The organism is Paenibacillus sp. LHD-38, assembly GCF_031157315.1.
In the GTDB taxonomy this organism is placed as follows: domain Bacteria; phylum Bacillota; class Bacilli; order Paenibacillales; family Paenibacillaceae; genus Pristimantibacillus.
On the sequence record NZ_JAVIFU010000017.1, the window covers coordinates 1 to 57,671 of the forward strand.

Below are 57,671 nucleotides of genomic sequence, written 5' to 3' on the forward strand. Positions count from 1 at the left end.
CGCAACCCATTTACCAAATGACGAAAGTAGTGTATCCTTGTCCATGCGTGATCTCCTAATTAGGGATTTGGACAGGGACTACCTGTACCTCTAATTTTAGGAGATTTTTTTCTGCCATGGACGCCGTAAAATTTACATTTTTAGCACAATTTAGCACAAAATAAATCACTTGAAACCTATGTTAGGTTTAATGCAACGCTACTGAGGTTGTTTAAAGAACAACTTCGTTATAAAGCTGTTTATAATGATCGGTTTCAAAATAAAAACATTCTAAGGGTCCCTGGATGAGCAATCCAGGGATCTTTCGGTAGTTTTCCAAGATGGAGATGAGAACATGATGAAGGAGAATGAACGGAAGTCCCAAATGGATCGAATGACCTTGAAAAATCGGATTCTCCTGCTTTCTTTCTTACAATACCATTACTTCGATCCTGAACACGAAACTGCAATCCGGCATCCAAAGCAACTTGAAGCAGGTGAGGTTGTCGTTTGAAAATAGTTTAAGCAACCTGAATCACGTTTCTCAACAACTTGCCTTCGAGGGAAACATAGGAAAACAGTTGGAGCTGTTCCTGACAGCGGAAAAGCCATATGATCGCAGATATCTGACGGATCAGATCAAGTACCAGTTAAATCTCATTACGTTCACCAATCCCAATATAGGACTGACGTTGTATTACTTTAGTAATGACCGTTCCATTCACTTTGAGAATATGGGCGTGCTTGTCAAAAGCCAATAATAGTACATAAAATGATTCGCTTATTTGAGAAACATTCCTATTTGAGACCCGCAATAATACATCCGAAAATTTAGGGTTGCCTTAAAGCGCGCTTTAAGGACTATGATGTAGAAGAACCTGACGAAAGCATCTGAAAACAAACTTTAAGAAGGGATCCAAGAACATGGCATTTACTATAAAAGAAGCTTCAGAGCGATTAGGTTGTTCGGCACCTACCATTCGTTATTACGAGAAGGAGGGATTACTTCCCTACATCAAGAGAGATAAGCATGGGAATCGTCTGTTTGAACAAGATCACCTGGATTGGATCAGGCTGATGACATGTTTTCGAGCAACTGGAATGAAGATGTCTTTACTTAAGCAAATGGTCAATCTCGCATTAGATGGCGATTCCACAATTCCTCAAAGAAAATCAATTCTTAATCAGTACAAAGAGGATTTATTTAGACGTCAAAGTGAGCTTGCAGAAGCTCTTGATGCTGTGAATAACAAGCTGTCCATATATGAAGATATAGAAATGGGAAGGGCCAGTTCAGAAAGTCAACTGTTAAAACAAATCGAAAATCAGCAACACTCAACAAGCGATAGTGAGGGATAATATATGAAAGCAAGAAAATTAGGAAACAGTGATCTAGTCGTGTCCTCGATTGGACTGGGGATTATGGGAATGTCTCCAGGAATGTATGGAGAAACAAATGATGAACAGTCCATTAAGACCATACACCGTGCTCTGGAATTGGGAGTTACTTTGATCGATACCGCTGATGTTTATGGAAATGGGCATAACGAGGAGTTTCTTGGAAAAGCACTCAAAGGACGCCGAGATCAGGCCATTATTGCGACTAAGTTTTCCTACACACCTAATTGAATTGTACTCCTTCACAATTGGCCCTAGCATGGACCATAGCAAATCATGCACTACCGATTCCGGGAACCAAACGAATAAAATATTTAGAGGAAAATGCAGCCTCCGTGGATGTTGAACTAACTCCTGAGGACTTGGTTCGTATTGAAGAAGTTAGCCCTAAACATGTCGTTCATGGTACCCGATATATGAAAGAACAGATGACGCTACTTGACGGGTAGAATCTAGTGGATCAAATACATTAAAGTGTAAATAGTGGCCCTCATCCTCGGGGAGTCACTATTTGCATTTTGAACTAATATGAGAGATTGGTTTCTCCTGTACAAAAAAAATCCCATTATGGGCAGGATTTGAAATGAATTAAGCATGCACTGCCTCAGGTCTCTTTGACCTTGCCCCGAATAGATGGACACGAAGAAAACCTCTATAATAATTGAGGCTTGTTACGCTAACGGGGAGTTGAACAAACATGGAGTAGTTTGCTGCGGCAGCTGCTCCCTTTCTTTGTTAAGCTAACGGGCAGGATAGCGGAACAAAGCAACCATTGTTTCGTATAAATTGTTTGTGAAAGGGGGATGTAAATGAGTATTAATTATAGTGATCTACTGAATGAGATGATTTCAAATTTATTCGAGTCTAAATTCCTAGAACTTGGCTTTAAGCGTTCAAAAAACACCTTCTCTAGAAATGTAAACGGTATCCGACAGGTGTGCCAAATACAAAAAAGCCGAAGTAACAGCAGCATGTTTGTATCGTTCACTATTGGAGTTGGTGTCAACCATCCCGACTTTGCCAAATCACAAGGAACGATGTTGAAATTCGATCCCTTATTGATTAGCATACCAATGGCTAATCTTGTTGAAAAAGCATTACAGAAAAAAACCTACCTCAATTGGTATCGTATGGGTGATATCCCTGGGTTTGCACCTTATGGTGGCTTGTCAGAAGATACATTTGATCTGGAAGATCCATTTACGAGATATGACCGAATATGGAAAGACCCGAATAAGTTGGCTTATATAATAAATCAGGACATTAACCTGTGTATCATTCCATTTTTTGAGTCTACCGATACAGAAGCTAAAGTTGTGAAATTTGTTGAGGCTAACCAGTACTATGACTTTTTAAGTGAGCTTGGACGGCTATTTATTGATGAAAAGTCGGATATACAATAAATAATATTGCATCCATATTGGTTGATTATTCCTTCCTTGCGGGAGGTTACTGCCTAGTTCCTTCTAGAACCAACGGGGAACGATCGTTGAATAATAATGGACGAGCAGGCGCAAGGTGGCTTGCTTATTTTATTAAGATAACGGGGAGCGTTCCTATTATGAAGAAATATGAGGATTGAAAAATAAAAAGACTCCTTGGTATGATACCCTCATGGATGATAACGACAAAAGGCCATCTGTTAAGATGGACTTAAATCGTTGACCGGAGGGTTTCTTTATGATTGAACATCCACTGGACATGGCTATTTTGGGGATATGTACAGGATCTGGCCAGAGGGGGAGGATGCAGTCTGAGCTTTAAGATTGCAGGTGGTATCCGTTTTTCGTGTAAGCGCTTAATCTACATGACGTCTGCTCAGGTGAAAGTTGAACACTCTGAGCCAAGTCTTTGTTATGCTAATTATATTAATCAGTATCGTGATGTTAGATTGAATAATAGACACATAGAAATAAAAGCTTAAAATAGACGATGTATTTCTTCGCGAAGGAACGTCGGTAAAATATCAGTTTCATCCAAGAACAACGACATGCAACAGGTGATGCCTCACACAAGTGTACCAAGATGAAGAAGAAGGGGATATCCTATGAAATTGCAGGCTGCCGGCAAAGCGAAATGGTTCGTTTATCAGAAAATTGTTATCGTATTTATCGTGTTTCTTGTTCCTCTCATTTCGATGAACATCTGGGTCAATTACAAGGGCATGTCTTTTTCAAAAAATACGATGCTGGATTCAGCCGAAGCGGGAGCTTCCTTTTACGCGAAGCAACTGGATAAAGAAATGTATTTTATTCGCAGTCAGCAATTGGGGTTTATTAACGGTGAAGATTTACAAAAGCTTAGCTTTAGGGGAGGAAGCCTCGGGAAATATGATGAGGTTAAACTGATTGATCAAGTGAGAGATCGATTGAGCTTTCTCATGAATTCTAGCGAATACGTGCTTAATGCAGGGGTTTATATTGCATCAATAGGTAAAACCATCTCTATTTCGAACGGTGTTACCAATACGCCAAACGATGAATATAAGCTCATTTCTACACTATTAGGAGATTCAATCAAGCCTTCCTTTTATAGAGTTGAAGATCGGATATTCTTTATCGAGACAGCGAATAATGACGGCATATGGTCGTATATTGAACTTTCCAAAGTGAAGCTGCTCGAAGAGCTGCATCAAATTAGGACCCTATACCAGGAGTCAGAGGTATTGCTTGGGAGTGAAAGTTTGGGAAGTGTATTTTCCACGACGCAACAGGATCAAGCCATTACGGTACAGCAACAACTGGTTAAAGATCCTAATGATCAAGCTGACCATATGTCTAAAATGGAGAAAGTCAACGGCATCCGTTATTTTGTTATACACAATTTTGTCAGCTCTTTAAATTTGTCATTAATTATGTATGTGAATCAGAACGAAATCACCAGATCACTAAGCCAGTTTTATACGCTGTATTACCTCTTGTTCAGCATTACCATTATCATTCTTTTGCTATATTCGTTCTCGGTTAATGTCATGATACATCGTCCATTGTCCAATCTGGGCAAAGCATTTCGAATGATAGAAACAGATAATCTGAACTTAGTCATCGAATCCAAGACAAATGATGAATTTCATTATTTATTTCAAAGCTTTAATCGTATGGCACATCGATTGAACGTTTCCATAAAGGAAAACTATGAACAAAAAATAGCGCTGCAGCATTCGGAATTAAAGCAGCTGCAATCTCAAATCAACCCCCATTTTTTATACAACAGCTTTTTTAATATTTATATGATGTGCAAAGTAGGGGATTCTGATAGTGCCGCGGAACTCTCCCAAAAACTTGGAAGCTATTATCAATACATCACAAGAAGCGGTGCTGATGAAGTGCTTCTTAACAAGGAGTTTCAACATGCGCTGGATTATTGCGAAATCCAATGCATTCGCTTTTCCAATCGAATTTCGTATGAATACACCGAGATTTCGGATCAATTGCATACCGTTTACGTACCAAGACTCATCATTCAGCCGATCGTCGAGAACGTATTTGATCATGCCTTTGAAGATGGTACGATGAACGGAGTTGTCTATATTGGAGCTGGCTATCAGGCTGATACAGTACGCATCACCATTGAAGACAATGGCGGTTTATTAACAGATGATAAAATAGAGCAATTGCAGGAGCAGCTTGCAGTCAGAACGAAGCAGGTTGAGAAAACGGGATTAATTAACGTGAGCAATCGGCTAAAATTAATTTATGGAGAGGGCAGCGGCTTATTCGTCTCCCGAAGCCAATACGGCGGTTTGAAAGTGGAGCTTATCATACATCTTGAAAATAAGGGGGTTTAATAATGTACCGATTGTTAATTGTAGATGACGAGCCTGTCATTGTGAATGGCCTAGTACAGCTTTTTCAGGGAAACAAAGACTTTGAGCTGGATATATGCAAAGCATATTCCTCCGGTGAAGCGCTTGAAATAGCAAAGAAAACGAAACTGGATATCTTGATCAGCGATATTCGTATGCCTCAGAAGAATGGTCTGCAATTAGTGGATGAAATGGTATACTATTGGCCCTCATGCAGGGTTATCTTTCTTACAGGGTACAGTGAATTTGATTATGTGTACGAAGCGTTAAAGAAAAACGTAGAGAACTATATTTTGAAAACAGAAGGAATTGAGCCGATTTTCCAAGCGGTTAAAGAGGTAATAGGTAAATTGGAAGAAGAGAAGCGTCTTAGGCTTCAGCAGGAAAAGGCGCAAAGACATATTCAAATCGCGGAGCCTTATCTAAAAAAAGAACTGATGGAAGCCATGCTGAGCGGAAAGCCGCTTCCTACTCTATTGACTCAACCCATTTATGCAGAAGTGGACTTTGGCATTGTTGTTGAGCGTCCCTCTTTCTTCCTTGTAGGGCAAGTGGATCGGCTGGATATTCATAATTTAAAGATGCTGGAAGCGGTACAACGGATTTTTGACAATCATCTGCCGGCTTCCATAGTCGCTGAGAAAACGGTTTACAATGGCAGCACACTTGTGTGGCTTCTTCAAGCGGATGAGGAATTATTGGGACGCTTTAGAGGGACTCAACCAGATGCGGATGCGAATGAGCATGGTATAGCATCCTATATGAAAGGCATTCTTGAGCTTGTGCAGAATGAATGTGTTGAGGTGCTCGCCGCTTCGGCTTCATTCGGCATTTCTGGGAATTTGTTAGGAAAGTGGGATACGCTTCATCTCCAAGTGGAAGCCGTTTGTGCAATGATTCAGAAAAGAGCAGCATTTGGCCAAAAAATGGTTATTGTTGATTACGAAAAATCGACCGGTTGTGAATCTGATTTGAGCGGAGAGATAAAGCAAGAAGAATTCAAACAATTGCTAATTGAACAAATTCATCAATATGTTCATAACAATCTGTCCAATGATGTGTCCCTAACGGCTATTGCAGATGAAGTGCATTTTAATCCATCCTATTTGTCCCGCTATTACAAGCAGATCACGGGACATAATTTATTAGAGTATATTCAATCCGCGAAAATGACCGTTGCCATTGATCTAATGATGAATACATCCTTGAAATTAAATGAAATTGCAAGTAAGGCGGGTTTTGATTCGGCTTCGTACTTTACGACTTTTTTTAGAAAAATGACAGGACGTTCACCTCAAGAATATCGAAATTCACAATAGGTAAAAAAATCAAAAGCGATGTAAAAAAAGTGAAATTGAAACCGCTTTCTCTCTCGAAATATAATAAGCACAGGGATCAGAGCTACTAACATTATCAAAAGGGGGAAAGTGTTCCATATGAAAAATAATAGAATGATGAAAATGCTCTTATTGTTATCGCTGTCTCTTTCAACCATTTCAGCATGCTCGACTCAAGGTGATAACAAGGCAAATACACCAACCTCTAAATCGTCATCAGAGAACAATCAGACTGAAGTCACTCCGCCAGATCCATTCGGTAAATACCCTGAAACGGTTACGGTTACACAAGTACTTGGATTCAATCCGCCTGAAGATCCGAGAACACCAAAAGGGATTACACCCGATCAGAATGCTTACTTCAAGGATCTCAAAGAGATGATGAACATCGATGTGAAATATAAATGGACCGTGCCTTCCAGCCAATTTGAACAAAAGTTTTCACTCGCGATGGCATCAGGAGACCTGCCTGATATTTTAGAGCTGGACCCGAAAAATTTCGAGAAGCTGAAAAAGCAGGATATGCTCGCTGATCTTTCAGATGCTTATGAGCAATACGCATCGCCAATACTTAAGAAATACATGGAATCTGATGGCGGTTTTGCAATGAAGACTTATAACTCAGACGGCAAACAGCTGGCGATTCCAGCTTTTGAAGATCCATTCCTATCTACTCAATTGCTTTGGATTCGGAAGGATTGGCTTAATAATTTGAACTTACAAGCACCAACAACGATCGATGAGCTGGAAAAGGTCGCAGAAGCATTTGTGAAAAATGATCCGGATAAAAATAGCAAGAATGATACTTACGGTATTTCTTTGCAGAAAACGCTGTTTTTCTGGGGATTTGATGTAAGAGGATTATTTAACGGATTCGGTGCCTACCCATCCATTGGTGATGCTCAGACAGCCTGGCTCAAAAATGGTGAAGATAAACTAATACCGGGTCTTATTCAACCTGAGGTGAAGACGGCGCTTAGTAAGCTGCAGTCTTGGTACCAAAATGGCATTCTGGATAAAGAATTTGCTTTGAAGGATGAGAACAAGGCAGTAGAAGATATTACTTCGGGCAAGGTTGGTATTTCTTACGGAGAATGGTGGTACCCGAACTGGCCGCTTAATTTAAATATTGACAATGATCCGAAGGCTGAGTGGATTGCGGTTCAAATTCCAGGGCTAGACGGTCCAGCAAAATCACTTGTTCCAAAAATTCGGGCTGGTAAGGTTTTCGCAGTAAACAAAAAATCGAAAAATCCAGAAGCAGCCATTAAAATGATCAATTTCTATATCGAAATGGGCAACAAACAATATTTAGAAAAAAACAAAGCAGAGAATGGATATGTATATAACTGGTTTAATCCACGTATCTACAACCCTGCTCAAATTGAAACGATCTATACAGAAGTGAACAAGGCACTCGACGCTAAACAGACTGAAATTACGCTTGATGATGAGAATTTCAAGAATGTAGCGGATGTCTTCAAAGCAAGTACGGATTACCTTGCAGGAAATACAAAAGATGCTTCCAAAGGCGTGAATTGGGGTCAATATTATAGCCGTGCAGCAAAAGATGGCGGTTGGGGAACGACTCGTAAGATTAAAGAAAGCGGAGCGTTTGTAAACAATGAATTTTATGGCCTACCTACAAAAACACAAGTAGAGAAGGGGGCCCAGCTTGATAAACTTATGCAAGAATCCTTTACCAAAATCATTATGGGCACCTCGATTGATGAATTTGATAAGTTCGTTGCAAGCTGGAAGTCGCTAGGCGGCGATGATATTACAGAAGAAGTCAATGCATGGTATAGCGAGCAAGCCAAAAATTAAATTCTAAACAAGCGTAAACGGCTGACGCCGTCCTTGGCGGCAAAAGCTCGTTTCGCGGTGAAATATAAGCAACGTATAAGGTTGAATTTTATACTTTCTTATATTTTTAAAAAAGCGGGAGAGACGAGTCGAGAAGTCGACAACTCCTCCCGCTTTAAAATTAGCAGCCGGTTAGGAGGGTCATCTATGAGAACACTGAAAAAAGAATATTTGCTGCATTTGATGCTATTGCCTGGTGTTATCGCTACTTTGATCTATGCATACGGACCTATGGCTGGTCTAGTCATGGCTTTTCAACAGTTTGAGCCATTATCCGGATTTTTCAAATCAGAATTCGTTGGCCTTGAAAATTTCCGTTATGTATTTGCTTTACCGGATTTCAATCAGGTGCTATGGAATACGATCATTATCGCGATCTACAAAATGGTCCTGTTTCTGCTTGTTCCACTCCTTCTTGCGCTGTTGCTTAATGAGGTTACAAGAAAATGGTTTTCAGGCTTCATTCAGTCTGCCATCTTCCTTCCGTTCTTTCTGTCATGGACCGTGCTTGGGGGCGTCGTGATTGAATTGTTCTCGTTGAGCGGACCTATTAATGGCTTGTTAACCGAAATTGGATTTCAGCCTATTATGTTTATGCTCGACAATGACTGGTTCAGAGGTATTGTCATTGGCTCAGATGTCTGGAAAGGCATGGGCTACAATATGATTGTTATGCTCGCAGCCATTGTAGGCATCAATGCAACGCTTTATGAAGCGGCAGAGGTTGATGGAGCAGGGAAATGGAAGCAAGTCATGCACATTACGCTTCCAGGTATTGCCCCAATTCTTATTTTGCTTGGCGTATTAAGCTTAGGCGGCATTCTCAATGCGGGTTTCGAACAAATTCTAATTATGTATAACCCGACTGTTTATGAAGGTGCAGATATCATTGATACATTCGTTTATCGACTAGGGATGTTCAGTCAACAATTCGGACCAGCAGCGGCAATCGGCCTCTTTAAATCGGTCATATCATTAGGGTTAGTATCGATTACCTACTATGCGGCTTACAAATTTAACAATTACAGAATATTCTAGGACGGAGGTAATACGGTGATACACAAACAATCAATCAGTAGGAAGCTTTTTGTCGTGTTCAATACGTTGTTGTTAACTTCAATCACGTTGCTCGGTATTATCCCGTTCATTCATTTACTCTCTATTTCACTTAGCTCGAATACGGCAGCGATGGCAGGAGAAGTAAAGCTTTGGCCTGTCGGCTTCTCCTTGGATGCTTATCAATACTTGGGAGAGAAGGTAGAGTTCTTCCGTTCCTTATGGGTTTCCTTTCAGCGGGTCGTGCTTGGGACGGCTGTCAATATGCTTCTTGTATTTATTACGGCTTTTCCACTCGCGAAAACGAATAATCAGTTTAAATTTAGAACCCCTTATGTATGGTTCTTTGCAGTTACGATGTTTTTCGGCGGCGGATTAATTCCTACTTATATCATTGTAAAAAATACAGGCATCATTGATTCGATTTGGGCACTCGTTTTGCCAGGTGCTTTGAATGTATGGAATATGGTGCTCATGCTGAATTTCTTCAGATCCATTCCGAGAGAACTGGATGAGGCAGCTACAATTGACGGTGCGGGACACTGGCGAGTGCTTTGGCAAATTTATTTGCCTGTATCGCTTCCTTCGATCGCAACCATTGGATTGTTCACGATTGTCGGGCATTGGAACTCTTGGTTTGACGGTATTCTTTATTTGAATTCACCGGAAAAGTATCCACTGCAAACCTATCTTTCTACATTAATCATGTCGATCAATGCCCAAATGTCTTCCATGTCTATCGAGCAGCTTAAAGTGATGGATAACTTAAGTGAGAAGACGCTTCGAAATGCGCAAATTTTTATGGGTGCTTTGCCCATTATGCTCGTGTATCCGTTCTTGCAAAAGTATTTTGTTAAAGGCATGACAGTAGGAAGTGTCAAAGAATAGATAGACTTAAAACAACGAGGAGAGATCATTCATGAAAAAAGTTACTGTTGCAATCATTGGAGCGGGATTACGGGGAGTCAACTATTTGGAGTATGCACTTCAGCATCCTAATGAGCTGCAAGTTGTAGCTGTTGCTGAACCGGTTGTTGAACGTAGGGAGAGCTTCCAAGCTAGGCATAGTATTCCGGCTCATATGTGTTTTGAGAACTGGGATGATTTTTTCGCTATGCCGAAGCTCGCGGATGCTGTACTCATCTGCACCCAAGATAAACAGCATTTTGATCCGACAATGAAAGCACTTGAGGCTGGCTATCATGTGCTGCTTGAGAAGCCGATGTCTCCGGATGCCAAAGAATGTTTGCTTATGGGTGAAAAGGCGTCTCAGTTAAACCGTGTGTTTTCGATTTGTCACGTGCTTCGGTATACTAATTTCTTTTCTACCATTAAGGGACTACTAGATAATGAAACAATTGGAAATTTGATGTCAATCACGCATAATGAAAATGTAGGATTTTGGCATCAAGCACATAGCTTCGTGAGAGGGAATTGGAGCCGGAAAGAAGACTCCAGTCCAATGATTCTAGCGAAGTCCTGTCATGATCTGGACATTTTACTCTGGTTAGCAGGTTCGGAATGTGTTCGTGTATCCTCCTTTGGATCACTCTCTCATTTTACATCCGATCAAGCGCCGGCTGGGGCGCCGTTACGCTGCTTGGACGGTTGTCCTGTGGCAGATGATTGTCTCTACTATGCGCCTAAGCACTATTTAACAGAGGATACAAATTGGCCTACAGCGGCAATTAGTAATGATTTGAGCTATAGTGCGCGTTATAAGGCGCTAGAGGAAGGCCCATACGGCAGATGCGTCTATCATTGTGACAATGATGTCGTTGACCATCAGGTTGTGAATATGGAGTTTGCTAATTCTGTCACGGCAGCATTTACGATGAGCGCATTTACTAAAGATGTCAGCCGTACAATCAAGCTTATGGGAACCAAGGGGGAAATCCGCGGTGCCATGGAGAAGAATGAAATTGAAGTGATTCATTTTGGCAGCGGCAAGGTTGAGCGAATCTCTTTTGAAAATATGGGAGGTCACGTTGGTCACGGCGGTGGCGATATGGGTTTACTCAAGGATTTCTTAAAGCTGGTAAGAGAAGACGGCAAGAGTCAAGGGCTAACCTCGGCAAGTCAATCGATTCAAAGTCATTTAATGGCTTTCGCGGCGGAGCAATCAAGAATGGATGGAAACAGTGTCAATATCAAAGATTTTGCAAAAAGTATCCTAATATAATGAGGTGAAAGAGTAATGAATCATCCAATCCAATTTGAGACGAAGTTACTAAGCTCTTTGACAAAAGTATTCGCAGATGAGACGCCAACCGAACAAGCCTTTAACAGCGCATCTGCGCTTTTCGGCGAGACCTATTCATTTCAGGTCGCATACACTTCAGATACTCTCTTGAAAAATATAAGTGTAAACCTTGACTCATCCCTTGCAGACCGTATTTTGATTAGAACTGTCGGACTGGTTCCTTCGGAGATGCCTTGTTTCAAAAACCCTGATGATAACGTCCTGCGCACGGCACCGGGACTATATCCAGATCCGTTATATGAGCTGAATCAGCAATCCATTAGTGCGGTTCCCCAGCAATGGCGTTCCATTTGGGTGAGCGTTGAGCTTGACCAATCTGTCTCTCCGGGTCTTCATTCCATTCAACTCTCTTTCCTATCTGATGAAGGAGAGATCTTAGCGGTATCCGATGTATTTCAGTTGACTGTCATCCCTGCTGCATTACCTCCGCAAAAATTGATTCACACAGAATGGTTTCATGTCGATTGTATTGCGACGCAGTACGGTGTCGAAGTCTTTAGTGAAGCGCATTGGACACTTCTTGAACGTTATGTGGACTCGATGGTCAAGCATGGCATGAACATGATATTGACACCACTATTTACGCCGCCGCTCGATACACTCATTGGAGGAGAACGTCCAACTGTTCAACTGGTGCAAGTTGATGCCCAGGGAGATACTTATCATTTCGGTTTTGATCAGCTTACGCGGTGGGTAACCATGTGCAAGAAGCTGGACGTGAAGTACTTTGAGTTTTCACACTTATTTACGCAATGGGGAGCAAAGTGCGCTCCAAAGATTATAGGAACGGTACATGGAGAAGAGAAAAAGCTATTTGGCTGGGAGACGGATGCATCCTCAGAAGCTTATCATAACTTCTTGGATCAATTCCTGCCTAGTCTTGATCAATACTTGAAAGAGAATGGACTGGATAAGCAAAGCTGGTTCCATGTTTCGGATGAACCGGAACTCAGTCATTTGGAATCTTATCAAGCTGCAAGCGAGATCGTGCGCCGGCATCTTTCTGATTACCCTATTATGGATGCGCTATCCGATTTGGATATGTACGAGCGGGGTCTGGTGCAGAGACCGATTCCGGGGAACAATCACATCGAACCGTTCCTAGAGCATGGCGTTCCAGATTTATGGACCTATTATTGCTGTGCGCAGCATCAAGAAGTATCCAATCGCTTTTTTAACATGCCTTCTTCTAGAAACCGGATTATTGGATTCCAGTTGTATAAGTTTGGATTGCAGGGTTTTCTGCACTGGGGCTTTAATTTCTGGTATTCGCAGTATTCCATTGATCAGAAGCTCGATCCTTTTCGGTCAACGGATGCAAAGCTTGGATTTCCTTCGGGAGATTCCTACTTGGTTTATCCGGGCAAAGAGGGCCCAATCGAATCGATCCGCTTGGAAGTTCTTTATGAGGCCTTGCAAGACTTACGCGCATTAGAGCTGCTTGAGCAGAAGATAGGCAAAGAACAGACGATAAAGCTAATGGAAGAAGGTCTAACAGCGCCATTGACATTCTCCGTCTATCCAAAAGGCGGTGGAGAATGGTTGCTAGCTGCAAGAGAGAGAATCAATCAGGCGTTAGCCAGTCATTATGCTTAATATTTTAACTATTTAATGAGGTGGAGAATAGATGACGATATTTAAATATTCAGGATCTTCATTTTATTTTGATGATCAGCCCATACGCCTCCTTTCAGGAGCCATTCATTATTTTCGAACCGTACCCGAGCATTGGCAAGATCGACTTGCAAAATTAAAAGCTTGCGGGCTCAATACCGTTGAAACGTATGTCCCATGGAATCTTCACGAGCCGAAGAAGGGCCAATTTTATTTTGAAGGCATGGCAGATATCGTTCGTTTTATTGAGCTGGCTGGAGAGATCGGGCTGCATGTCATTGTTCGGCCTGCGCCCTATATTTGTGCAGAATGGGAATTTGGCGGACTGCCTTCTTGGTTGCTGGCAGACTCGGATATGCGTCTCCGTTGCTACCATCAGCCGTTTCTAGATCATGTGGATGCTTACTATGATGTGCTGCTTCCGAAATTAAAACCACTCCTATGCACCAATGGCGGACCGATAATCGCGATGCAGGTCGAGAATGAATATGGAAGCTACAGCAATGACAAACGGTATTTGATTCATCAAAAAGAAAGCATGATTGCTCGTGGAATGGACGTGCTGTTATTCACTTCTGACGGACCTGAAGATGCGATGCTGCAAGGCGGTATGATTGATGGTGTTCTGGCAACGGTGAATTTTGGATCCCGTGCAGCAGAAGCTTTCGAGAAGCTTAAAGAATATCAACCGGATGCGCCGTTTATGTGTATGGAATATTGGAACGGTTGGTTTGATCATTGGCATGAGGAGCATCATACCCGTCCCGCTGAGGATGTCGCAAGTGTGTTGGATGAAATGCTTAGTCTAAACGCATCCGTTAATTTCTACATGTTCCATGGCGGAACGAACTTTGGCTTTTTTAACGGAGCGAACGGTCATACAGCGGATAGCTATGAGCCGACGGTTACAAGCTATGATTATGACGCTCTACTGAATGAATCGGGTGATCCGACAGCTAAATATTATGCTGTGCGAGAGGTCATCTCTAAATATGTGGATCTAGGTGAATGTGAATTGCCAGCTCCGATCGCGAAGAAAGCGTATGGACGGATGGAAATGACCGAGCAGGCTTCATTATCGGCTAACCTAGACAATATCTCTACACCTGTATACACGGCATATCCTGAGACGATGGAAAAATTGGGGCAGGATTACGGCTTTATTCATTATGAGACATTCATTAGTGGACCCCGACCGAAGGAAGAGTTCTTCATACAGGACCTGCATGACCGTGCTCAAGTGTTTCTTAATGGCAAACTGGCTGGCATTCTGGGTCGTACGGATGCGAATGCTAAACTTGAGTTTGATGTACCCGCTGAAGGTTTGCAAGTGACTGTGCTTGTCGAGAACTTGGGCCGTGTCAACTATGGACCTTATATGAAGGATCGTAAAGGAATTACGGAAGGCGCACGTTATGGACGACAGTTCTTGTCGGATTGGAAGACGTATACGTTACCGCTGACTGACTTATCTGGTCTGCAATTTGGGGTCATCTCGGAACAAATGGAACCAAGCTTCTTCCGAGGAACGTTAGTTGTGGATGAGCCATGTGATACATTCATCAGCTTGGAAGGATGGACCAAAGGGGTCGTGTTTATTAATGGCTTTAATTTGGGACGTTATTGGAATACAGGGCCGCAAAAAAGCTTGTATGTGCCGGGACCTTTATTGCAGCAAGGCAATAATGAAATTGTCATTTTTGAATTGCATGGAACCTCTGACAGAACTGTGACCTTTTTGGATCAACCTGATTTAGGTGAAGAATCTTCTCCGGGGAAGATGACCTACCTCTGTCAAGAGATTCCGAAGGAATGGCACACTGGAGTACAAGACGCTGTGCCATGGCATCTTTTTGAGCCATTCGAGCTAGTTGATACGGTAACTGGTATGCAGGCCTTGGAGCAAACGGTCGTCCGTGCCTGCTGGAGTCCGAATTGTTTGTTCATCCAATTTATTTGCGAGGATCGGCATATTGCCTCGGATTTTTTGAACCGGGATGATCCCTTATACGAACAGGATGTTGTCGAGCTGTTTTTTGATGAGCATGGTAATGGCACTCATTATTTAGAGCTAGAGGTCAGTCCTCACAACGTCGTGTTCGACGCCCGCATTGAGAATGACGGCTTCGGCAATACGGTACGGATCGATAAAGAGTGGGATTTTGCCGGCTTACAGACGAATGTCTATTTGGATGCTGCGGACAGACTAGTCTACGAAATTCAAATTCCTGCTTATAATTTTGACCGTCCGTTTCGTGCAGGGATGCAGTGGAGGGCGAACTTTTACCGGATTGACGAGAATCCGGAAGGATTGCGCGAATATCAAGCATGGCAGCCGACGGGTGCCGTTAATTTTCATGTGTCCGACGAATTCGGAACAATAAAGTTCATATAAGCAGGCATATAGCGCTATGAAAAAGGGAATTAACATCTGGTCGGCAGTACCAAAATGAAGTATACCTCACAATTAGTAAAAAAGTGGTTGAACAGAAAATATATCTGTTCAACCACTTTTTTGTTCATATATAAGAATTTATAAGTTTTCACTTATAAATGTGCTTATATATCACCGCGAAACGTCAGCTTTTGCCACAGAGGACGGCGACAGCCGTTTACGCTTGGAATTTGTTATAGCTTTTATCCAAGTTAATTGATAACTCCGCAAGCGATGCGATTACCGGAGTTTCCGGAGGGATCGGTTACGTAGTCGTCAGCTTTCTCGTGAATGACTAGCGCCGTGCCGCCCTCCTTCAATAAGGAATTCGCTTTGCCTTGTTGGAGAGTTACGTCAGCGCTAGCGATATCCGCGCTCACTTTTCTGTCAGCTCTGACTTCAATATTAGGCAGATCGCCGCTGTGATAACCTTTCGGATTGTTAAAGCCATGCTGCTTGCTCATAGGATTAAAATGGTCGCCAGCCGATTTAAAGTCAGGCGCCTCGCATTTGCCGATATTGTGGAAGTGGACGCCATGCGTGCCTGGCGCTAGCTGCTCCGCTTCAATGTGAATAAACACTTTGTCTGCTTTTTGCACAAGCTGGGCGGAACCGATTTGCTTGCCCTCACCGTTATTGATGGGGATTAACAGGGCCGAGGGCTCGGAGCTTGCCATCGCCATTGCGGCTCCAAGCGATTGCGTCAGAAATAACAAACCAATCAAAGTAACGATTTTCTTCATATAGCCCTCCAAGTTTACACTGTCTAGGTTGACCGTTTAAAAAACGGCAATGGAAATAGGATGCACATTCCAGTTACTTTTATGCATAAAAAGGAAATTACGATGAAACATAGTTTTGAATCGAACATTGACCGGGTCTTATTCGCAGTTCGACCAGATGAAAGGGACTGGATGCAGCGCTAGAGTTTATATCAATTTCTTATATAATCGGTCACTTCCTGATAAAGATATGGTAAACTAAATATTGGAAGCGCCAAGTCCGAGGGAGTGTAACAATGGAGCAGCTAATCGGGAAAAAGATTAAGCATGATATTTTGAATGCGTATGGCGTTACGATAGTACCAGCCGACTCTGTCCTAACACCGGAATCCTTACAAATCATCATAAACCATCGGATAGATATGAACTCTCTTGTGTTCGCCTCGGATAAGAAGCCCGTCCAAGAAAATAGTATTCAAATCGGTGAACTGGTTCAGCAAACGGTTACCGTCTCGAAGGAACTTTTTGAATCGATCTTAGTGTCCCGCAAAGTACCTTTAATGGAAATCCGAAACGAGGTACTGCCCGCTATTTTGCAGCTTTCCAAAAATCCGGATATTTTCGAATTGTTCGAAGCGGTAAAAGCGAAGGATGACTATGTTTACCAGCATAATATTGGTGTTGGCGTCATCTCGACGCTCATTGGCAGATGGCTGAATCTAGACGATTCGGAGCTGTCGATCCTGTCATTGGCTGCGACTTTGCATGATGTGGGAAAAGTGAAGCTTCCGCTCGAGGTATTAAATAAACCAGGCAAGCTGAACGAAGCAGAGTTCCAGCTTGTGAAGAAGCATACAATATTTGGATATGAAATGCTCAAGGGAACGACGGGCTTGAGCTTGCGAATTGCCAGGGTTGCGCTGCAGCACCATGAGCGCGAGGATGGCAATGGTTATCCGCTGGGACTTAAGAAAGAAAACATAGATTTGTTCAGCTCCATCGTATCGGTTGCGGATATTTTTCATGCGATGTCCTCGAAACGCCCTTACCATGAGCCTTTGTCCTTCCATGAGATTGTTGAGCAAATGAGCGAAGGGAAGTTTGGCGCGCTTAACCCGCAAATCATTTCGGTGTTTATTGAAAACATGATGAAACGATTGGTAGGGAGGCAAGTGCTGCTTACAGATGGACGAGCCGGTGAGGTTGTTTATATCAACCCGCATAATATCGAGACGCCGTTAATTAAACTGGCAGATTACTTCTTGGATCTTAGCCAAGAGCGCGATGTTCATATTCAATCTATTATTGCATAAAATAAACGAGCGCAGTTTAAAGTAGAATAACACACAGAAAAGCCTCTCTTTTCGAACGAAAAGAGAGGCTTTTTTTGTCCAAATATAAGAATGTTTAACCACATACGATGCTAATATTTCACCCCAAACGAGCTTGCAACCAAGGACAGCGTCAGCCGTTTACGCTTGGTTTAGCTTTCGAAATCCTCGGCTGCATTCGCATGCAGGCTGTCTTCCTCGTTGTCCCTGATTGTTTTCTGAAGGACTAGGCAAGCAACGATAAGAAAGGCGCCGGCGATGGCGTAGTAGCCTTTTACGTACAGCGGCTCTTCAAGTACATAAATCCCGATATATTGAGCGAGAACAGCAAGGATAAAGCCTGCCCAAGCCATAAACGTGAAGGCGGAGGTGTTGCGTCTTCTGTACCCGGGATTGTAGTCTTTCAAAAATTTGTCTTCATCGTTGTCGCGTGCTACCTTTTGCAGCAGGAAGGAAGTAATGATTAAGAGCACGCCGGTTACGGCGTAATAGCCTTGCACGGACATCGGCTGCTTCAGCGTATAGATGCCAATAAATTCAAATCCGCAGGCGATAAGAAAGGCTGCCCAAGCCATGAAAGTATAAGTAGGGGTGTTGCGTCGGCGATAAAAGTTAGCCGGTTTGCGTACATGCATCGTTTCCATTTTTTCCATTTGTGAAATCCTCCCGAATCGAGTTGTTGTTGATGTCTTTAGTTTACAGCATATTCCTATTCTCAAAAGTACCAACTTATTATGGTACCAGGCGCTAGCATTAGAAAAACGGTGCCAGACTGTCACGCGTTAGCGATCAGGATGACACCGTTTATACTGTGTTTCTATTAGCGCTTCCTCAGCTCGAAAAACTCGCATTCCTTTCGGTTGTGGTAGGCAATATCGCTTACCCCCGATTGGGTTACGACTACGCTATCGTCAAACCGTATGACCAGCGAGCTTGAATCGATGAGCTGATTGTCTTGAAATACCCGAATGCGCTGCTGCTGCTCGAGGACCTCTTCAAAATCAAGGTCGCTGCTAAGCCTTCGATTTATGGCCATAGGTAAGCTCCTTCAACAGGAAATCATTTCTTCTAGTCTATCGCATGCAAGCAGGCGTTGCAAAGTCCTCTTTGTCGCCTCGGCCAATCCTATGTTACATTGTAGTCACGAAAGAAGAACATCGAGAAGGAGCTACAAGCATGTCTATACGCGTCCGGCTGCTGCTATCCTATACCTGCATTCTTATTGTCACGATCGTATTGTTTCTCGCTGCCGCACTGCTGTTTGTGGTTGCGGTCACAGGCGATGTGCGAAGCGTGAAGGACTTTTATAAGATTCATTATTCCGTGAACCCGCTGTCTAAGCAAGAAGAGACGATTTTTCTTGATCTTAAGTACCTAGCCAAAAATGAACCCGACTCGCTGCTCGATAAGACGCTTCTGGATCAATATAATTATAAGCTTCGCGCGGAACAGGCGGAACTGTTCATACGCAAAGAGGATGAACAGCTGTATTCCTCGTTATCAGTTAAGCAGCCTGAATTAATAAAATATCTCCCTGATTACGAAATGGAAAACAATGCGATTCGCGATACGCTGCAAATCGGTGATCATTTTTACGCGTATGCCAAATTTGATTTTTATTTTCCCGATAAAGCAAAAGGAAGCGTGCTCGTTATCCGGGAGCGAAGTCCGTTTGCAGAGGTCGTACGGACGCTGCTGCCGATTTTTCTCGGTGTGCTGTTCATTGTGCTGCTGCTTATGAACATGCTCCTTTACTACTTTTTGACCCGGAGCATAGTGAGGCCGCTTGAATTGCTCCGGAAATCGACGGAGCGGATAAAGGAAGGCAATTTGGAATTTGAGCTGCATGCGGATGGCAATGACGAGATTTCCCGTTTGAGCGAGGCCTTTGAGGATATGCGCGGGAAGCTGAAGCTGTCCGTCGAGAAGCAGCTTCAATACGAGCAAAACCGCAAGGAGCTGATCGCCAATATTACGCATGATCTGAAAACGCCGATTACTTCGATTAAAGCGAGTATTGAAGGCATCCGGGACGGCGTTCCGGATACGAAGCAAAAGATGGATCGGTATGTGAATACGATTTTGACGAAGGCCGATGATATGGATCAGCTGATCGACGAGCTGTTTCTGTACTCCAAACTGGATTTGAAGCAGCTTCCGTTTACGTTCGAAACGATCAACCTCGGCCATTTCATACAGGATTATGCAGAGGACTTGCAATTTGATTTGCAGGATCTAGGTATCGAGCTGGAATGGAGCATCGATACCTCATCAGCCTCGCGCGTGCTTGCCGATCGGGATAAGCTGAAACGGGTTTTAGTTAACATTATGGATAATTGCGTGAAATACATGACGTCCGAACCGAAGCGGATAGAGATTACGCTCAAACCGGAGACAGATTTCATTAGCTTAGCAATTCGCGACAACGGTCCAGGCATTTCAGAAGAGGCCGTCCCGTTTATCTTTGAACGGTTTTTCCGCGAGGATTTGTCGCGCAGCAGGCAAACGGGCGGAAGCGGCCTCGGACTCGCGATCACGAAGCAAATTATTGAGGGACATAACGGGACGATTCATGCCCAAAGCATGCTTGGGGCAGGAACCTCGATTATCATTCAACTGCCACGCTCCAAGCAACAGGAGGATACCGATGACTAAAATTCTCATCATTGAAGATGAAGTGACAATCGCCGAGGTGGAGAAGGATTATTTTGAGCTGCACGGTTTCTCGGCGGATATTTGCTTGACGGGCACCGATGGCCTTCGGGCCGCAATGGGCGGCCATTATGATTTAATCGTCCTTGATTTGCAGCTGCCGGGGATGGATGGATACGAGCTATGCCGTCAGATCAGGGCGGAGAAGGAAGTGCCGATCCTTATTGTTTCTGCCAAAAAAGAAGAAATAGATAAAATACGCGGGTTAAGCCTCGGAGCCGATGATTATATCACCAAGCCGTTCAGCCCAAGCGAGCTTGTGGCCCGCGCGAAGGCGCATCTGCAGCGCTATCAGCGCTTGATCGGCAAACGGGAGACCAAGGCGTCCGAGAAAATTCGAATCCGCGGCCTGCAGATTGATGCCTCCTCCAGGCGTGTGTATGTTAATGATCAAGAGGTGCAGTTTACGACGAAGGAATTTGATCTGCTCTCGTTTTTGGCGCTAAACCCGAATCACGTATTCAGTAAGCAGGAGCTTTTCGAGCAGCTTTGGGGGATGGACTCTCTAGGCGAAATTGCTACTGTAACGGTGCATATCCGAAGATTAAGGGAGAAAATCGAAGCGGATCCATCGAACCCCCAATACATCGAAACCATCTGGGGAGCAGGCTACCGTCTGACCGTCTAAAGCGAGTCAAGCGATCGTTTCGGAAAAGTTTCGAAGCTGTTTATCTTTTGTTAATCTTTTGTTTGCCAGCGGTTTATCTTTGTGCTTTATCATGAGGTCAAGCTAATCAACAGTACTCATGAGGAGGAAACAAGGATGAATTTCGTTTCGAATAAAATGGCAGCAATCGTATTGGCAGCAGCAATCGGGGTTTCAGCCGCAGCGGCTGGTCCCGTGAATGTATTGGCAAGCAGCGGTGTGCAAACGAAGGCACCGGCAGCCGGTTTTCAAGATATAAAAGATGGCGGGAAATCAATTGCAGCTATTCAGGAGCTGGTGAAGCAAGGGGTAATGAACGGGTACGGAAATGGTCTGGTTAAGCCGAATGCTGCCGTATCCCGTGCGGAGCTTGCGAAGCTCGTCGTAACCGGCCTCGGACTTCCGGTCAATGCGGCTCAGCCCGCTGGCGTAACGGATCTTTCCGCGGATAAATGGTACTTCCAATATGTGGCGACATTAGCCAACCTTGGCGTGATGCAAGCCGATGGCGGAAAGCTGAAGCCCAATGCACCGGTTACCGCTGCGGAGTTGACTGACATTATCGCAAAAGCACTGAAGCGGGATGCTGCTTCCGTAAAATATTGGGTAAAGAGCGTAGGCGTTAAGCCTCAATCCGTAACGCGCGGCGAGCTGGCTCAGCTGGTTGTAACCTCGCAAAAAGCAAAGCCTTCGGCTGATGCCGAGATTGTCCAAGTTAAAGTTTTGAACACAATCACATTAGAAGTTACCTTCTCAGCGCCTATAACGACGGAGGACGCAGCTCTGGATCAAGCTTTGAAAAACTTCAGCTTTAATAACGGACTTTCGATGCTGAACGTGCCTCAGCTAAAGACGGGCTCCATTTCGACCTACATCGTTCCTACCACACCTCAGAAGGCAGGAACGAACTATGAGCTGACCTACAAAGGGAAAGCAGCGGGAAATTTTGCCGGTAGCGGTGAAAAAATCGAAATGAGCAGCACAGATCAGGTTTCCTATGATACGTTCGAGGTGGTATCGGAGCTGTCCAAAGGCGTTACGGATTACGGCAATGTTATTTCAGCTTATTCGGTCGGACGCGCAGCTACGGCTTTCGTATTAGATGAGAATAATCAGTACAATGGAAAAACGTATGAAATTATATCCTCCATGCGTGCAAAGCAAGTAACGATTACGCCCGAAGGCGGGTCACCGATGATTGCGACATATGTATTATTTACGCAAGCAACGGATGGTCGCCAAGCGCCGAAATTCCGTTTGCCGGCAGGTGAGGTACTTAAGCCGGGCGTTAAATATACGGTTTCCTCGGAATGGGCAAATATCGCCAGCGCCACATTTGTGGCGAAAGAAATCGCACCACTTGAAATCGAATCTGCTAAAGCGCTGAACGACAGCTCGCTTGAGCTGACGTTAAAGGCCGATCCGAAGGATGAGCTGTTTGCGGTTCGCAGCATTGAACTGACCGGCACGGACGGAAGCAAGCTTACGGCAACTTACAAGCTGACTTCACGCAAAGGCGCTGCGGGAATTTTCGAGCTTACGAATGGCGCGAAATTGGTTGCGGGCATGACGTATAAAGTGAATGCCACAACCCGCTGGGCAGAGGGGAATGACGTTACCGTAACACTTGCGAAGTAATTTCGCTGAAAAGGGGCAGGCCGATGACGGCCCGCCCCTTTTCTCTTTCCGTAACGTATAGCGATTCACTGGTGCCGCGCAGGTCGTCTTCTTTTTTGGCCGAGTTCTGCATAAGTATGGGTATTGGCAGCGAGCAGGAATGCGGGAGGGGATCGGATTGGCGAAATGGGGAAGGAGAGGCTGGCGGTTCAGGCCGTTTGGCGGAAGCCGGATGCAGCTTTGGTCAGGCCGACCGTTCTCTAAGGTCAGAACGGTAAGCTGGGGGAGCCGCAGCAGCACAGCATCATCTCGTCCAGCTCCGAAAAAATGGGGCACAAGGGCAAGCGCAAGCAGCGGAAAATGGAGCATACGGCGGCCATCGATCAAATTCGGCGGCATCCGAAGCCGGAGCAGCAGCAGCAGCGGCGGCACAGGTGGAACTTGGGGAGCCAGGCCGGCAAGGCCGCGTATCCGGCGCCGGACGATATTTTTGATTACGCTTATCGTAATGATGGTTTTCTCGATTCAATCTTTCATCTATATCGAACGCAACTTGCGTCCGCCGCTTATGAATATTGCTAAAATAAGAGTAAAGCAGGTCGCTACGCAAGCGATTAACAAAGCGATAACGGAGCAGGTTGCCAGCCGCTCGGATACCGATAAGCTCATTGATTGGAAAATGAACAGCAACGGCAAAATATCAGGCTTCATGCTTAATTACGCGGAGCATATGAGCATCACCTCGCAGACCATCAATACGGTGCAAGAGACATTAAACGACATGAAGGACATACCGGAGCATATTCCGATAGGCCATGCTCTGAACAGTGCCATTATTTCATCTTACGGTCCAAGGGTTCCGGTTAAGTTTGAGCCTGTGGGCGCGGTAAAGGTTGATCTGAGCACGCGCCAAAAGGATGCGGGCATCAATATGATTTTGGTCGAGGTTTATATTCGGATTATTGCAGAGGTAACCATCATCATTCCGTTCGATACCGAGCCGGAGATCGTCGAAACGGATATACCGATTTCGTATTTGCTCGTAGTGGGCGATGTACCGATGTACTACTACGACAATACCGGCAAGCCGGTGGGCGAATCGGCTGCGCAAGCGCCGAACATTTCCGTGCCGCTCGGCCAAGGGGCCGGCAGCGGCGTCACAACGAATCCTCAAAATAGCGAAAATGCGGAATCATCGAACGCTGAATCCACGAACTCAGAAGCGTCAACAGAAGCTTCCTCCGAGGATTCCGGCCATACCAATGCTGCTAATAATGCCGTGACGAATACGGGAGATTCAGCCGGAGGCGGGGAATAGCCGGCAAAATAAGAAAAACGACTTTATTGTCCTCTGAATAGAGAATACGATAAAGTCGTTTTTACGCTTGGCTTATTTCCCCGAACGGATTCGTTTGCGCTCGGCCTGCTCCCAGCGGCGAAGCATAGGGTAAGGGTCGAACGACCACTCGATCAGTCCGCGGTCGCTGTAAACGCCGTAATGCAAATGAGGGGGGAATTTCCCCGAAGTGCCGGGCTTGCCGTATCCCGAGCTGCCAACCCAGCCAACGACCTGACCCGGTTTGACGACATCGCCGATGTTGACGGTTTTGTCGAAGCCGGACAGATGCGCGTAATAATGGTAAAAGTTGTTGAGATCGCGAATGCCGATCCGCCAGCCGCCATAGGGATTCCAGCCCTTTACTTCGACAATGCCGTAGCAGGTGCTTCGAACGGGCAGTCCGTGGTCGGCGAAAATATCCGTACCCTCATGCGTCCGTCTGCCGCCCCAGCTCCGGCCTGTTCCCCATGTGCTGTTATACGAATAGCGGGTGCCGATCGGAACCGGAAAAGCATGATCAAACAAATCAAGCCTGCCGAAAGCTGCATAAATACGGGCAAATTGCTGAATACGCTGCACGGAACGGTTATTTTGGTAATACTCCCACAGTCCGATTGAAAAATCGTCATCGGAGATGCCGTAAGCAGCAACGCGGCTAATGAGTGAATACAGAAGGTCAACGTCGCTTGTCCGCTCCGCCTGACCGTTACCGTCGCCATCCTGGCCGATGCCGTTGAAGAAACGTATCGAGGCGGGAGTGCTGTCCTCCGTGTTCGGATTAAGCGGGCCGGCCCAGCGCTCTTGATCAATAAATACGCCAACCGTGCTGCCTAGCATGGGTCGTGCCTTCGGCCGTACCTTGGACATCGATCGCTCATATTGATCGATCGCAGCAATCCAGTACCACGGCACATCGGTAAACAAGCTCAATTTCTCGTATAAGCCTCTTCTTGCGGGCAAAGGATCGGGCTCCGCTGCTGCCATTTGCTCATTTGCCGCTTCGGTCTGCCTTTTGATAGCAGGAGAGGCTTTTGCATGGCTGACTGGGAAGACCATGAGCAGCGATGCTGCGGTTAATGCTGCGACAACAGGTATAGCCAGTTTCAAACGTCTCACCCTTCCAAAAGCATGACGGTTATAACTTTATGGTTTGCAAATCATTGGTTTTTATACGAAATAGATCAACCATTATTGAACAGCTGACCGCGGAGGTACAGGTCGAGCATGAAAGCCGTCATTAGGAAACTGTTTCCGCTTGGAAACGAAATCCGCAGAAAGTGCTATTTTTATTGGAAACATGTTATAATAACCCCATGAGTTTAGGATTTATAAATGAACTTGAAAGCAGGTAATCCCTTATGAAACAAAAGGAAACACTTAAAAAGCCTGACTGGCTTCGTATAAAATTAGCGACAGACGGCAACTATGCCGAAATTAAAAATATGATGCGTACCAAAACGTTACATACCGTATGTGAGGAAGCGCGTTGCCCCAATATCTATGAATGCTGGTCGAATCGCACGGCTACATTTATGATTTTGGGCGATATTTGCACGCGCGCATGCCGTTTCTGCGCCGTTAAAACGGGCATGCCGACCGAGCTGGATTTGGACGAACCAGAACGCGTAGCAGAAGCAGCAGAGCAAATGAATTTGCAGCACTGCGTGGTAACCTCAGTCGCTCGCGATGATTTGAAGGACGGCGGCGCTTCTATATTTGCAGCAACGGTACACGCTATCCGCAAACGTATGCCGTTTTGCCGCGTCGAAGTGCTTATCCCGGATTTCCTCGGCAACAAGGATGCGCTTCAGATCGTAATGGATGCGAATCCTGACATTCTGAACCATAATGTAGAGACCGTGGAAAGGCTCTCGGACCGTGTTCGCGCTAAAGCAAAATACAGCCGTACGATGGAACTTCTGAGACGCGCTAAGGAAATGAAGCCCAAAATTCCTACCAAATCAAGCATTATGCTTGGCGTGGGCGAGGAGTGGGATGAAATTTTGCAAACGATGGATGACCTGCGTGCTAACGATGTGAATATATTGACTTTAGGACAATATTTGCAGCCTTCGCCGAGTCATTTGCCGATTGTACGTTATGTCCACCCAGACGAATTCGCAAAATTAAAAGAAGAAGGGCTGAAGCGCGGTTTCAGGCATGTTGAATCCGCACCGTTAGTACGCAGCTCTTACCATGCGCATGAGCAGACCGATTCGGCACACGCAGCGATTGCTGCAGATACCGTAGAAGCGGGATTCGACCGTGAGATATCCTCCGGTGCTTGCTCGAGCAGCATGTAACTGACGCTCAAGATGAGGTGGAGACCATGGCTTTGATTCATATCGGAGGAAAATCATACGAAATTGTACAAGAAAACAGGAATGGTTGGAATCCTGAGGCATTTCGCGATCGTTACAGCGAGGTACTGGAGCGTTACGATTTCATTGTTGGCGATTGGGGCTACAGTCAGCTTCGGCTGAAGGGCTTTTTCCGCGATAATCATCAGAAGGCAACAAAGGAAAGCAATTTATCCGGCATGCCGGATTATATCAATGAATATTGTAATTTTGGCTGTGCGTATTTCATTCTGGAGAAGACGCAGAGCACGCAGCGGGAGCCGGATGACTATGATTTGGATGCTGACGACCAGCGTCCTCGCATTGAAGCGGCTGATTTGCTCGCGGCAGCTGCCGGACTGGTAGAAGCTTCCGAGAGCTCGGTCGCTGAGAACGAAGAGGTGGCTAGCGCGAAGGAAGAACACGCTTTTCCATCGCATGAACGCCATAGCCGAAATCATAACCGTGAAAATCGCCATAGAAGCTCTAACCGCAGCAATAATGAAAACAAAGGCGGAAATGATGGCGCTAATGCCGGCGAGGGCCGGAACAACGGCGAGCAGCAGGGCAGCGGCAAGCGTGAACAGCAGCAGCGCAAAGGCGGCTACAAAGGCAATGACCATCGCGGCAAAAAGCCGTTCCGGCTTGCAGCTAGCGAGACAGCAGCGGCATCCGCACCCGCTGAAACGAATCGACCAAACAAAAAAGACACGGAGCGCCATTAGCTGGCGCTGCAGTGTCTTTTTTTTGCGGCAAAGGGATCGTAAACTTGAATCTCTTAACGCACGTCATAACCTAGAAAAGCTTCCCGGACCCGATTCCAGAAAGGGAAAGGACGGTATCTTGCAAAGCTGACCTTGCGGCTGGATACGCTGCAGCGGATCGAGAGAATATCGCTGCGCCTAATGCTGACATGATCAATGGTGAGCTGAAGCCGCTGCTCTTTTTTTGAGATAATATCGCAATGATGATGCTGCGGCAGCAGCACGGATGAGCCAAGCGTACGGTAAACGCGATTGTTAATTGAAGCGATCTCGGCAATTTGCAGTGATTCTATCGATGGATGGACAATGGCGCCGCCCAAGCTTTTGTTATATGCGGTGCTTCCGGAAGGGGTCGAAATTACGATGCCGTCACCCCGGAACATCTCGAACATTTCGTCATTGATATTGATTTGTGCCACCAGTGTTCCATCCACGCCCTTGAGCGTAAATTCATTCAATGATAAATAATGCCGGGATTCGGTCGGCGTCTCAAGCTCAATCTCAGCGAGCGGATATCTGACAATGCGCGGCGTTTCCTCAGCCATCATTTTCACAAGCTCCTCGAGCTCGTCTGCCTGCCAGTCGGCATAGAAACCAAGATGGCCGGTGTGTATCCCAACAAATGCGACATCAGTAATTTGATCCACATATTTATGAAAGGCAAGCAGAAGCGTTCCGTCTCCTCCGATGGAAATGACAATCTCCGGTGCTTCTTCATTCCGATTGAAGCCGCGCTCCGCCGCCAATATGTGAAATTTCTCCGCTAACGATTTGGATAAAGCATCGCCTCGATCAATAACCGCATACTTCAAAGGTAAATCTCCTTCCGATCTCCATAGTACTTAAGATGATAAAGGAAAATGCCTTTAAATTCAATGCGCCGCGGTGCTCTGGCAGATCAAAATGAGCGAATCAAGGACCGAGCCAGCCCCAAAGCAAGTAAACCAAAGCCATCGCAATAAAACCATGCAGGAGTCTGGCAAAGAAAAAGGGACGATAGCGTAAATCGGTCCTGCTGAGCAGGCTCGCAATTTGAGCATGCACCGAAAGTCCGCCCCAAGAAAGAATCCAGGCAGCAATCGCGGCCTGATGCATAAGTCCCGTGCCGGCTGCCCCGGCAGCACGAGAGCCAAGCGTTACTTCAAATAAACCGAATATGCCGGCGTCTGCAAGGGGGGCTGGCAAACCGATAAGCACAAATAAATAACGCAGCGCATGCGCCATGGCTGCTACGATTCCGGCATGGGTTAGCATCTCCATGACAACAGAGAAGAAGACAACAAGTCCGCCGACTACGATCATTAGCCGAAGCGCAGATTGAATCGAGTCCTGCAACAATCTTCCTAGCCCTCGGCCATCCAGCAAACGCGCTTCATGCATAGCTTTAAGCGCGACTGCAATTCTTGAAGGCCTGCGTTTTTTCGGACCGCTCGTAACATCGACGTTTTTCTTCGCTGAAGACGGCGCCGCATGCCGATCATGAAAGCGCATGAGGAAGCCGATCACAAGTCCGCCCCCATAGTGGGCGGCAGCCAGTACAGGCGCAAGCGCGACATTGTGGAAGAAGCCGACAGATACGGCTCCGATTAGGAATATAGGATCAGAGGTTGTCGTAAAAGCTACAAGCCGCTCGGCCTCCGCCCGGTTAACGAGCCGCTGCTCCCAGAGCTGTGCGGTAAGTCTGGCACCTACAGGGTAGCCGGATATATAACCCATCGTCACAATAAACCCGCCGATGCCTGGAAGGCGAAATAAGGGCTTCATTAAGGGATCCAGCAGTTTTCCGAAAAAATGCACGATGCCGAAGCCAAGCAGAAGTTCTGAGATCACGAAGAAAGGGAAAAGCGCTGGAAAAAGCACCTGCCACCAGATGGATAAGCCGCGCAGCGAGGCACCCAGCGTCTCCGTTGGAAAGACGGTCATTAGAAGCGCGATAAAGAGGGCGCAAAGGGCCGTTATGGATAACGGATGGATAAATGTTCGCAGCAAAAAGACCGCCTCCTATTAATGGGGAAAGGGAATGCCTGCATGTGAACGATGAGGCCGTACAACCCTTCCTACACATATATGTTCAAACGTGGACATCCATCACTTCCGGTAAGTTAAAAATAAAAACAAGCTAAAAAGAAAACGCTTGCAAAACACTGGATTCCTGCATTTTTTATGGTACAATAGAATTACCTTAGAACGGTTGGAGTGATGAGTATGAGTATAATCGCTGGCATCTTGGTATGTGCTTTCGTCTATGTCATTCGAGAATCTCTTACAGCACCTGGGGAAGAGGACTATGAAGGTTGATAGGTAATACGCACTATATGACGAGTCCCGCATATATACATTGCGGGCTTTTTTTTGTTTTCAGTAAAAAAAAAATTATGGTATAATACTAAATACCTACAAATTGGAGATGGTTCTGACGATGAATAGGAATATAAGCCTTTACGAAGCACTTGGTGGGCCTGGGACTTTAAAGCTAATCGTTGAATCTTTTTATCCGAAGGTACAAGCTCATCCTCTAATTGGGCCTTTGTTCCCGGAAGATATTGATCCTGTCATAGAGAAACAATATTTATTTTTAACTCAATTTTTTGGAGGTCCTTCTTTATATTCAGATGCATATGGACATCCCATGATGAGAGCAAGGCATTTACCGTTTCCGATTACCCCAGAGCGGGCCATGGCATGGCTGGACTGCATGCGAAGAGCTTTGCAGGAGGTAGGCATAGATGAAGAGCTTCAGCACATTGTAATAGAAAGACTATCCGGACCTGCACACCACTTTGTAAACACATCTGAAGAGGAGACGTGATCGAATGGAACCGCTCTACCAATCAAAAATCGTATGCATCTGCTGTGAATTTACGTTTATGACATCTCGCGTTAGACCTAGCTTTAAAAGAGCTGCTAAGGTAGATACAGACTTTTGCGGATATTATAAAACAGAAGTGAACCCTGACTTTTACGTGGTCCGGGTTTGCCCAAATTGCGGCTTTGCCTCGACTGAAAATGGTGTAGAGCGGTTGAACGATCAACAAAAGAAGGAATACCACGAAAAAATCGGCATTCGCTGGCAAAAACAGGATTATTGCGGTGAGCGTAACGCGAAACAAGCTATGGCGAGTTATAAGCTGGCTCTTCTCTCTGGACAAGCAGTAGGAGAAAAGGATCGCGTGATTGCGGGCATTTTGCATCATATTGCGTGGCTCTACCGTTATGAAGCAAATCAAAACGACGAGAAACGGTTTTTGCGTTTTGCGCTTCAATCCTACATAAGGGTATATGAAGCAGAGGGCGTAGCACTTAATAACGCGAAGCTGATGTTTCTGATCGGGGAGTTGAATCGCAGAATCGGGGAAATGAACGATGCTGTGCGGTGGTTTTCCCGCGTCGTCAATGATAAGAAAATCGTTGATGCCGCAATGATTCGCGCTAGCCGTGAACAGTGGCAGCTTATTCGTGAAGAGATGGAAGCCAGATCAAAAAACGGATCCGGCGACATCTCTCAAAGCGATAACATGAGCATGACGGAGCAAACGATTTCTACATCCGCTTAGCGGAGTTCTTTCCGGAGGACGCGGTCTGTTAACAAATAGTCGCGGTCTGCGTCCACGATTGTTACTTTGTTTCGACAGCATGGAAAAACGAGCAGCCGTTTCATGCCATCCTGTATGTCCTGAAGCTCAGCTGGCCTTACAGGGAGCAGCACGTTGTCTGCATCGCAAAACGGACAGCTGGCTACATAAAGGTCGCCCATAATGACGTCATAAGGCCATGCTTTTTCAAACGGAATCATTCCTTCTTATCGCTTTCGGGCGCTGCCGGTGAATCGGTTTTGGCTAGCTCTGCAAGCTTTTGCAATAAGATATGGCGCGGCATATGCATGAGATGCTCTATGGGTACGCCAAGCTGCTCGGATAGCTTAATGGCAGTATCAGCCGAAATTTGCAACGGTTTAGACATGGTGAATTTCCTCCAATCTGGATATAATTAAGTTATACACTGCCGAGAAGGTTTGCGCAAATAAAAACGCGGCCTCATCTTGGCTTTTTTTATTACATATCACTGCGGAACGGCTGCTTATACCTTAGATGGATGCGACAGCCGTTACGCTAGTGAAGGAGAGGATGGAAGCAGATGAAGCAGGGATATCCGCAAAGCTGGGATTTGGATGTTTTTTACGAGGGGGGCTCAGGTTCGGCAGCCTTCCAGGAAGAGCTTAAAGGCATGGACGAAGACATTACGAAGCTGGCAGCCGCAATGTCCGAGGAGGCAAGCGCCGGCGGCTCAGAAATCGCCGCGATGACGGAGCTGATGCAAAGCGTCATCATAAGGCTGCGGCAATCGGAGTCGTTTGTTTCCTGCTTATTGGCTCAAGACATCAAAGATTCGGCAGCCAATGCGCGCGGTGACCGCGTGAAGACGCTTGGTGCCAAGCTGCTCGGCGTACTTACGCGTTTTGATAATATGCTGCGCGGATTGAATGACCTTGAATGGTCGAAGCTGTTCGAAAACGAAAAGTTGGCTGAGGTAGCTTTTAGCCTGGCTGAACGCCGCGAGCTTGCTAAGCAAAAGATGGCTCCGGAGCTGGAAGCTTTAGCAGGAGATCTGGCGGTGGACGGCTATCACGGCTGGGGCGATTATTATAATGTTATCGTGTCACGAGCTAAGTTTACCGAAATCGACAAGGATGGGAAGAAAAATATTTTATCCGCTGGTCAAATGCATAACCGCCTGTCTGACGGCGATCGCGAGGTGCGGAAGGCTGCATTTGCAGAATGGGAGCGTGAATGGTCAGAGCAAGCAGACCTGTGCGCCGAGACACTGAATCGGATTTCCGGCTTCCGCCTTAAGCTTTATGACAAGCGCGGCTGGGAATCGGTGCTCCAGGAGCCGCTGCAAATGAACCGTATGAGCGAAGCGACGCTGCAAGCGATGTGGGATGCCATACAGGAAAGTAAACAAGTGCTTGTCCGTTATTTAGAGCGCAAAGCGAAGCTGCTCGGTCTCGAGAAGCTGGATTGGCATGACGTGGAAGCGCCGATCGGCTCCGCGACAAAAATAATTCCTTATGACGAAGCGGCTGCCTTTATCATTGAGCAGTTCCGCTCGTTTAGCCCGGAGCTGGCGGATTTCTCAGAGATGGCCTTTCGGGAAGGCTGGATTGAAGCCGAGGATCGTCCCGGCAAGCGCCCGGGCGGCTTCTGCACGTCTTTTCCAAAGAGCGGCCAAACTCGTATTTTCATGACCTATTCCGGCAGCGCATCAAATATTTCCACGCTTGCGCATGAGCTCGGCCATGCTTACCATCAGCATGTGATGAATGATTTGCCGGCGCTTTCGCAGGAATACGCAATGAATGTAGCAGAAACGGCTTCAACATTCGCGGAGCTGATTGTATCTGACCGTGCGTTCAAGGCAGCAGTAGAGCCGGAAGAAAAGCTGGGATTGCTTGAAGACAAAATTCAGCGGTCGGTGGCCTTTTTTATGAACATCCATGCCCGGTACTTATTCGAAACCCGTTTCTATGCGCGCCGTCGCGAAGGCTTGGTGCCAGTCGAAGAGCTCAATGCGCTGATGGAAGAAGCGCAGCGAGAAGCGTATTGCAATATGCTGGGCGAGGTTCATCCGCATTTTTGGGCTTCGAAGCTGCATTTCTACTTAACGGATGTGCCGTTCTATAACTTCCCTTATACGTTTGGTTATTTGTTCAGCGCTGGCATTTATGCCAAAGCCTTGAAGGAAGGGCCGGATTTTAAAAACCAATATGTCGCTTTGCTGCGCGATACCGGCAGAATGACCGTCGAGCAGCTTGCAGAAGCGCATCTTGGCGTCAACGTAGAGGAAAAGGATTTCTGGCAGGAGGCTGTGGCGCTGACTGCAGTTGATGTAGAGCAGTTTATTCAAATGACAAACGAATAGGCCTTCATTGATTATTCAACATCGACCGGACAGCCGGAGACAAGGGGAGCATTCTTGTCTCCGGCTGTTTTTTTGCTAAAATGAATCTAACCCAAAACGTAACGGAGAGGCGGAGTTAAATTGGCTAAGCAGGCAATCAATCAACAGAACAGCATTGGATTTATCGGAACAGGGATCATGGGCGCGAGCATGGCGGGACATTTGCTCGATAACGGATATAAGGTGAATGTGTATAACCGAACGAAATCGAGAGCAGACGGTTTGCTTGCAAAAGGGGCTGTTTGGAAGGAGTCACCTAAATCGGTTGCGGAGCAATCGGATGTCATAATTACGATGCTCGGTTATCCCGCGGATGTGGAGGAGGTTTACTTTGGGGCCTCAGGTCTGCTGCAGCATGCACGGCCAAATGCGATATTTATCGATATGACGACCTCAAGCCCGTCACTCGCAAAACGCATTGAGCTGGAAGCTAGCAACAAAGGATTGGCGGCGCTCGATGCTCCTGTCTCCGGGGGAGATGTGGGAGCTAGAGAAGCTAGATTATCTATCATGGCAGGAGGCCAGGAGGAAACCTTTGAAGCCGTAATGCCTTTATTTGAGTTGATGGGCAAAAATATCGTATACCAAGGCGAGGCGGGCTCCGGGCAATTTACCAAAATGTGCAATCAAATCGCGATCGCCTCCAATATGATTGGTATCAGTGAAGCTCTTGCCTATGCGAAGCGCGCGGGGCTGGAACCAAGCAGGGTTCTGAAAAGCATTGAGGCGGGCGCAGCAGGCAGCTGGTCTCTATCCAATCTCGGTCCACGCATCATTAACGGGGATTTTGCGCCGGGCTTTTATGTAAAGCATTTTATGAAAGATATCCAAATTGCCCTCGAGTCTGCTGATGAGATGGGACTTCCGTTGCCAGGACTCGCGTTGGCACGTACCTTATACGAGCAGGTCATTGCGCTTGGGGAAGAGGACAGCGGTACGCAGGCGTTGTACAAAGTAATCTTTAAGCCGTAAGTCTACTATTTATTGTACACATTGCGTTAATATGATATATTATTTCTCGAATAATGGTGCTATTTCGTTTTAATATGACTCATATAAAGAATGGAGGAGAGTACGATTCAATTATCCACTCGGCAGTTGGAGCTTCTTGAACTTGTGAAGAGGCATGCGCCGATTACCGGTGAACAATTAGCAGAATATTTGGGTGTCAGCAGGCCGACGCTGCGCTCGGATTTATCGCTTCTCGTCATGCTTGGTTTACTCGATGCGAAGCCAAAGGTCGGTTATTTTCTAGGCAACACCTATCGATCAAGCGGCGAGCCTTTGCAGCAATTCAACAAAATGAAAGTGAGAGAGGTACAGGGGGTTCCCGTCAACGTGCCTGACTCCTTATCGGTACATGATGCCGTTATCACTTTGTTTACCGAGAATGCGGATACCCTCTTAGTCGTCAATGAACAGAAGAGGTTTGTTGGAATCGTCACTCCTAAGGATTTGCTCAAAATAACATTAGGCAACGCAGGCGCTTCGTCTATCCCAGTCAGTATGGTAATGACCCGTTATCCGAATATAGTGATGCTAATGCCCGATGATTCCGTAATGGATGCGATCCGAAAAATGTCGCTCCATCAGGTGGATTGTCTGCCAGTCATTGTTCCTCGCGAGGAGCAAGCTGCTGATCCGGAAGTAACCGGCTGGGTATCGAAGTCGAACATTATACGTCTGATGGCGGACATCGCGATGGATGGGGAATTGGGGGAGCCAGAGTTATGACACAGCAAATCATTTATGTATGCTCCGATGCTGTCGGTGAAACGGCAGAAGCGGTGGCTAAGGCAACTCTGCGTCAATTTTCATCGGAGCATGTAAAAATTAAGCGGTACGGACATATCAAGTCCGAGGATGAAATATTGCGGATTGTCGCTGAAGCTCTCAGCACGGGAGGTTTTATCAGCTACACGCTTGTTCAGCCGGAGCTGCGGGAGCTGATGAAGGAAGAGGCGCTTAGGGCGAGTGTACGAGCCGTCGATGTCATGGGCCCGATGATGCAGGCTTACGTCGATACGTTCGGCAGCTTCCCGAAGCGGGAGCCTGGACTGCTGCATTCGATCGATGATGCCTACCATCGCCGGATGGATGCGATCGAATTTGCGGTAAAATACGACGACGGCAAGGACGCGCGGGGCTTTATGCAGGCGCAGGTCGTGCTGATCGGCGTTTCGCGGACATCGAAAACGCCGCTAAGCATCTTTTTGTCCCATAAGGGGATTAAGACGGCTAATTTGCCTTTGATGCCGGAGGTTAATCCGCCAGAGGAGTTAAAGCCTGCTCCCGGACGGCTTATTATCGGATTGACGATGCAAGCAGAGCATCTGCTGGAAATTCGTTCCGAGCGGCTGAAGACGCTTGGGCTGCCGGCAACTGCGCAGTATGCAACGACTGAGCGGATTCAAGAGGAGTTGGATTATGCCGAAGCGGTTATGAAATCCTTGAATTGCCCGGTTATCGATGTCACAAATCGGGCAATTGAAGAGACTGCTGGCATAATTACTGAATGGCTTAACAAATAAATGGCTATACCGATAGAGACAAGGGGGATTCTAAATGGATAGAACGTTTGTAATGGTTAAGCCAGATGGTTATGCTCGAGGTTTGGTAGGTCGAATTGTCGCGCGCTTTGAAGAGAAAGGCTTTAAGCTGATCGATGCGAAAGTGATGCAATTGTCAAGAGAGCATGCGGAGCATCACTATGAACATTTGCGCTCCAAAGTGTTTTTTGACGAGTTGGTCGATTTTATTGTTTCTGGACCAATATTCGCGATGATATGGGAAGGCAAGGATGCTATCAAAAACGCCCGCGGGCTTATAGGCGCAACGAATCCGTCTGACGCGCTTGCTGGGACGATTCGCGGCGATTTTGCAATCGATGTAGCAAGTAATATCATCCATGGCTCAGACTCCATAGAAAGCGCAGAACGGGAAATCAAACTTTTTTTCCAATAGACAAAGGGAGATGACCGGATATGAAATTTTTCTTGGATACAGCGAACGTAGAAGAAATTAGACGGATTGCCAAGCTAGGGCTCGTTGACGGGGTAACGACCAACCCTTCGCTAATTGCGAAGGAAGGACGGGATTTTAAACAAGTCATCCAGGAAATTTGCAGTATAGTGTCCGGTCCGGTCAGCGCTGAGGTTATAGGTACGAAGGCCGATGATATGCTTAAGGAAGCCTTCGAAATTGCAGAATGGGCTCCGAACGTAGTCATAAAGCTGCCGCTTACGGAGGACGGCTTGTATGCAACCCATGCGCTTGCCGAGAAGGGAATCCAAACGAATGTAACGCTCGTTTTCTCGGCAGCGCAAGGGCTCATGGCGGCAAAAGCAGGAGCAACCTTTATTAGTCCATTCGTTGGCAGGCTGGATGATATCGGCGTAGAAGGATTGAAGCTGGTACGTGATTTGAATGCCATTATTCGTAACTATGGATATTCAACCGAAATTATCGTTGCGAGTATCCGTCATATCGGTCATCTTGAGCAGGCCGCTATTGCCGGTGCGCATATCGCGACAATCCCGGGCTCGCTTTTACCGTCGCTCTGGAAGCATCCGCTTACCGACATCGGGATCGAGAAGTTTTTAAGCGATTGGGGAAAACAGAAGTAAATTCCTTGGTTGACGAATGGAATCAGGGTATGGTAAATTTTATACAAAGTTAACGATCAAACACGGAAGCACCGTAAAAGGACGCAGGTAACTGCGCCTTCTACGGTGCTTTTTTTGTGTTTACGTAGCTGAAGGGAGGAGATTCGGCGTGAACAAATATCAGCTGGGAGTGGCAGTAAAGGATCCGGAATATTTGAAACGGCTAGCCGATTATATCCGAGACAGCAAGCTCGGCGAGCAATGGCAGGTCGTCGCGTTTACGCATGCGGAGGCATGCAAGCGCTATGTGCAGCAAGGTTACAAAATGGATATATTGGCAGCACAGCCCGAGCTGCTTGCCGAGATGAAGGCAGAGCTCCCGAGGCTGCCGGTTATTGCGCTCGTATTGAAGCTCGGTGAAAGCCAAGAGGAGCATGAGCTGCATCAGTATCAGCCGCTGCCTCAACTGCTGCAGCGCTTATCCGAGATTCATGCCCGGACTGCGGATCATGCAGGTGCAAGGAAATTGGCAGTCGATGAGGAAAGGGCAGCCGGTGTAAGGGTAATTTCCGTATACTCGGCATCCGGCGGTACAGGAAAAACGGCATTGGCACTGCATCTCGCGCATGCTGCGGGCACGCATCGCCGCCGAACGTTTTATTTGAACCTCGAGCGATGGAACTCTTCGGCGGCTTGGCTTGGCACGCTGCAAAACGGCAATGGGGATCCTATGGGAGCAACAACAAAAGAGGAAGGCCTGTCCGAGCTGTTGTATAGTCTTAAGGCGCAGCCAGAGCAAGCAGTAAAGTGGCTTATGGAGCATCGGAAGCGGGATACGCAGCTAAAGGGGGATTACTTGGCAGTTTGCACGAATCTGGAGGATCGATTGACATTATGCGAGGAAGATGCGCTTGGCTTGGTGGACGCAATTTCTCGAAGCGGACAATATGATGTCATTATTGTTGATTTGGATAGCGACCTGGAAGGCATGCATTTGGCTGTTTTTGAGAAGTCGGATCAGGTGCTGTGGGTGTTGAATGACAATGAATCGGTTAGAAATAAGCAAAAGATGGCACAGCGCTACGGTGAGCAAAAATGGAACGGTCGATTTAAACGATTATCTCAGAAATTCATAGTTGTAAACAATCAGGCCGCTCGAATCGGGCAGACGGCACAGCGTGGCGAGAAGGACACTATAACCGATGCTATATTCCAGCTGCCGGAAATTCAGGAATGGCGCGGAGCGGGCAGCGTAAAGCTGCTGTCGTCGCCAATATACAGGGCTGCGGCAGACAAATTGTTCAGGCAGCTTATCCCGGAAGGAGAGAGCATGGTTGCTGAATGATGAAACGGTATTGGAGCTGCGCAATAAAATCCGGTCGAAGATAGATTTTAGCGGCGCTTTATCGGATGACAGCCTCATGCGAATCGTTGAAGAGATCGTATTCGAATGGTGCGAGCGTAATCCGCTCACAGCAACCGGTAAAGTGCAGCTGGTTCGCAGGCTGTTTCATTCCTTTCGGGGTTTGGATATCCTGCAGCCGCTTATGGAGGATGCCTCAATCAGCGAAATCATGATTAATCATCATGCGGAAATTTTCGTTGAACGGCGAGGAGAAATGTCACTGCTGCCGGTGTCCTTTGAAAGCAGGGAACGGCTGGAGGATTTGATTCAGACTGTGGTTGCGAGCGTAAATCGTGTCGTTAATGAATCATCCCCGATCGTTGATGCGAGGCTGAAGGATGGCTCTAGGGTTCATGTGGTGCTGCCGCCGGTGGCATTAAAGGGACCCTGCATGACCATACGAAAGTTTCCTGAACAGCCGCTCGCGATGGAGGAGCTAGTTTCTATCGGATCACTGTCGGTCGAAGCGGCGTCATTCTTGCAGGAGATGGTCGGAGCAAAATACAACATGTTTATAAGCGGCGGAACGGGAACAGGCAAGACGACCTTCCTCAACGCATTATCGCAATTTATTCCAACGGATGAGCGAATCGTAACGATCGAGGATTCAGCGGAGCTGCAAATTCGATCGATTCCGAATTTGGTGGCCATGGAGACGAGAAATGCAAATACGGAGGGGAAAGGAGAGATTACGATCCGAGATCTTATCCGCGCCTCGTTAAGAATGCGACCGAACCGAATTATCGTAGGCGAGGTACGCGGCGGGGAAGCGCTCGATATGCTGCAAGCACTCAATTCCGGACATTCGGGAAGCATGTCGACGGGCCATAGCAACGGAGCAAAGGATATGCTGGCCCGACTTGAAACGATGACGCTCAGCGCAGCCGAACTTCCTGTTCTGGTCATTCGGCAGCAGATTGCGTCTGCGATTGATCTCATCATCCATTTATCGAGGTTTCGGGATCGTTCACGGAGAGTGACGGAAATATGCGAGATCGTTGGCATGGCTGACGGTGAAGTCATGTTGAACCCCCTATTCCTTTTTGAGGAGGAAGGCGAATTGGACGGCAAGGTTGTCGGCGGCCTCAAGCGAACGGGGAATCCGCTGGTAAGACTGGACAAGCTGATAATGGCAGGAAGTAACAAGAGTGGAGGTGCAGTGGTATGAGCAGCGTCAGCAGCTTAGGAAAAACGGAGCAGCTGTACCGTTCGCATGGCGGGCGGTTGCAGCGGGCGTTTGCCTGGTGCGGATGGGAGAATGAACAGGTAATGGCAAATATCCGGGCCGGGCGAATGCTCACGGATTACGGGCATTATCACCTTAGCAGAAAACAGTTTATATTCGCAGCGATAGCTGCCGGTTTGATTATTTACATGGCAGCCTATCTGTTCTATCATTCGGCACTGGTATCTTTTGCTGCCTCAGGTTTTGGCATAATCGCTCCCCGTTTCAGACGCAGATCGCTTTTGCAGCAGCGTAAAGAACGGCTGAAGCTGCAATTTAAGGAGGCGTTATTCTCACTGACCTCCTCTCTCGCGGCAGGGCGGTCGCTAGAAAATGCTTTTCTAGCGACCCTCGATGATTTAAAGCTGCTGTATCCGGATCCGCGTACGGAGCTGCTGCTGGAGTTCCAAATCGTTCGCTTCCGCTTAGAAAACGCAGAGCCGCTTGAATATGCATTGCGGAACTTCGCTGATCGGGCTGGAGTCGATGAAATTAATCAATTTGTCGATGCACTGGCAGCCTGCAAGCGCTCGGGCGGAGATTTGCTGGAGGTGATGAAAAGAACCTCGGTCATCATCGGTGAAAAGCTGGAGATTGAGCAAGAGATTGCCGTCATGATTGCACAGAAAAGATTCGAAGGACGAATTATGATGGCGGTGCCTTTTGTTTTCCTTGCGTTTCTAAGCTTGGCTGCTCCTGACTATATGGCTCCCTTATACGGGGGAATCGGTTATTTATTGCTGACGGCTGCTTTGCTGCTGCTGCTCTTTTGCTTCTGGGCAATGGCGAAAATGATGCGTATTCAAATGTAGCAGAGAAGGGAGTAAGGAGAATGACCGCAGCGATAGCCGCCATTACGTTAACGGCAATTTGGCTTTATCTGACCGGCAAAGAGGCGCTGTATGCCATTTGGACCCAACTAAGAAGCAAGAAACACGGTAGCGAATTATCGAGCCGCCAGCTTAAGCAGCTTAGCTTAATCGCCCCCTTCCTGCGTGTGCTGGAGCGGTATAAATTGTTCGATACGCTGCATCTGCCTATGGGCAGCTATCATATGAGGCTGCTCCTGCTGATGGATAACGCTTGGACGATTGAGAAAACAAAAGCACAGGCTGCAGCCTCCTTAGGGACTGGATATGCCGCGTTAACGGGATGTGCTTGGCTGAGCCTGCTGGGGCAGGAGCCCATTCTGCTTGCAATGGGGGCCGTGTTTGGCATCGTGCTGACGATACGCCCCTTTGCGGAAGCGGGCAGAAAGGTTGAGCAGCGCAAGCAGCAAATGATTATCGAGCTCCCTGATATGCTCAGCAAGCTGATGCTGCTCGTAGGCGCGGGTGAAACTGTGCAGCAAGCGTTGGCAAGATGCTTAGAAGGGAAAGCAGCAGAGCTGCACCCGCTTTATAAGGAGTGGGGAGATGCGGTATCGATGCTCCGCAACGGGCAATCTTTCAGCACGGCCATGGAGCGATTCAACCGGCGCTGCGCGGTACAGGAGGTTTCCGTATTCACTACGGTGCTGCTGCTCAATTACCGCAGAGGCGGGGAGCATTTTGTACTTGCTTTGCGGGAGCTGTCTTATACGCTGTGGGAAAAACGCAAAGCAATTGCTAGATCCCGAGGGGAGGAAGCATCCTCCAAGCTCGTATTTCCGTTAGTCGGCATATTATTAGTGCTTATGGTTTTGGTAGCTGCGCCTGCAGTGCTGCTCATGTCTTAACCAACAATAGAGAGGAAGAGGAAATATGAAGAAGCTAGGACAAGCAATTCGGTCATTTTGGGAAGAAGAAGACGGTTTGGGAACGCTGGAGATCATTTTGATTATTGCGGTTGTCATTATTATTGCGCTGCTGTTTAAGGATTGGATTATTGAATTGATCGAACGCCTAATGGGTAAGGCGGATGATGAGGCGGACAAAATTTTCAGTTAGCAGGTGGCATGTATGGGCAAGCGGAGGATGGGGGCGAGGCTGCTGCGATGGCTAAGAGGGGAGCAGGGCAGCTTTACGCTGGAATCAACGATCGTTTTTCCAATGCTTTTTGGTCTCATTTTATTATTTATTTTGTTCGGCATGTATATGTATCAGAAGGTTGTGCTCTATTATGCCGCGTCGGCAACAGCTGAACGTGCTGCTTTTAGCTGGGATAACAGCTTTCGTGAGGCCAAGACCGGCATGCTGAATGCTTCCGTTTATGACGGTTTGTATTGGCGAATGGGTGAGGATAGGCTGCTTAGCGGCTTATTTGGAACAAGAGAAGATCATGCTTCTGCTGAAGTTGCAATTCCGCCCGCAAAGACTGGTGAGGCAGCCAAGGACGATTTATCTGAGCGGAAAATGGCGCAATCCGTAGAGTGGATCGGACAAGCTGCTTTAGCCTATAAAGGACAAATAGGCTATTCTCGAAGTGTCGTGAAGAGAGAGATCCAGGTTAAGCTGAAGTTTCCCTTATCGAATGAGCTTGCGGAGCAAAGCTGGCTGAGGCGAGTGCCCAAAACGGCAGCGACAGCTTCCATCGTTGATCCTGCTGAATTTATTAGAAGCATCGATCTAGTGCGTTATTACGCTGCGAAATTCGCGAATCGGACGGGCGGAACGGGGCAAGCGAAGCAGCAAGCCGGACAGGTGCTTGCTGCGTATAAGGAAGCTGCCGAGGCGCAAAATCCAAAATAATTCATCCGTACTTGCGGCAGTGTGGCAACAATGGAGGTGCAGGGCGACTATGAACGTAAAGAAAAAATCAATGTTCGGATCAATAGGATTCAAAAGCCGCTTATTGTTTGGAGAGGATGGAGCTGTAACCGTGTTTTCTGTCCTTGTTTTATCCTCGTTATTATTGTTTTTTTCTTTGCTTATCGATTATGCGCGTATTGCTGCTTTGCACAAGCTGACGGAGGATGCCGTACGGTCCAGCGTTCGCTCTGTCCTCTCTGCCTATGACGCTGTCCTATATGAGCGATATGGATTGTTTGGCCGCGGCGGAACGGAGGGACAGACCATCTTCTCAGAAACGATGAATGCGAATATTGAAGGCATAAAAGGCTTATCCAATCAAGGGATGAAGCTGATACGCATGAAGGCAGAAAGCTCAACACTGCATAATGCATCGTTTCTGGGAAGTCACGATGTATTTGGGCGGCAGGTGCTGGAGGAAATGAAATATAAGGCACCTATTGATTTTACGTTGGAGCTTGCCGCTAGATTCGCCCCAATGGCAGGCGCTTTGAAAGAGGCCTCCGTGACGATCGGCCTGCTTGAGAGTATGCGCAAGCTTTATGAAAGGCGCGAAGCTCATTTAAGCCAGGTGCTTCAATTGCAGGAGCTGGCGGCGGCAGTAATGAGAGACAGCGGAATAGATTTAATGATTCCGGTCCAGATGAATGCTGGCGCAGCAGCGGGAGATACCGCCTTAGGCATTGCTGGGGAATATCATGATTATGCAGCCCGAGTCATGCAGGAGCAATCACCTGAAAACGCGGGGGGACCGGAAAATTCTAAAGCGATAGAAGCCTATGAGGACAAGGCCAGAGTATTTGCAATAGAACTTCGCCGAATAAGCGGTGAAATGCTTCAACGTCATGTGAAGCTCCAAGGAGATGCGATCAAGGAACTGGAAGCTGCAAGAGCATTAAATGAGGACATGCAGCGGCTTGTTCTACAAGCGAATCAGCAAGCTGACCGTGGAGGTTATGATGCTGTAGCGAAGCAAAAATCTGCAGGAGCGGTACAGCATGCTGTACCCGCTGACTCGGCTTCCGATATTGAACAAATAAGGAAGCAAGCAGACGATCTTGTAAAAGAGGATGCGTGGTTTTCCGCTTACCGGCAAGAGCTGGAGACGCAAGGTACATTTGCGGCGGCTCTTGATATGGAAGCGGGCAGCTATCAAACGAGCAGTTTGGCATCATTGGCTAAGCCAATTACGAATCAAACGGCGGATACCCTTCTTGAAGGCGTTGCAAGTCTGCGGCTTGCTTATGGAAGCTATGAAGAGAATTATATTCGTCCTGCCGCCATTATTACCAGCCGAAAAAGTACGCTCGAACAGGGAGAGGTTAAAGCTAAGCTGAAGCAGCAGGGAGAGCAGGCTGAATCACTTTGGAAACAGGCGCGCGGCCTGCTCCATGGCCTTACGGCTATACCGCAAACCGAGGAGCATCAACAGGTATTTGAACAGGTGAAGCAGCATTACAGCGACAATCTTTTGTTTAATGAAAAGTCAGATGAGACGGCTGACACTCTATCAGACTTGGAGCAAACAAGCGAGGCCCATGAGGCTGCGAAGCGCTCTGCATCCGTGATGGACGGAATATTTTCAGGAATGGCCGGAATGCTGGAGCAAACGAGAGACACGCTTTACTACGGTGAATATGTGATCAGTAAGTATCCCTCGTTCGCGCCGCAGCATCTGCGGTCTATGATAATGGAGGGGGACGTATCGGAGCTGTCGCATGCGGTTTCTTTCAATAATCAGGAAGCGGAATATATTATTTACGGCTTTCACAATGCTGTGGGAAATATTGCTGCCGCTTACGGGGAACTGTTTGCTGCGAGGCTTGCCGTGAGGACGATGGAAGGGCTGCTGGCAAACAGAACACTTGGTCATCCCTTGCTTATTTTGTCGGCGGCGCTTATTTACGGTTTGGAGAAAAGCATGGAGGATATGCTTGCCTTTACGGAGCGAGGGTCGGCGCCGTTATCCAAGTACGTAAACATTGAGCTTTCGTACACGGATTATTTGCGGATTTTTGCCTTGATGCACGGTGCGGGCGACAGCGCAAGCCTTGCCCGAATGATTGCGGTCATTGAACAAAACAGCGGGACGGTGCTGTCGGCCGTACCAAGCGGGGTAAGTGGCGAGGCTGACGTTTCTACGGAGCTGTGGTTTGTGCCAGGCTTGATGCGGGTGCTTGGCAGGATTGGACTTTTGGATGGAAAGGTTGAAGGCAACCGTTATGAGACGACACAAACCATTGGCTGGTCCTATTAAACGCCGCAAATCTGCGGATGAGCAAGGCTCGATCGTCGTAGAGGCAGCATTGGTCATGCCCATGGTCATCGTGATCTTGCTTGTGTTTGTCATGCTTATTCGTCTCTGTGCGGTGCAAATGGCCCTTCATTCGGCAGCCTCCCAGTCGGTCAGGCAAATTGCGGCTCACATTCATCCGGTAGAGCTGGCTTGGCAGCAGGCGGCAGCAAGTATTCCAGCCCCTTCGCAAACGCTTTTGCCCCTTTCATCATGGAGCGAAATTGCGGCGGAAGCCACGGAATGGCTGCCATCGCCTGCCGGTCCGTTTATATCATCAACACTGCGGGGGGATTTTCGGCCGCTTCAAAATATGGCAGCAACGGAAATCGGACGCGCCGTTGTTGAACCGCTAATAAGAGACTTTGCGGATGCTGCGATTATTGATCCCGCACGGATAAGGCTAAGCTGGCTGGCCCTACCCGATTTTGAAAAGGCGAACGAACCGTATTTGGCCATTGCGGTGGAATACGATTTTCCGTTAAAGCTGCCTTTTTACCGCAAGCCGATTGTGCTAAAGGAGCAAGCTGCTGAGCGAGTTTGGCTCAGTGATGCCGCCGCGGCAAGGTATGGCGCGGGTAGCGGTGAACAGGAAAACCTGCCGATTCAAATCGTGTCGATTGAGCCATCGCCGATTCGTCCGGGCAGAAAGGCTTCCGTAACGGTGAAAACATCGCCGGGGGCCGTTATATCCCTTGGAGTTATGTATAAAAGCGGATCAAGCAAAGCCAAGCATCTGGGGGAGGCAGTTGCAGATGCCGACGGGTACATTAAGTGGACCTGGCATGTATCCGGGAACACTACGCCTGGCGTGTGGGAGCTTGCCGCCTCTGAGGCGAGTAAAGAAGAAAATCAAGTGTCGATGCATTTTGTCGTAGAGAAAAGCAGCGGAAATTAGCAAGCTAAAGAAGCTGAGGCAGGAGGAGCACGAGTGGAATTCATTCAGACAGCTGCAATCATTGTCCTTTTGATATTGGCATTTATTACGGATATAAAAGCACAGATTATTCCGAACCAGCTCACGATAAGCTTTTTTATTGCCGCGTTTATTTATCAAATCGCAACGAACGGACTGGAAGGAGCAGCGGCCGCAGCTTTAGGGGCAGCCGCAGGCTTTGTTCCTTTGCTTTTGCTGCATTTAGCAAAAGGAATAGGTGCAGGAGATGTAAAGCTATTCGGTGCATTGGGCGCTTGGGCAGGGGTTTTGCCCGTACTGCAATTGCTGTTGTATGCCATTTTGTACGCGGGAGTCATTGGTTTAATTCTAATCCTTGTGAACCGTCCTTTCGGGAAGAGAGTGACAAATGGCGTTGCCTCGTTTCTAACACCCGATGCAGGCCAGAGAAGGCATCAGTGGCTGCAGTGGGCTGAGTCGGGCAAGAAATTTCCGTTTATGCTGGCGGTTGCTCCAGCCGCTGTTACGGTATGGTCTGTGTTTAATTAAGCCGATAGACTGGAAAGGTGGGCCTCAGGAATGGAACGCTTTCGAATTGATTTTGCCATGAATCAGGGACATGAAATGATGATTGACCGTGAAAGCGGAATATACAGGAGCGAGCTTGATGAAATAGAGCTTCATATGCTTCAAAACGAACGAATTCCTTACCTGATCCCTATGGATTGGTTTGAGCTGGATACTAAGGTGACGTTCCGCTACAAACTGTCTGGTATGAAAATGCTTCTTCACAGGCTGCAGCAGCAGCCGCTTACGATGGAGCAATATTATATGCTCATTTTGGGCGTGGCGGATGCGCTCTATGAGTGCAAGCACTATATGCTGCGGCCTGAGGGGTGCCTGCTGGACGAGCAGTTCATTTTTATCGGTGAGAAGCTGCATGATATACGTCTTGCTTATTTGCCGATTATAGGCGATGCCGGAAAACATGCGATGGGTGCAGGTGACCTTCTCTCTTTAATTGTAAGATTCACGTCCTATATCGAACAGATCGACGGAGAAGGCTTAAAGCGGGTGCTGCATCATTTAACGGGCAATAAATGGCCGCTGGAGGAGCTGCGTTCTACACTGTTGGATTTAATTGGAGAAGCACCGCAAAAACTGAATAGCGCAGCAGAAAATTCGGAGCAAATGCAGCAGAAACAAAAAGCGGTTGCAACGGATAAAAATTCGTGGACTGGACATCAGCCTCGGATTGAATATCCGGTCGAGCCAATAAGGCCAATACCACAAGCGCCTAAGCAGCAGATAAGCGAACCGGAAGTGTCTCCATTTATTTCTGGGCTATTGGATGAGTCTCGTCATCAACAAGCCGCTTCGTTAGAATATGCCGAAATGCCTGCATATTTAGGGGAGGCAAAACCTGATACGAAGAAAAAGTGGATCGGAACGGCAGCGCTGTTTATAGTGATTGCTTGTACTTGGCGTTTTGTCTATCTGGAAGCCGCAACGAGGCAAAGCCTGCTGCTCAGCTCAGGCATATCCTTGCTGATGATTGCCATTATCCTAATGGTGTGGTTGAAAGGAACGAATCACAGTGAATCCACGGGGGAATTGGCATATGAGCCGGATCAGTTAGAGCAAAGTGCAGAGTTATATCAAGGAATGGCCCATTTATATGCGCAGCACGGGGATGATCAATCATCATCTCAGAACTCGTCAGCTGATCATTTTGAAGCGGGGAACGATCCTTCTGCATCGAATCTGTATGTGGTTGCCGCTAATCCTATTTCACGTATCGGTGAGCCGACCGTTCTGCTTAGTCCTGAACAACAACCGGAGCATAGAAATGAACCGGTAATCTGGCTGCAACGAAGCTGGGAGGGTGAGCAAACAAAGTTGGAATTAACCGTGAGTTGTTTTAAAATCGGCCGGATCGGCGAGAAGGTAAGCTATGCGGATTGCGCAAACGGTGTATCGCGTCTTCACTTGGAGATTGAGAGCAAGGAGGGTGAACACAGGGCTAAGGATCTGGGGTCAAGAAATGGAAGCCTGCTCAATGGACAAACGATGATTCCCTATAAAAGCTATAGGTTATCGATAGGTGATATTATCCATTTAGCAGGCGAGCAAGGACCTTCTTATGAGTTGAAATCGAGTTGAAAAGGTTATCCGCGTCCGACTAATTCATTCATGGCGCTGTCAACAGTCGGATATCGGAAGGTGAAGCCGTTCTCAAGCGCTTTGCGCGGCAAGGCCATTTGCCCATCCAGCAGCAGCGTAGACATTTCGCCGAATAAAGTCCGCATGAGAAAAGCAGGAACGGGAAACCAATGCGGCCTTCCCATTGCTTTGCCGATGGCGCGCCCGAAATTGTCGTTGGTTACAGGATCGGGCGAGCAGCCGTTAACCGCTCCTTGAATGTTATCATTGTCCAAAATAAACAAGATAAGGTTAACCATATCCGTGAGATGGATCCATGACAGCCATTGCTTTCCGCTGCCAATTTTTCCTCCGCCAAACAATCGATAAGGCATTGCCATTAAAGGTAATGCACCATCTTTCTTATCCAAAACGACGCCTACACGGAGCTTTACAAGCCGTGTTGCAGGGATAAGGTCAGCGGCTTGCTCCCATTTCCGTACCACTTCGGATAAAAAATCAGTTACCTTCGTCGGGCTCTCTTCATCAAAAATGCCGTCTGATGAAATGCCATACGCTGAGATGCCCGATGCGTTAAGGACAAGCGGCGGCTTATGCTTGAGCGCTGTAATCAGATTAGTTATGCGGGCTGCTGCCGTTATTCTTGAATCCATAACGCGCTGCTTTGCAGCTGATGTCCAGCGCTGGTTGATGGATTCGCCTGTGAGATTAACTATGGCATCAATGCCTTCCAGTAAAGAGGGAGAAGCTTCAAGCTCGCTCCAGGTCAATCGGTTTAGACCGGGACGCTTGGGCTCATTCTCTGAGCTCTTTCTAGAAATAATCCATACTTCATCTTTTCTCTCCAGCAGCGCCTTTGTCAGCGCGCTTCCGATAAAGCCTGTTCCTCCGGCTATAGCAACCCGCATTCCTAATCGCTCCTTAAATTCACTCTTTACTTCACCTGCTCAATTTTTACGAGCCAATTCTGTTTAATTGTAGGATCACCCTCGATTTCTTTCTCCGTATACTCAAATTTCACTTTTGCATCATCTGGCATGGTCTCTAAAACGGTCTTCAACTCATCGGTAATTTGCAAGGGAATTACTCCTGAAGCTGTTTCAATTTCTATAGAGTGCGAGTCGCTTAGACCGCTGTAGGTTCCTTCGTTAACTTTAATAGGATCTGCCGGTTCTTCCGTTGCGCTGCTGTTGTCAGGGGTATCGCTTGGTTCCGCAGTCGCAGTCGGCTCCGGTGCTGATACATCAGGCTCAAGAACACCGCTTTCTTCAGGCAAGTCGCTGACAACCGGAGATTCGTCCACAGTACCTTGTTGATTGTTTGCGTTTGTTTCTTGATTGGCATTGGTTCCACCGCAAGCTGCAGTTGCAAGCATCACAGCTAAAAGAACGGCTCCTGCTGTTGCTTTCGTTGTTTTGTTTTTTCTTCGCTTTGATGAGTTCATCATGAGAACCACCTCCTGCATGTATTAACGAAATTGACGAGGGATAGGTTACATTTTTATATTTAACCATAAAATAAGAATATGAAGCTTTCATTACGTTTGCTGATTCTTGCATATGAAGAAAAATATAAATGAGTTTAAGCCGCACGGGTGCGGCTTAAACTCATTTATTAAGTAGATGCTTATAGGGAGCATAGTCGATTCCTTGACGATCAAGGAACGATACCAAGCTGCGGTAATCACGTTTTGGGGTGGCTCTTATGTAGCCTTCAATGCAGTGCTCGCGCGTAACGGACGATGCGCCGTGTTCAATCGCGACTTGGCCAATTTTAGCTGCGATCGAATGTTTTGCGATATCGCGAAAAGCGCTGGGCACTGGGGATACGAGCTCATCGAGCAATTCCTTGGAATCATCGTTCCACATGCTGCGGCTGCGATCTACCCAGTAGTTTTGCCAATCGAGCTTAGACTTGCCGTCTCGCATCGGAAGCACCTTGAGAAATTTTCGAAACATGAAAAACCCGCCAATCGACATAGCTGCAACCATGACGATCGCCCAAAAAACGATAAAGTACATAAACCAATCGGGCGCAACTTTCATAAGTGTCTTTCACCTCAATAATGAATTATACCGTATTCCTAGATTTATTTCGACATTCCTTGTAAAATAAGGTTTGATCAACCGAAAGGGGCGAAAGATTCATGTTGAAAATAGGTTCCCATGTATCATTTTCGGACAAGGGGCTGCTTACTGCAGCGCAGGAAGCCGTATCATATGGCTCAGGCACATTTATGATTTATACCGGCGCACCTCAGAATACGAGAAGGAAGCCGATCGATTCGTTATATATTGAAGAAGGCAAAGCGCTAATGGAACAATCGGGCATCAATGAGATTGTCGTTCATGCGCCTTATATTGTAAACCTGGGCTCTTACAAGGATTCGACGTTCGAGCTCGCTGTTTCCTTTTTGCAGGAAGAAATTCGCAGAACGGATTATATTGGTGTTCGTAATATTGTCCTGCATCCAGGCGCTTATACGGACAAGGATGCCGAGTATGGCATTGCACGCATAGCTGAGGGTCTTAACGAGGTGCTTGCCGGAACGAAAGAAACGAATGTTAACATCGCTCTTGAGACGATGGCAGGCAAAGGGACGGAAATCGGACGCAGCTTCGAAGAGCTTGCTGCAATTATTGACAAGGTCCAAGATAATAACCGCCTTACAGTATGTATGGATACATGCCATATGCATGATGCCGGTTACGATCTTATCGACGATCTGGATGGCGTTCTCGAGCAGTTTGACCGTTTGGTTGGACTTGACCGTGTAGCCGTAGTCCACGTCAATGACAGCAAAAACTCACGCGGAGCAGGCAAGGACAGACATGCTCCAATTGGAGCAGGCTGGCTGGGACATGATGCAATCCGGCGGATCGTGCACCATGAGGCTCTTAAAGGCCGGCCGTTTATTCTTGAAACGCCGTGGATCGGCAAAGAAGATAAAACGGAACGTCCTATGTATGAAACAGAAATCGCATTGCTGAGCGACAATGGCAGAAGCCGCTTGGGAGAACCGTTCTTCGAGGACGTAGAGCGTCTCCACCATTTCTTCGGCAAGCAAGAAATCGATCCAAGAACTTTCGTGCTGTCTACGTGGGATCTATTGAAAACCGACGCGAAAGCGAAAAAAGCAGATCCGCGCGAGCCTATGGAGCGACTGTACGATCTGGTTATGGCCGGCGGCGCACTGTCTTCCGAACTGACGGAGGAACAAGTCAACCAGCGTATTACGGCTTGGTTTGGCGGCAAAGAGCTGCTAGCTAGAATTTAATATCCAATTATCGCTTCAATATTATTTATATCGTTGTGAAAGGAAGTTAAGAGTCCATGTCATCACAATCCAACCCGTCCGAGGTTAAATATCAATCGGGCGGAAAAAGCGGCCGCGCACGCATGCTTATTTCATGTCCGGACCGTTCGGGCATCGTTGCGGCTGTCTCCCATTTCTTGTATGAGCACGGAGCGAATATCGTGCAATCGGATCAATATACGATGGATCCCGAAGGCGGTATGTTTTTCATCCGCTTTGAATTCGATTTGAATGATCTGGAGAAGGAACTTCCGGTTTTGGTGGAGGATTTCGCCCGAGTGGCTGACCGCTTCGACATGAAGTGGCATACTTTCCGCGCCAGCCGTAAGAAAAGACTTGCTGTCTTTGTTTCCAAGGAGGATCATTGCCTTCTCGAGCTGCTCTGGCAGTGGAAGGCGGGAGATCTGGATGCCGATATTTCAATGGTAATCAGCAATCATCCTGACATGCGCGAGCTGGTGGAATCCTTCGGCATTGCCTATCATCACATTCCTGTAACGGCTGCCACGAAGGCTGAAGCGGAGCGCAAACAGCTTGAGGTCGTCGCGGACAAAGCGGATATCGTTGTTTTGGCAAGGTACATGCAGATCATTTCGCCGAAGTTCATCGAACAATTTCCTAACCGTATTATCAATATCCACCATTCCTTCCTTCCGGCATTCGTCGGGGGCAAGCCCTATGCACAGGCCTATACGCGCGGGGTGAAAATCATCGGGGCAACAGCGCATTACGTGACCGAGGAACTAGACGGCGGACCGATTATCGAGCAAGACGTTCAGCGTGTAAGCCACCGTGATAACGTCGATGATTTGAAGCGAATCGGACGGACGATCGAACGCGTTGTACTGGCCCGTGCAGTGAAATGGCATATCGAGGATCGAGTAATTGTGCATAATAATAAGACGGTCGTATTCAATTAGCTGTATTTTTATGCGAGAATTCTATTTTTTATGATGGAAAACACGCATGCAGAGTGATACAATATTCAAAGTTATTGCGTACTGGTATGACGCTGTATCGTTAATGAGAAACCATATAACGAAACGAATTGAGACTAGATGAGATTATAGGAGGAAATTGGAATGACGGTTACACAAAAATCAATCGAACAGCTTTCGATCGATACGATCCGTACTCTAGCGATCGATTCCATCGAGAAAGCAAAATCGGGACACCCTGGTATGCCTATGGGCGCTGCTCCAATGGGTTACCAACTATTTGCAAAAAACATGAAGCACAACCCTTCGAACCCTACTTGGGTAAACCGCGACCGTTTCGTATTGTCTGCAGGTCACGGCTCGATGCTGCTATACAGCTTGCTTCACCTGTCCGGCTATGATTTGCCGCTTGAAGAGCTGCAAAACTTCCGTCAATGGGGCTCCTTGACGCCAGGACATCCAGAGTTCGGCCACACTGCAGGCGTAGATGCTACAACAGGCCCGCTTGGACAAGGTATTGCAATGGCAGTTGGTATGGCGATCGCAGAAGCTCAGCTTGGCGCTACTTATAACAAAGAAGGCCATGATCTAATCAACCACTTCACTTACTCCATTTGCGGCGACGGCGATTTGATGGAAGGCGTTTCCCACGAGGCAGCTTCTTTCGCAGGTCACTTGCAGCTTGGCAAACTGGTTGTTCTATATGATTCAAACGATATCTCGCTTGACGGCGAGCTTAGCCTATCGTACTCCGAGAGCGTACAAAAACGCTTTGAGGGTTACGGCTGGCAGGTTCTTCGCGTAGAGGACGGCAACGACCTTGAAGCACTATCCAAAGCAGTAGCTGAGGCGCAGGCAGACTTGTCCAAACCGACTTTGATCGAAGTTAAAACGGTTATCGGTTACGGCAGCCCGAACAAAGGCGGCAAAGGCGGACATGCTGGTCCTCACGGATCACCGCTCGGCGCTGACGAGACAAAATTGACGAAGCAAGCATACGGCTGGTCAGAAGAGCTCCAATTCCACGTTCCTGACGAAGTTCGCGCTCATTTTGCTGATGTAAAAAGCAACGGCGAGCAAGCAAACGCACAGTGGGATGCGGCTTTCGCAGCCTACAAAGCAGCTTTCCCTGAGCTGGCGGCTCAGTTCGAACTAGCGATCTCCGGCGCATTGCCAGAGGGCTGGGATGCTGACCTTCCTGCATACAAAGTGGGAGACAGCGCAGTATCGACTCGCGTAGCTTCCGGCAACGCGCTAAACGGACTTGCGAAAAACGTTCCGACTATCTTCGGCGGCTCTGCTGACCTTGAGAGCTCAACGATGACGCATTTGAAAGGTTTGACACAGTTCAAGCCAGGCAGCTATGACGGCCGCAACCTTTATTACGGCGTTCGTGAATTCGGTATGGCTGCTGCAATGAACGGTATTGCCCTTCACAGCGGTTTGAAAGTATTCGGCGGTACGTTCTTCGTATTTACGGATTACCTTCGTCCTGCCGTTCGTCTTGCTTCATTGATGAAGCTGCCAGTCGTATATGTACTTACGCATGACAGTATCGCAGTCGGCGAAGACGGTCCTACGCATGAGCCGATCGAGCAGCTTGCTTCGATCCGTATTATTCCTGATCTAACGGTTATTCGTCCGGCTGACGCTAACGAAACTTCCGCTGCTTGGGCATATGCAGTTGAGAACACAGGAAACCCGGTTGCGCTCGTGCTTACTCGTCAAAACCTGCCTATCCTTGAAGGCACAGTTGACGGCGTTCACCAAAATCTTCGCCGCGGCGCTTATGTTGTATCTGAAGCAGCAGGCGGCAAGCCGCAAGCTCAAATTCTTGCAACAGGCTCTGAGGTTCAACTGGCGGTTGCAGCTCAAAAAGCTTTGGCAGAGGAAGGCATTCAAGTTCGTGTCATCAGCATGCCGAGCTGGGATCTCTTTGAAAAACAATCGAAGGAATACAAAAATTCCGTTATCCTTCCTGAGGTTAAAGCTCGCCTTGCGATCGAAATGGCTCATCCATTCGGCTGGGAGCGTTACACAGGAGACCAAGGCGACATTCTTGCTATCGACCGTTTCGGTGCATCTGCACCTGGCGATCGCGTAATCAAAGAGTATGGCTTCACGGTTGAGAACGTTGTTAGCAAAGTGAAAGCATTGCTGTAATAACGCCTCACCGCTTACATCCGACAGATAAGGGAGATTACGGCTACCATGTCTCAATTCGATAATGTATCCATCGTCAAGAAGGCTAACGTCTACTTCGACGGAAAAGTAACAAGCCGCGCTGTATTGTTCGCGGACGGCACCAAAAAAACACTCGGCATCATGCTGCCGGGCGATTATGAGTTTGGAACAGACTGCGTGGAAATCATGGAGATTTTGGCTGGCGATTTGAAAGTGCTCCTTCCTGGCGAAACAGAATGGCTGCATATTCAAGGCGAAGGCGAATTTCAAGTGCCTGCGAACACGAAGTTCAAGCTTCAGGTTGCTGAACTTACAGACTATTGCTGCTCGTATATCTACGAGTAAAACGTTTCTGATCAAGTGAAGAAGAGGTTTTCCTGCATTGGCGATCATTCGCCTGCGGGAAGGCCTCTTTTTTTTGAATATATAAGAATTTATATGTTTTCACATATAAATGTGCTTATATATCTCCGCGAAACGACTGCTTTTGCCACAGAGGACGGCGACAGCCGTTTACGCTTGTAAGCCAAAATTTAATAATCCCCTAAAATCGTGCTACCAATCTTAAAACATTGTTATATAAGGAAAGAGTGCCGGAGGGCTACAATTAGTCCTGTAATAGCTAACATAGACAGATTGAAAAGGGTGAAAGGGGGAGAACTTATTGAAACAACGGATTGCACGGAGGTGGAATTTAAAGCTTACCTGGCCGCTTCATGTCATGCTGGTGCCTGGTATTGCGCTCGTCCTTATCTTCTCGTATTTGCCGATGCTGGGGCTTGTCATGGCCTTTCAGGACTTCCAGCCGCAGCTTGGTTTCTTCCGGTCGGACTGGATCGGGTTTGAAAACTTTAAGCTGATGTTTGAATATCCGGATGCCAGGCAAGTAATATGGAACACCTTGCTTATTGCAGTTATCAAAATCATTGCGCATCTCATCGTTCCGCTCGTGTTCGCGCTTCTGCTTAACGAGGTGCGGAAAATGGTGTTTAAGCGGTTCGTGCAGACGTTCGTTTACCTGCCGCATTTTCTATCTTGGGTCATTCTCGGAGGGATTTTACTGGATATGCTGTCTACCGACGGCGGTCTGGTGAATCAAGCGCTCGGCTGGCTTGGCATCGATCCGATCTTTTTCCTCGGCAACGGTGATTGGTTCCGGTTTACAGTTATCGTCAGCGACGTTTGGAAGGATTTCGGATTTTCGACAATCATTTTTCTAGCTGCTCTTTCCGGAATTAATCCTGATTTTTACGAGGCAGCGCTCATTGACGGAGCCAATCGCTGGCAGCAGGTGCTGAAGATCACGCTTCCTTCGCTGATTCCGATAACAATCGTCGTCGCGACACTGTCTCTCGGAAATATTTTAAACGCAGGGTTTGATCAAATCTTCAATCTGTACAATCCCTTGGTGTATGAAAAAGGCGATATTATTGATACTTATGTGTATCGCGTGGGCCTAATCGGCGGAGACTTTGGATTCGGTACCGCAGTAGGCGTGTTCAAGTCTCTCGTCAGCTTCGTTCTGATCGTTATTTCATACCGGCTCGCCTATAAGCTGGCCAATTACCGCATTTTCTGAAAGGGGGGAGCCTCATGCATCATCGTTCTTTAACTTATCGTATTTTCTCCGTAGGAAATGGAGTGTTTTTAGCACTCTTGTCATTCTTGTGTATTGCTCCTCTACTTCACGTGCTTGCGGTATCGTTCAGCTCGTCGGCGGCCGCGGATGCGAATATTGTGAAGCTGTGGCCGATCGGGTTCTCGCTGGAGGCCTATAAGGTGACACTCTCGAATGAGCATTTCGTAGGCTCGTTTGCGAACTCGGTATTGCGAACGGTAATGGGTACAGCCGTTGCTGTTGGCTTGTCCGTACTGATCGGTTATTCTTTGTCCAAGGAAACGAATGAGTTCAAGGGCCGCAATATGTATGCTTGGTTTTTTGTCTTCACGATGCTGTTCAGCGGCGGTCTCATTCCCGGGTATATGGTCGTTCAGAAGCTAGGCTTGCTGAATTCGATCTGGGCGCTCGTGCTCCCGGGTGCGGTAAGCGTGTATAATACCATCTTGTTGATGAACTTTTTTCGGACCTCGGTGCCGAAAGCGTTAGAGGAAGCCGCTTTTATTGACGGAGCGGGCCATTTTCGGGCACTGTGGAGCATCTACCTGCCGATCTCGCTGCCTTCCCTTGCCACGATCTCGCTATTCACGATGGTTGGTCACTGGAACGCTTGGTTTGACGGCCTTATTTACATGACCCAAACGGAAAAGTACCCGATGTCGACTCTGCTGCAGACGCTGGTCGTGCAGCGCGATTTGAGCAGCATGAACGTAAATGCCGAAGAGATGAAGGAGCTTTCCAACCGGACGGTCAAGACGGCACAAATTTTTATCGCAACGCTGCCGATTATCGCTGTTTATCCTTTTTTGCAAAAGTTTTTTGTCAAAGGGATCGTGCTCGGCTCGGTAAAGGAATAAGGCTTGCTATGACTTGCTATGAATAGAAGAATTCTAAGGGGGAACTCATTTTGAATAAACGATGGATGAAGCTTGTCGCTCTAATGACGTCGCTCGTCATTTGCATGGGCCTGCTGGGCGCATGCGCAAGTTCAAACGGAAACAACGGCAGCGCAGGTGAAGCTTCGGCCAATCCGGAGAAGCAGGCTGAGGTGAAAAACGTGCTGGAGTCGGGGAAATTCAGCGAACCGGTCAAAATGGATATCGTACGACAAATGACCAGCGACGTTAAATTCCGCAGCGGAGAAGATATCAACAATAACCCGCATGTAGCCTGGGCAAAAGAAGCGTTTAATATTGATTTGAATTACGTGTGGACGGCTGACAGCAGCTCTATTGATACAAAAATTAGACTTCTGCTGTCTGCTAATGAAGACCTGCCGGATATCGTCCAGTACCGCGGCTCGCAGGATGTAGTCGACGCGTTGATCGATTCGGGAAAATTTGTCGAGGTTGGCGACTTGTTTGAACAATATGCCAGCGAGGCGTATAAGTCAGCGATGGCGGAGGATGCGAGCGTCTGGAATCCGTACGTTCGCGACGGCAAAAAATATGCGATTCCGGTGTTGGACTACTCCAATAATAACGATACAGTCCTCTGGATCAGAGACGACTGGATGAAGAAATATAATTTGCAGGCGCCTGCTACGATTGAAGACATGGAAAAAATGATGGAGATATTCGCGAACGAGGATCCTGACGGCAACGGCAAGAAAGATACGGTAGGGCTCGCGGTCGGTTTGAAAAATGGGATGAACACATGGGGCCTTGCGGACGCCGACTTCCTCTTTGGCGCATATGGCGTGATGCCGGCTCAGTGGAATGCCGATAGCGACGGAAAGCTCGCATATGGCTCCATTCAACCGGCGATGAAGACGGTGCTGGGTAAGCTGAAGGATTGGATGGAGAAGGGCTACATCCATAAGGAAGCAGGGCTGCACGATGAAGGTAAAGCTGCCGAGCTGTTCTCATCAGGCAAAGCAGGCATTGTAGCTGCGCCATATTGGGCAGGAGGCTGGCCGCTGCCGGCCGTTAAGGAAGTTGATAAAAATGCGGACTACAGCGCATATCCGCTGCCGGCGGGACCAGACGGCCTTATTGGCCGCAGCCAATCTGGCGTGAGCAACGGGGTTATTTTGATCAACAAAAACTTCGAGCATCCGGAAGCATTTTTCCTTTATGCCAACTATCTCTATGACAATCAAGGCGATCCGCAAGCTGGAA

54 protein-coding genes and 4 pseudogenes (1 of these 58 running past the window's edge) are annotated in these 57,671 nt (G+C 47.3%); 46 read left to right on the forward strand and 12 right to left on the reverse strand.

Translation table 11 applies throughout. The features are described from left to right. Positions 1-334 precede the first annotated feature (334 nt). The 14 genes and pseudogenes from RCO25_RS15895 to RCO25_RS15960 all read left to right on the forward strand — a co-directional run. Positions 335-493 (forward strand): hypothetical protein, encoded by a 159-nt coding sequence (locus RCO25_RS15895; RefSeq protein ID WP_308997128.1) that lies wholly within the window; start codon positions 335-337, stop codon positions 491-493. Continuing rightward, positions 483-740 (forward strand): hypothetical protein, encoded by a 258-nt coding sequence (locus tag RCO25_RS15900; RefSeq protein ID WP_308997129.1) that lies wholly within the window; start codon positions 483-485, stop codon positions 738-740. The genes RCO25_RS15895 and RCO25_RS15900 overlap by 11 nt, the downstream gene beginning before the upstream one ends. Before the next feature lie 163 nt (positions 741-903). Further along, complete coding sequence (locus RCO25_RS15905) at positions 904-1,338, forward strand: MerR family transcriptional regulator (RefSeq protein WP_308997130.1); 435 nt, start codon at positions 904-906, stop codon at positions 1,336-1,338. Positions 1,339-1,341: 3 nt separating this feature from the next. Next, positions 1,342-1,826 (forward strand): annotated as a pseudogene (locus RCO25_RS15910) (aldo/keto reductase). A gap of 360 nt (positions 1,827-2,186) precedes the next feature. After that, positions 2,187-2,780, forward strand: coding sequence for a DUF4304 domain-containing protein (locus RCO25_RS15915; RefSeq protein ID WP_308997131.1), 594 nt, complete (start codon positions 2,187-2,189; stop codon positions 2,778-2,780). Positions 2,781-3,424: 644 nt separating this feature from the next. Beyond that, on the forward strand, positions 3,425-5,164 hold the full coding sequence (locus tag RCO25_RS15920; protein WP_308997132.1) for a sensor histidine kinase: 1,740 nt from the start codon (positions 3,425-3,427) through the stop codon (positions 5,162-5,164). A gap of 2 nt (positions 5,165-5,166) precedes the next feature. Next, entirely contained in the window at positions 5,167-6,501 is a 1,335-nt protein-coding gene (locus RCO25_RS15925; RefSeq protein WP_308997133.1) for a response regulator transcription factor, read from the forward strand. 117 nt (positions 6,502-6,618) lie between these two features. After that, complete coding sequence (locus RCO25_RS15930; protein ID WP_308997134.1) at positions 6,619-8,346, forward strand: extracellular solute-binding protein; 1,728 nt, start codon at positions 6,619-6,621, stop codon at positions 8,344-8,346. Positions 8,347-8,532: 186 nt separating this feature from the next. Then, a complete protein-coding gene (locus RCO25_RS15935) occupies positions 8,533-9,423 on the forward strand; it encodes an ABC transporter permease (RefSeq protein ID WP_308997135.1) in 891 nt (296 codons plus the stop codon). 18 nt (positions 9,424-9,441) lie between these two features. After that, the gene (locus RCO25_RS15940) at positions 9,442-10,329 is read left to right on the forward strand and encodes a carbohydrate ABC transporter permease (RefSeq protein ID WP_308997252.1); all 888 of its coding nucleotides are present in this window, start codon (positions 9,442-9,444) and stop codon (positions 10,327-10,329) included. Positions 10,330-10,360: 31 nt separating this feature from the next. Further along, a complete protein-coding gene (locus RCO25_RS15945; RefSeq protein ID WP_308997136.1) occupies positions 10,361-11,623 on the forward strand; it encodes a Gfo/Idh/MocA family protein in 1,263 nt (420 codons plus the stop codon). A 15-nt stretch (positions 11,624-11,638) separates the two neighbouring features. Then, positions 11,639-13,300: a DUF4091 domain-containing protein gene (locus RCO25_RS15950; protein ID WP_308997137.1), complete on the forward strand. Its 1,662-nt coding sequence runs from the start codon at positions 11,639-11,641 to the stop codon at positions 13,298-13,300. Positions 13,301-13,331: 31 nt separating this feature from the next. Then, positions 13,332-15,077 (forward strand): annotated as a pseudogene (locus tag RCO25_RS15955) (glycoside hydrolase family 35 protein); the annotation flags it as partial. Between the two features lie 123 nt (positions 15,078-15,200). Then, positions 15,201-15,713, forward strand: a pseudogene (locus RCO25_RS15960) (carbohydrate-binding family 9-like protein); the annotation flags it as partial. A 251-nt stretch (positions 15,714-15,964) separates the two neighbouring features. Here RCO25_RS15960 and RCO25_RS15965 read toward each other — a convergent pair. Further along, positions 15,965-16,495, reverse strand: coding sequence for a superoxide dismutase family protein (locus RCO25_RS15965; protein ID WP_308997138.1), 531 nt, complete (start codon positions 16,493-16,495; stop codon positions 15,965-15,967). A gap of 275 nt (positions 16,496-16,770) precedes the next feature. Between RCO25_RS15965 and RCO25_RS15970 the strand changes: the two genes are divergently transcribed. Beyond that, a complete protein-coding gene (locus RCO25_RS15970) occupies positions 16,771-17,787 on the forward strand; it encodes an HD-GYP domain-containing protein (RefSeq protein ID WP_308997139.1) in 1,017 nt (338 codons plus the stop codon). 170 nt (positions 17,788-17,957) lie between these two features. Here the strand turns inward: RCO25_RS15970 and RCO25_RS15975 are convergent, their stop codons facing one another. The 3 genes and pseudogenes from RCO25_RS15975 to RCO25_RS15985 all read right to left on the reverse strand — a co-directional run bounded on the left by RCO25_RS15975 (position 17,958) and on the right by RCO25_RS15985 (position 18,841). Next, positions 17,958-18,158, reverse strand: a complete 201-nt coding sequence (locus RCO25_RS15975; RefSeq protein ID WP_308997254.1) for a YiaA/YiaB family inner membrane protein — start codon at positions 18,156-18,158, stop codon at positions 17,958-17,960. Between the two features lie 60 nt (positions 18,159-18,218). After that, positions 18,219-18,440: pseudogene (locus tag RCO25_RS15980) on the reverse strand (YiaA/YiaB family inner membrane protein); the annotation flags it as partial. Positions 18,441-18,625: 185 nt separating this feature from the next. Further along, the gene (locus tag RCO25_RS15985; protein ID WP_308997140.1) at positions 18,626-18,841 is read right to left on the reverse strand and encodes a hypothetical protein; all 216 of its coding nucleotides are present in this window, start codon (positions 18,839-18,841) and stop codon (positions 18,626-18,628) included. 140 nt (positions 18,842-18,981) lie between these two features. Here RCO25_RS15985 and RCO25_RS15990 point away from each other — a divergent pair, with 140 nt between their 5' ends. From RCO25_RS15990 to yunB, 4 genes are all read left to right on the forward strand, one after another. Beyond that, positions 18,982-20,460, forward strand: coding sequence for a sensor histidine kinase (locus tag RCO25_RS15990; RefSeq protein ID WP_308997141.1), 1,479 nt, complete (start codon positions 18,982-18,984; stop codon positions 20,458-20,460). Continuing rightward, positions 20,453-21,145 (forward strand): response regulator transcription factor, encoded by a 693-nt coding sequence (locus RCO25_RS15995; protein WP_308997142.1) that lies wholly within the window; start codon positions 20,453-20,455, stop codon positions 21,143-21,145. The genes RCO25_RS15990 and RCO25_RS15995 overlap by 8 nt, the downstream gene beginning before the upstream one ends. A 135-nt stretch (positions 21,146-21,280) precedes the next feature. Continuing rightward, on the forward strand, positions 21,281-22,801 hold the full coding sequence (locus RCO25_RS16000; RefSeq protein WP_308997143.1) for an S-layer homology domain-containing protein: 1,521 nt from the start codon (positions 21,281-21,283) through the stop codon (positions 22,799-22,801). A gap of 157 nt (positions 22,802-22,958) precedes the next feature. Then, positions 22,959-24,098, forward strand: coding sequence for a sporulation protein YunB (gene yunB / locus RCO25_RS16005; protein WP_308997144.1), 1,140 nt, complete (start codon positions 22,959-22,961; stop codon positions 24,096-24,098). 72 nt (positions 24,099-24,170) lie between these two features. On the opposite strand, the gene RCO25_RS16010 is transcribed toward yunB, so the two are convergent. Next, positions 24,171-25,226: a M23 family metallopeptidase gene (locus tag RCO25_RS16010; protein ID WP_308997145.1), complete on the reverse strand. Its 1,056-nt coding sequence runs from the start codon at positions 25,224-25,226 to the stop codon at positions 24,171-24,173. Between the two features lie 251 nt (positions 25,227-25,477). Between RCO25_RS16010 and lipA the strand changes: the two genes are divergently transcribed. Together lipA and RCO25_RS16020 are read left to right on the forward strand one after the other, a co-directional pair. Continuing rightward, positions 25,478-26,422 carry a lipoyl synthase gene (gene lipA / locus RCO25_RS16015; RefSeq protein WP_308997146.1) on the forward strand — a complete coding sequence of 315 codons (945 nt, stop codon included), beginning with the start codon at positions 25,478-25,480 and terminating at the stop codon, positions 26,420-26,422. Positions 26,423-26,448: 26 nt separating this feature from the next. Further along, positions 26,449-27,183: a YutD family protein gene (locus RCO25_RS16020; protein WP_308997147.1), complete on the forward strand. Its 735-nt coding sequence runs from the start codon at positions 26,449-26,451 to the stop codon at positions 27,181-27,183. A 53-nt stretch (positions 27,184-27,236) separates the two neighbouring features. On the opposite strand, the gene RCO25_RS16025 is transcribed toward RCO25_RS16020, so the two are convergent. Both RCO25_RS16025 and ylbJ read right to left on the reverse strand, forming a co-directional pair. After that, positions 27,237-28,034 (reverse strand): NAD kinase, encoded by a 798-nt coding sequence (locus RCO25_RS16025; protein WP_308997148.1) that lies wholly within the window; start codon positions 28,032-28,034, stop codon positions 27,237-27,239. Positions 28,035-28,134: 100 nt separating this feature from the next. Continuing rightward, positions 28,135-29,211 carry a sporulation integral membrane protein YlbJ gene (gene ylbJ / locus RCO25_RS16030; RefSeq protein WP_308997149.1) on the reverse strand — a complete coding sequence of 359 codons (1,077 nt, stop codon included), beginning with the start codon at positions 29,209-29,211 and terminating at the stop codon, positions 28,135-28,137. A 430-nt stretch (positions 29,212-29,641) separates the two neighbouring features. Between ylbJ and RCO25_RS16035 the strand changes: the two genes are divergently transcribed. Together RCO25_RS16035 and RCO25_RS16040 are read left to right on the forward strand one after the other, a co-directional pair. Continuing rightward, complete coding sequence (locus tag RCO25_RS16035; RefSeq protein WP_308997150.1) at positions 29,642-30,031, forward strand: globin domain-containing protein; 390 nt, start codon at positions 29,642-29,644, stop codon at positions 30,029-30,031. 4 nt (positions 30,032-30,035) lie between these two features. Further along, positions 30,036-30,776, forward strand: coding sequence for a DUF2225 domain-containing protein (locus RCO25_RS16040; protein ID WP_308997151.1), 741 nt, complete (start codon positions 30,036-30,038; stop codon positions 30,774-30,776). Here the strand turns inward: RCO25_RS16040 and RCO25_RS16045 are convergent. After that, positions 30,773-31,015 carry a hypothetical protein gene (locus RCO25_RS16045; protein WP_308997152.1) on the reverse strand — a complete coding sequence of 81 codons (243 nt, stop codon included), beginning with the start codon at positions 31,013-31,015 and terminating at the stop codon, positions 30,773-30,775. The genes RCO25_RS16040 and RCO25_RS16045 overlap by 4 nt on opposite strands. Next, positions 31,012-31,182: a YycC family protein gene (locus RCO25_RS16050; RefSeq protein ID WP_308997153.1), complete on the reverse strand. Its 171-nt coding sequence runs from the start codon at positions 31,180-31,182 to the stop codon at positions 31,012-31,014. Before RCO25_RS16050 ends, RCO25_RS16045 begins: the two co-directional genes overlap by 4 nt. 174 nt (positions 31,183-31,356) lie before the next feature. Between RCO25_RS16050 and RCO25_RS16055 the strand changes: the two genes are divergently transcribed. The 16 genes from RCO25_RS16055 to RCO25_RS16130 all read left to right on the forward strand — a co-directional run bounded on the left by RCO25_RS16055 (position 31,357) and on the right by RCO25_RS16130 (position 47,495). After that, positions 31,357-33,141, forward strand: coding sequence for a M3 family oligoendopeptidase (locus RCO25_RS16055; protein ID WP_308997154.1), 1,785 nt, complete (start codon positions 31,357-31,359; stop codon positions 33,139-33,141). Positions 33,142-33,261: 120 nt separating this feature from the next. Then, entirely contained in the window at positions 33,262-34,152 is an 891-nt protein-coding gene (locus RCO25_RS16060; RefSeq protein ID WP_308997155.1) for an NAD(P)-dependent oxidoreductase, read from the forward strand. 90 nt (positions 34,153-34,242) lie between these two features. After that, positions 34,243-34,914: a CBS domain-containing protein gene (locus RCO25_RS16065; RefSeq protein ID WP_308997156.1), complete on the forward strand. Its 672-nt coding sequence runs from the start codon at positions 34,243-34,245 to the stop codon at positions 34,912-34,914. Further along, positions 34,911-35,711, forward strand: a complete 801-nt coding sequence (locus RCO25_RS16070) for a pyruvate, water dikinase regulatory protein (RefSeq protein WP_308997157.1) — start codon at positions 34,911-34,913, stop codon at positions 35,709-35,711. The genes RCO25_RS16065 and RCO25_RS16070 overlap by 4 nt, the downstream gene beginning before the upstream one ends. Before the next feature lie 34 nt (positions 35,712-35,745). Then, positions 35,746-36,144 carry a nucleoside-diphosphate kinase gene (ndk, locus tag RCO25_RS16075; protein ID WP_308997158.1) on the forward strand — a complete coding sequence of 133 codons (399 nt, stop codon included), beginning with the start codon at positions 35,746-35,748 and terminating at the stop codon, positions 36,142-36,144. A 20-nt stretch (positions 36,145-36,164) separates the two neighbouring features. Continuing rightward, entirely contained in the window at positions 36,165-36,806 is a 642-nt protein-coding gene (gene fsa / locus RCO25_RS16080; RefSeq protein WP_308997159.1) for a fructose-6-phosphate aldolase, read from the forward strand. 148 nt (positions 36,807-36,954) lie between these two features. Next, a complete protein-coding gene (locus tag RCO25_RS16085; RefSeq protein ID WP_308997160.1) occupies positions 36,955-38,130 on the forward strand; it encodes a P-loop NTPase family protein in 1,176 nt (391 codons plus the stop codon). After that, positions 38,123-39,358, forward strand: a complete 1,236-nt coding sequence (locus RCO25_RS16090) for a TadA family conjugal transfer-associated ATPase (protein WP_308997255.1) — start codon at positions 38,123-38,125, stop codon at positions 39,356-39,358. The genes RCO25_RS16085 and RCO25_RS16090 overlap by 8 nt, the downstream gene beginning before the upstream one ends. Further along, a complete protein-coding gene (locus RCO25_RS16095) occupies positions 39,355-40,227 on the forward strand; it encodes a type II secretion system F family protein (protein WP_308997161.1) in 873 nt (290 codons plus the stop codon). Before RCO25_RS16090 ends, RCO25_RS16095 begins: the two co-directional genes overlap by 4 nt. Before the next feature lie 20 nt (positions 40,228-40,247). Beyond that, entirely contained in the window at positions 40,248-41,132 is an 885-nt protein-coding gene (locus tag RCO25_RS16100; protein ID WP_308997162.1) for a type II secretion system F family protein, read from the forward strand. Between the two features lie 25 nt (positions 41,133-41,157). Beyond that, the gene (locus RCO25_RS16105; protein ID WP_308997163.1) at positions 41,158-41,343 is read left to right on the forward strand and encodes a Flp1 family type IVb pilin; all 186 of its coding nucleotides are present in this window, start codon (positions 41,158-41,160) and stop codon (positions 41,341-41,343) included. Between the two features lie 12 nt (positions 41,344-41,355). Then, a complete protein-coding gene (locus RCO25_RS16110; RefSeq protein ID WP_308997164.1) occupies positions 41,356-42,084 on the forward strand; it encodes a TadE/TadG family type IV pilus assembly protein in 729 nt (242 codons plus the stop codon). 49 nt (positions 42,085-42,133) lie between these two features. Next, complete coding sequence (locus RCO25_RS16115; protein WP_308997165.1) at positions 42,134-44,401, forward strand: hypothetical protein; 2,268 nt, start codon at positions 42,134-42,136, stop codon at positions 44,399-44,401. Further along, complete coding sequence (locus tag RCO25_RS16120; protein WP_308997166.1) at positions 44,367-45,335, forward strand: TadE/TadG family type IV pilus assembly protein; 969 nt, start codon at positions 44,367-44,369, stop codon at positions 45,333-45,335. Before RCO25_RS16115 ends, RCO25_RS16120 begins: the two co-directional genes overlap by 35 nt. A gap of 33 nt (positions 45,336-45,368) precedes the next feature. After that, on the forward strand, positions 45,369-45,881 hold the full coding sequence (locus tag RCO25_RS16125; protein ID WP_308997167.1) for an A24 family peptidase: 513 nt from the start codon (positions 45,369-45,371) through the stop codon (positions 45,879-45,881). Between the two features lie 30 nt (positions 45,882-45,911). After that, positions 45,912-47,495, forward strand: coding sequence for a DUF6382 and FHA domain-containing protein (locus tag RCO25_RS16130; RefSeq protein WP_308997168.1), 1,584 nt, complete (start codon positions 45,912-45,914; stop codon positions 47,493-47,495). 5 nt (positions 47,496-47,500) lie between these two features. Here RCO25_RS16130 and RCO25_RS16135 read toward each other — a convergent pair whose 3' ends face one another. The 3 genes from RCO25_RS16135 to RCO25_RS16145 all read right to left on the reverse strand — a co-directional run bounded on the left by RCO25_RS16135 (position 47,501) and on the right by RCO25_RS16145 (position 49,540). After that, positions 47,501-48,403 (reverse strand): TIGR01777 family oxidoreductase, encoded by a 903-nt coding sequence (locus tag RCO25_RS16135; protein WP_308997169.1) that lies wholly within the window; start codon positions 48,401-48,403, stop codon positions 47,501-47,503. A gap of 26 nt (positions 48,404-48,429) precedes the next feature. Further along, positions 48,430-48,942, reverse strand: a complete 513-nt coding sequence (locus RCO25_RS16140; protein WP_308997170.1) for a hypothetical protein — start codon at positions 48,940-48,942, stop codon at positions 48,430-48,432. A gap of 160 nt (positions 48,943-49,102) precedes the next feature. Then, a complete protein-coding gene (locus RCO25_RS16145) occupies positions 49,103-49,540 on the reverse strand; it encodes a DUF2621 domain-containing protein (protein ID WP_308997171.1) in 438 nt (145 codons plus the stop codon). A gap of 101 nt (positions 49,541-49,641) precedes the next feature. Between RCO25_RS16145 and RCO25_RS16150 the strand changes: the two genes are divergently transcribed. The 7 genes from RCO25_RS16150 to RCO25_RS16180 form a co-directional block, all read left to right on the forward strand. Next, complete coding sequence (locus RCO25_RS16150) at positions 49,642-50,772, forward strand: deoxyribonuclease IV (protein WP_308997172.1); 1,131 nt, start codon at positions 49,642-49,644, stop codon at positions 50,770-50,772. 56 nt (positions 50,773-50,828) lie between these two features. After that, positions 50,829-51,731: a formyltetrahydrofolate deformylase gene (purU, locus tag RCO25_RS16155; RefSeq protein WP_308997173.1), complete on the forward strand. Its 903-nt coding sequence runs from the start codon at positions 50,829-50,831 to the stop codon at positions 51,729-51,731. A gap of 162 nt (positions 51,732-51,893) precedes the next feature. After that, positions 51,894-53,912, forward strand: a complete 2,019-nt coding sequence (gene tkt / locus RCO25_RS16160; RefSeq protein ID WP_308997174.1) for a transketolase — start codon at positions 51,894-51,896, stop codon at positions 53,910-53,912. Positions 53,913-53,960: 48 nt separating this feature from the next. Continuing rightward, positions 53,961-54,278 (forward strand): pyrimidine/purine nucleoside phosphorylase, encoded by a 318-nt coding sequence (gene ppnP, locus RCO25_RS16165; protein WP_308997175.1) that lies wholly within the window; start codon positions 53,961-53,963, stop codon positions 54,276-54,278. A gap of 376 nt (positions 54,279-54,654) precedes the next feature. Beyond that, positions 54,655-55,512: an ABC transporter permease gene (locus tag RCO25_RS16170; RefSeq protein ID WP_308997256.1), complete on the forward strand. Its 858-nt coding sequence runs from the start codon at positions 54,655-54,657 to the stop codon at positions 55,510-55,512. A gap of 14 nt (positions 55,513-55,526) precedes the next feature. Then, positions 55,527-56,408 (forward strand): carbohydrate ABC transporter permease, encoded by an 882-nt coding sequence (locus RCO25_RS16175; RefSeq protein WP_308997176.1) that lies wholly within the window; start codon positions 55,527-55,529, stop codon positions 56,406-56,408. 50 nt (positions 56,409-56,458) lie between these two features. Further along, positions 56,459-57,671: the 5' portion of an extracellular solute-binding protein gene (locus RCO25_RS16180; protein WP_308997177.1), read on the forward strand. It continues 494 nt past the right edge of the window; 1,213 of the gene's 1,707 nt are visible here — the first part of the coding sequence; its start codon is at positions 56,459-56,461; its stop codon lies beyond the right edge, outside the window.

Excerpts from the sequence above, each read along its gene's own strand:
- RCO25_RS15895 (WP_308997128.1), top strand. The coding sequence starts at position 335 with ATGATGAAGGAGAATGAACGGAAGTCCCAAATGGATCGAATGACCTTG.
- RCO25_RS15905 (WP_308997130.1), top strand. The coding sequence starts at position 904 with ATGGCATTTACTATAAAAGAAGCTTCAGAGCGATTAGGTTGTTCGGCA.
- RCO25_RS15915 (WP_308997131.1), top strand. The coding sequence starts at position 2,187 with ATGAGTATTAATTATAGTGATCTACTGAATGAGATGATTTCAAATTTA.
- RCO25_RS15920 (WP_308997132.1), top strand. The coding sequence starts at position 3,425 with ATGAAATTGCAGGCTGCCGGCAAAGCGAAATGGTTCGTTTATCAGAAA.
- RCO25_RS15925 (WP_308997133.1), top strand. The coding sequence starts at position 5,167 with ATGTACCGATTGTTAATTGTAGATGACGAGCCTGTCATTGTGAATGGC.
- RCO25_RS15930 (WP_308997134.1), top strand. The coding sequence starts at position 6,619 with ATGAAAAATAATAGAATGATGAAAATGCTCTTATTGTTATCGCTGTCT.
- RCO25_RS15935 (WP_308997135.1), top strand. The coding sequence starts at position 8,533 with ATGAGAACACTGAAAAAAGAATATTTGCTGCATTTGATGCTATTGCCT.
- RCO25_RS15945 (WP_308997136.1), top strand. The coding sequence starts at position 10,361 with ATGAAAAAAGTTACTGTTGCAATCATTGGAGCGGGATTACGGGGAGTC.
- RCO25_RS15950 (WP_308997137.1), top strand. The coding sequence starts at position 11,639 with ATGAATCATCCAATCCAATTTGAGACGAAGTTACTAAGCTCTTTGACA.
- RCO25_RS15965 (WP_308997138.1), bottom strand. The coding sequence starts at position 16,495 with ATGAAGAAAATCGTTACTTTGATTGGTTTGTTATTTCTGACGCAATCG.
- RCO25_RS15970 (WP_308997139.1), top strand. The coding sequence starts at position 16,771 with ATGGAGCAGCTAATCGGGAAAAAGATTAAGCATGATATTTTGAATGCG.
- RCO25_RS15975 (WP_308997254.1), bottom strand. The coding sequence starts at position 18,158 with ATGGCTTGGGCAGGCTTTATCCTTGCTGTTCTCGCTCAATATATCGGG.
- RCO25_RS15985 (WP_308997140.1), bottom strand. The coding sequence starts at position 18,841 with ATGGCCATAAATCGAAGGCTTAGCAGCGACCTTGATTTTGAAGAGGTC.
- RCO25_RS15990 (WP_308997141.1), top strand. The coding sequence starts at position 18,982 with ATGTCTATACGCGTCCGGCTGCTGCTATCCTATACCTGCATTCTTATT.
- RCO25_RS15995 (WP_308997142.1), top strand. The coding sequence starts at position 20,453 with ATGACTAAAATTCTCATCATTGAAGATGAAGTGACAATCGCCGAGGTG.
- RCO25_RS16000 (WP_308997143.1), top strand. The coding sequence starts at position 21,281 with ATGAATTTCGTTTCGAATAAAATGGCAGCAATCGTATTGGCAGCAGCA.
- lipA (WP_308997146.1), top strand. The coding sequence starts at position 25,478 with ATGAAACAAAAGGAAACACTTAAAAAGCCTGACTGGCTTCGTATAAAA.
- RCO25_RS16020 (WP_308997147.1), top strand. The coding sequence starts at position 26,449 with ATGGCTTTGATTCATATCGGAGGAAAATCATACGAAATTGTACAAGAA.
- RCO25_RS16035 (WP_308997150.1), top strand. The coding sequence starts at position 29,642 with ATGAATAGGAATATAAGCCTTTACGAAGCACTTGGTGGGCCTGGGACT.
- RCO25_RS16040 (WP_308997151.1), top strand. The coding sequence starts at position 30,036 with ATGGAACCGCTCTACCAATCAAAAATCGTATGCATCTGCTGTGAATTT.
- RCO25_RS16045 (WP_308997152.1), bottom strand. The coding sequence starts at position 31,015 with ATGATTCCGTTTGAAAAAGCATGGCCTTATGACGTCATTATGGGCGAC.
- RCO25_RS16050 (WP_308997153.1), bottom strand. The coding sequence starts at position 31,182 with ATGTCTAAACCGTTGCAAATTTCGGCTGATACTGCCATTAAGCTATCC.
- RCO25_RS16055 (WP_308997154.1), top strand. The coding sequence starts at position 31,357 with ATGAAGCAGGGATATCCGCAAAGCTGGGATTTGGATGTTTTTTACGAG.
- RCO25_RS16065 (WP_308997156.1), top strand. The coding sequence starts at position 34,243 with ATGGAGGAGAGTACGATTCAATTATCCACTCGGCAGTTGGAGCTTCTT.
- RCO25_RS16070 (WP_308997157.1), top strand. The coding sequence starts at position 34,911 with ATGACACAGCAAATCATTTATGTATGCTCCGATGCTGTCGGTGAAACG.
- ndk (WP_308997158.1), top strand. The coding sequence starts at position 35,746 with ATGGATAGAACGTTTGTAATGGTTAAGCCAGATGGTTATGCTCGAGGT.
- fsa (WP_308997159.1), top strand. The coding sequence starts at position 36,165 with ATGAAATTTTTCTTGGATACAGCGAACGTAGAAGAAATTAGACGGATT.
- RCO25_RS16095 (WP_308997161.1), top strand. The coding sequence starts at position 39,355 with ATGAGCAGCGTCAGCAGCTTAGGAAAAACGGAGCAGCTGTACCGTTCG.
- RCO25_RS16100 (WP_308997162.1), top strand. The coding sequence starts at position 40,248 with ATGACCGCAGCGATAGCCGCCATTACGTTAACGGCAATTTGGCTTTAT.
- RCO25_RS16105 (WP_308997163.1), top strand. The coding sequence starts at position 41,158 with ATGAAGAAGCTAGGACAAGCAATTCGGTCATTTTGGGAAGAAGAAGAC.
- RCO25_RS16110 (WP_308997164.1), top strand. The coding sequence starts at position 41,356 with ATGGGCAAGCGGAGGATGGGGGCGAGGCTGCTGCGATGGCTAAGAGGG.
- RCO25_RS16115 (WP_308997165.1), top strand. The coding sequence starts at position 42,134 with ATGAACGTAAAGAAAAAATCAATGTTCGGATCAATAGGATTCAAAAGC.
- RCO25_RS16120 (WP_308997166.1), top strand. The coding sequence starts at position 44,367 with ATGAGACGACACAAACCATTGGCTGGTCCTATTAAACGCCGCAAATCT.
- RCO25_RS16130 (WP_308997168.1), top strand. The coding sequence starts at position 45,912 with ATGGAACGCTTTCGAATTGATTTTGCCATGAATCAGGGACATGAAATG.
- RCO25_RS16135 (WP_308997169.1), bottom strand. The coding sequence starts at position 48,403 with ATGCGGGTTGCTATAGCCGGAGGAACAGGCTTTATCGGAAGCGCGCTG.
- RCO25_RS16140 (WP_308997170.1), bottom strand. The coding sequence starts at position 48,942 with ATGATGAACTCATCAAAGCGAAGAAAAAACAAAACAACGAAAGCAACA.
- RCO25_RS16145 (WP_308997171.1), bottom strand. The coding sequence starts at position 49,540 with ATGAAAGTTGCGCCCGATTGGTTTATGTACTTTATCGTTTTTTGGGCG.
- RCO25_RS16150 (WP_308997172.1), top strand. The coding sequence starts at position 49,642 with ATGTTGAAAATAGGTTCCCATGTATCATTTTCGGACAAGGGGCTGCTT.
- purU (WP_308997173.1), top strand. The coding sequence starts at position 50,829 with ATGTCATCACAATCCAACCCGTCCGAGGTTAAATATCAATCGGGCGGA.
- tkt (WP_308997174.1), top strand. The coding sequence starts at position 51,894 with ATGACGGTTACACAAAAATCAATCGAACAGCTTTCGATCGATACGATC.
- ppnP (WP_308997175.1), top strand. The coding sequence starts at position 53,961 with ATGTCTCAATTCGATAATGTATCCATCGTCAAGAAGGCTAACGTCTAC.
- RCO25_RS16170 (WP_308997256.1), top strand. The coding sequence starts at position 54,655 with ATGCTGGTGCCTGGTATTGCGCTCGTCCTTATCTTCTCGTATTTGCCG.
- RCO25_RS16175 (WP_308997176.1), top strand. The coding sequence starts at position 55,527 with ATGCATCATCGTTCTTTAACTTATCGTATTTTCTCCGTAGGAAATGGA.